This window comes from Hymenobacter coalescens, assembly GCF_054783195.1.
On sequence record NZ_BAAGRA010000031.1, the window covers coordinates 1 to 56,475 of the forward strand.

Annotated in this window: 48 protein-coding genes (1 of these 48 only partly in view); 22 read left to right on the forward strand and 26 right to left on the reverse strand. The window is 64.5% G+C overall.

Going from position 1 to position 56,475, the window contains the following annotated elements; translation table 11 throughout:
- Window positions 1-513 precede the first annotated feature (513 nt).
- From ACYVKQ_RS22825 to ACYVKQ_RS22835, 3 genes are all read left to right on the forward strand, one after another.
- A complete protein-coding gene (locus tag ACYVKQ_RS22825) occupies window positions 514-1,341 on the forward strand; it encodes a DUF3108 domain-containing protein (RefSeq protein ID WP_460677690.1) in 828 nt (275 codons plus the stop codon).
- A 276-nt stretch (window positions 1,342-1,617) separates the two neighbouring features.
- The gene (locus ACYVKQ_RS22830; protein ID WP_460677691.1) at window positions 1,618-2,328 is read left to right on the forward strand and encodes a response regulator transcription factor; all 711 of its coding nucleotides are present in this window, start codon (window positions 1,618-1,620) and stop codon (window positions 2,326-2,328) included.
- Window positions 2,329-2,434: 106 nt separating this feature from the next.
- The gene (locus ACYVKQ_RS22835; RefSeq protein WP_460677692.1) at window positions 2,435-3,622 is read left to right on the forward strand and encodes a sensor histidine kinase; all 1,188 of its coding nucleotides are present in this window, start codon (window positions 2,435-2,437) and stop codon (window positions 3,620-3,622) included.
- A gap of 52 nt (window positions 3,623-3,674) precedes the next feature.
- Here the strand turns inward: ACYVKQ_RS22835 and ACYVKQ_RS22840 are convergent, their stop codons facing one another.
- Window positions 3,675-3,857 carry a hypothetical protein gene (locus ACYVKQ_RS22840; RefSeq protein ID WP_460677693.1) on the reverse strand — a complete coding sequence of 61 codons (183 nt, stop codon included), beginning with the start codon at window positions 3,855-3,857 and terminating at the stop codon, window positions 3,675-3,677.
- A gap of 128 nt (window positions 3,858-3,985) precedes the next feature.
- Here ACYVKQ_RS22840 and ACYVKQ_RS22845 point away from each other — a divergent pair, with 128 nt between their 5' ends.
- Genes ACYVKQ_RS22845 through ACYVKQ_RS22855 form a run of 3 tightly spaced genes read left to right on the forward strand, consistent with a single transcriptional unit; the run spans window position 3,986 to window position 6,195 of the window.
- Window positions 3,986-4,237, forward strand: coding sequence for a hypothetical protein (locus ACYVKQ_RS22845; RefSeq protein ID WP_460677694.1), 252 nt, complete (start codon window positions 3,986-3,988; stop codon window positions 4,235-4,237).
- A gap of 39 nt (window positions 4,238-4,276) precedes the next feature.
- A complete protein-coding gene (locus tag ACYVKQ_RS22850; protein WP_460677695.1) occupies window positions 4,277-5,017 on the forward strand; it encodes a hypothetical protein in 741 nt (246 codons plus the stop codon).
- Window positions 5,018-5,043: 26 nt separating this feature from the next.
- A complete protein-coding gene (locus ACYVKQ_RS22855) occupies window positions 5,044-6,195 on the forward strand; it encodes an SHOCT domain-containing protein (RefSeq protein ID WP_460677696.1) in 1,152 nt (383 codons plus the stop codon).
- 97 nt (window positions 6,196-6,292) lie between these two features.
- On the opposite strand, the gene ACYVKQ_RS22860 is transcribed toward ACYVKQ_RS22855, so the two are convergent.
- From ACYVKQ_RS22860 to rplM, 7 genes are all read right to left on the reverse strand, one after another.
- Window positions 6,293-6,661, reverse strand: a complete 369-nt coding sequence (locus ACYVKQ_RS22860; protein WP_460677697.1) for a hypothetical protein — start codon at window positions 6,659-6,661, stop codon at window positions 6,293-6,295.
- Between the two features lie 53 nt (window positions 6,662-6,714).
- Window positions 6,715-7,143 carry a hypothetical protein gene (locus tag ACYVKQ_RS22865; RefSeq protein ID WP_460677698.1) on the reverse strand — a complete coding sequence of 143 codons (429 nt, stop codon included), beginning with the start codon at window positions 7,141-7,143 and terminating at the stop codon, window positions 6,715-6,717.
- 154 nt (window positions 7,144-7,297) lie between these two features.
- Window positions 7,298-7,987, reverse strand: a complete 690-nt coding sequence (locus ACYVKQ_RS22870; RefSeq protein ID WP_460677699.1) for a carboxypeptidase-like regulatory domain-containing protein — start codon at window positions 7,985-7,987, stop codon at window positions 7,298-7,300.
- Window positions 7,988-8,381: 394 nt separating this feature from the next.
- A complete protein-coding gene (tsf, locus tag ACYVKQ_RS22875) occupies window positions 8,382-9,218 on the reverse strand; it encodes a translation elongation factor Ts (protein ID WP_460677700.1) in 837 nt (278 codons plus the stop codon).
- Window positions 9,219-9,411: 193 nt separating this feature from the next.
- Window positions 9,412-10,179, reverse strand: a complete 768-nt coding sequence (gene rpsB, locus ACYVKQ_RS22880) for a 30S ribosomal protein S2 (protein WP_460677701.1) — start codon at window positions 10,177-10,179, stop codon at window positions 9,412-9,414.
- Window positions 10,180-10,200: 21 nt separating this feature from the next.
- A complete protein-coding gene (gene rpsI, locus ACYVKQ_RS22885; protein ID WP_460677702.1) occupies window positions 10,201-10,587 on the reverse strand; it encodes a 30S ribosomal protein S9 in 387 nt (128 codons plus the stop codon).
- 49 nt (window positions 10,588-10,636) lie between these two features.
- Entirely contained in the window at window positions 10,637-11,089 is a 453-nt protein-coding gene (gene rplM, locus ACYVKQ_RS22890; protein ID WP_460677703.1) for a 50S ribosomal protein L13, read from the reverse strand.
- Between the two features lie 191 nt (window positions 11,090-11,280).
- Here rplM and ACYVKQ_RS22895 point away from each other — a divergent pair, with 191 nt between their 5' ends.
- Window positions 11,281-12,762 (forward strand): hypothetical protein, encoded by a 1,482-nt coding sequence (locus tag ACYVKQ_RS22895; RefSeq protein WP_460677704.1) that lies wholly within the window; start codon window positions 11,281-11,283, stop codon window positions 12,760-12,762.
- A 12-nt stretch (window positions 12,763-12,774) separates the two neighbouring features.
- Here the strand turns inward: ACYVKQ_RS22895 and ACYVKQ_RS22900 are convergent, their stop codons facing one another.
- From ACYVKQ_RS22900 to ACYVKQ_RS22910, 3 genes are all read right to left on the reverse strand, one after another.
- On the reverse strand, window positions 12,775-13,488 hold the full coding sequence (locus ACYVKQ_RS22900) for an RluA family pseudouridine synthase (RefSeq protein WP_460677705.1): 714 nt from the start codon (window positions 13,486-13,488) through the stop codon (window positions 12,775-12,777).
- Window positions 13,489-13,617: 129 nt separating this feature from the next.
- Entirely contained in the window at window positions 13,618-14,640 is a 1,023-nt protein-coding gene (locus ACYVKQ_RS22905) for a YeiH family protein (RefSeq protein ID WP_460677706.1), read from the reverse strand.
- Window positions 14,641-14,722: 82 nt separating this feature from the next.
- Complete coding sequence (locus tag ACYVKQ_RS22910) at window positions 14,723-15,640, reverse strand: LysR substrate-binding domain-containing protein (protein WP_460677707.1); 918 nt, start codon at window positions 15,638-15,640, stop codon at window positions 14,723-14,725.
- Window positions 15,641-15,965: 325 nt separating this feature from the next.
- Between ACYVKQ_RS22910 and ACYVKQ_RS22915 the strand changes: the two genes are divergently transcribed.
- The 3 genes from ACYVKQ_RS22915 to ACYVKQ_RS22925 all read left to right on the forward strand — a co-directional run bounded on the left by ACYVKQ_RS22915 (window position 15,966) and on the right by ACYVKQ_RS22925 (window position 22,003).
- Window positions 15,966-18,452: a TonB-dependent receptor domain-containing protein gene (locus tag ACYVKQ_RS22915; RefSeq protein WP_460677708.1), complete on the forward strand. Its 2,487-nt coding sequence runs from the start codon at window positions 15,966-15,968 to the stop codon at window positions 18,450-18,452.
- A gap of 180 nt (window positions 18,453-18,632) precedes the next feature.
- The gene (locus ACYVKQ_RS22920) at window positions 18,633-20,687 is read left to right on the forward strand and encodes an alpha/beta hydrolase family protein (protein ID WP_460677709.1); all 2,055 of its coding nucleotides are present in this window, start codon (window positions 18,633-18,635) and stop codon (window positions 20,685-20,687) included.
- Between the two features lie 143 nt (window positions 20,688-20,830).
- On the forward strand, window positions 20,831-22,003 hold the full coding sequence (locus ACYVKQ_RS22925) for a hypothetical protein (protein ID WP_460677710.1): 1,173 nt from the start codon (window positions 20,831-20,833) through the stop codon (window positions 22,001-22,003).
- A gap of 3 nt (window positions 22,004-22,006) precedes the next feature.
- On the opposite strand, the gene ACYVKQ_RS22930 is transcribed toward ACYVKQ_RS22925, so the two are convergent.
- Window positions 22,007-24,163, reverse strand: a complete 2,157-nt coding sequence (locus ACYVKQ_RS22930) for an FUSC family membrane protein (RefSeq protein WP_460677711.1) — start codon at window positions 24,161-24,163, stop codon at window positions 22,007-22,009.
- Window positions 24,164-24,488: 325 nt separating this feature from the next.
- On the opposite strand from ACYVKQ_RS22930, the gene ACYVKQ_RS22935 reads away from it, so the two are divergent.
- Window positions 24,489-25,061: a DUF3575 domain-containing protein gene (locus ACYVKQ_RS22935; protein WP_460677712.1), complete on the forward strand. Its 573-nt coding sequence runs from the start codon at window positions 24,489-24,491 to the stop codon at window positions 25,059-25,061.
- A gap of 72 nt (window positions 25,062-25,133) precedes the next feature.
- Here the strand turns inward: ACYVKQ_RS22935 and ACYVKQ_RS22940 are convergent, their stop codons facing one another.
- The 8 genes from ACYVKQ_RS22940 to ACYVKQ_RS22975 form a co-directional block, all read right to left on the reverse strand.
- Window positions 25,134-25,499 (reverse strand): STAS domain-containing protein, encoded by a 366-nt coding sequence (locus ACYVKQ_RS22940; protein WP_460677713.1) that lies wholly within the window; start codon window positions 25,497-25,499, stop codon window positions 25,134-25,136.
- A 333-nt stretch (window positions 25,500-25,832) separates the two neighbouring features.
- Window positions 25,833-26,807 (reverse strand): bestrophin family protein, encoded by a 975-nt coding sequence (locus ACYVKQ_RS22945; RefSeq protein WP_460677714.1) that lies wholly within the window; start codon window positions 26,805-26,807, stop codon window positions 25,833-25,835.
- A 146-nt stretch (window positions 26,808-26,953) separates the two neighbouring features.
- Window positions 26,954-27,310: a hypothetical protein gene (locus ACYVKQ_RS22950; protein ID WP_460677715.1), complete on the reverse strand. Its 357-nt coding sequence runs from the start codon at window positions 27,308-27,310 to the stop codon at window positions 26,954-26,956.
- A gap of 73 nt (window positions 27,311-27,383) precedes the next feature.
- On the reverse strand, window positions 27,384-29,210 hold the full coding sequence (locus ACYVKQ_RS22955; protein WP_460677716.1) for a MutS-related protein: 1,827 nt from the start codon (window positions 29,208-29,210) through the stop codon (window positions 27,384-27,386).
- Between the two features lie 12 nt (window positions 29,211-29,222).
- Entirely contained in the window at window positions 29,223-30,308 is a 1,086-nt protein-coding gene (locus ACYVKQ_RS22960; RefSeq protein ID WP_460677717.1) for a hypothetical protein, read from the reverse strand.
- 279 nt (window positions 30,309-30,587) lie between these two features.
- Complete coding sequence (locus ACYVKQ_RS22965) at window positions 30,588-32,141, reverse strand: FAD-dependent oxidoreductase (RefSeq protein ID WP_460677718.1); 1,554 nt, start codon at window positions 32,139-32,141, stop codon at window positions 30,588-30,590.
- 182 nt (window positions 32,142-32,323) lie between these two features.
- Entirely contained in the window at window positions 32,324-36,208 is a 3,885-nt protein-coding gene (locus ACYVKQ_RS22970) for a PAS domain S-box protein (RefSeq protein WP_460677719.1), read from the reverse strand.
- An 87-nt stretch (window positions 36,209-36,295) separates the two neighbouring features.
- A complete protein-coding gene (locus ACYVKQ_RS22975; RefSeq protein ID WP_460677720.1) occupies window positions 36,296-39,349 on the reverse strand; it encodes a chemotaxis protein CheB in 3,054 nt (1,017 codons plus the stop codon).
- A 244-nt stretch (window positions 39,350-39,593) separates the two neighbouring features.
- Between ACYVKQ_RS22975 and ACYVKQ_RS22980 the strand changes: the two genes are divergently transcribed.
- The 6 genes from ACYVKQ_RS22980 (at window position 39,594) to ACYVKQ_RS23005 (ending at window position 47,354) form a co-directional block, all read left to right on the forward strand.
- A complete protein-coding gene (locus ACYVKQ_RS22980) occupies window positions 39,594-40,619 on the forward strand; it encodes a chemotaxis protein CheB (protein ID WP_460677721.1) in 1,026 nt (341 codons plus the stop codon).
- 306 nt (window positions 40,620-40,925) lie between these two features.
- Window positions 40,926-41,057: a hypothetical protein gene (locus tag ACYVKQ_RS22985; protein ID WP_460677722.1), complete on the forward strand. Its 132-nt coding sequence runs from the start codon at window positions 40,926-40,928 to the stop codon at window positions 41,055-41,057.
- Window positions 41,058-41,141: 84 nt separating this feature from the next.
- A complete protein-coding gene (locus ACYVKQ_RS22990; RefSeq protein ID WP_460677723.1) occupies window positions 41,142-42,329 on the forward strand; it encodes a hypothetical protein in 1,188 nt (395 codons plus the stop codon).
- Entirely contained in the window at window positions 42,326-43,825 is a 1,500-nt protein-coding gene (locus tag ACYVKQ_RS22995) for an MBL fold metallo-hydrolase (protein WP_460677724.1), read from the forward strand. The genes ACYVKQ_RS22990 and ACYVKQ_RS22995 overlap by 4 nt, the downstream gene beginning before the upstream one ends.
- Before the next feature lie 9 nt (window positions 43,826-43,834).
- Complete coding sequence (locus ACYVKQ_RS23000; protein ID WP_460677725.1) at window positions 43,835-46,045, forward strand: peptidase domain-containing ABC transporter; 2,211 nt, start codon at window positions 43,835-43,837, stop codon at window positions 46,043-46,045.
- Window positions 46,035-47,354, forward strand: a complete 1,320-nt coding sequence (locus ACYVKQ_RS23005; RefSeq protein ID WP_460677726.1) for an HlyD family efflux transporter periplasmic adaptor subunit — start codon at window positions 46,035-46,037, stop codon at window positions 47,352-47,354. The genes ACYVKQ_RS23000 and ACYVKQ_RS23005 overlap by 11 nt, the downstream gene beginning before the upstream one ends.
- Before the next feature lie 37 nt (window positions 47,355-47,391).
- On the opposite strand, the gene ACYVKQ_RS23010 is transcribed toward ACYVKQ_RS23005, so the two are convergent.
- Window positions 47,392-48,039 carry a response regulator gene (locus tag ACYVKQ_RS23010; RefSeq protein ID WP_460677727.1) on the reverse strand — a complete coding sequence of 216 codons (648 nt, stop codon included), beginning with the start codon at window positions 48,037-48,039 and terminating at the stop codon, window positions 47,392-47,394.
- A gap of 319 nt (window positions 48,040-48,358) precedes the next feature.
- Between ACYVKQ_RS23010 and ACYVKQ_RS23015 the strand changes: the two genes are divergently transcribed.
- Both ACYVKQ_RS23015 and ACYVKQ_RS23020 read left to right on the forward strand, forming a co-directional pair.
- Window positions 48,359-48,709, forward strand: coding sequence for an STAS domain-containing protein (locus ACYVKQ_RS23015; RefSeq protein ID WP_460677728.1), 351 nt, complete (start codon window positions 48,359-48,361; stop codon window positions 48,707-48,709).
- Window positions 48,710-48,891: 182 nt separating this feature from the next.
- Window positions 48,892-49,203, forward strand: coding sequence for a KGG domain-containing protein (locus ACYVKQ_RS23020; RefSeq protein ID WP_460677729.1), 312 nt, complete (start codon window positions 48,892-48,894; stop codon window positions 49,201-49,203).
- A 125-nt stretch (window positions 49,204-49,328) separates the two neighbouring features.
- Here the strand turns inward: ACYVKQ_RS23020 and ACYVKQ_RS23025 are convergent, their stop codons facing one another.
- On the reverse strand, window positions 49,329-50,216 hold the full coding sequence (locus tag ACYVKQ_RS23025; protein WP_460677730.1) for a cyanophycinase: 888 nt from the start codon (window positions 50,214-50,216) through the stop codon (window positions 49,329-49,331).
- A 453-nt stretch (window positions 50,217-50,669) separates the two neighbouring features.
- On the reverse strand, window positions 50,670-51,101 hold the full coding sequence (locus ACYVKQ_RS23030; RefSeq protein ID WP_460677731.1) for a RidA family protein: 432 nt from the start codon (window positions 51,099-51,101) through the stop codon (window positions 50,670-50,672).
- 101 nt (window positions 51,102-51,202) lie between these two features.
- Between ACYVKQ_RS23030 and ACYVKQ_RS23035 the strand changes: the two genes are divergently transcribed.
- Window positions 51,203-52,018 (forward strand): energy transducer TonB, encoded by an 816-nt coding sequence (locus ACYVKQ_RS23035; RefSeq protein ID WP_460677732.1) that lies wholly within the window; start codon window positions 51,203-51,205, stop codon window positions 52,016-52,018.
- An 81-nt stretch (window positions 52,019-52,099) separates the two neighbouring features.
- Complete coding sequence (locus ACYVKQ_RS23040; RefSeq protein ID WP_460677733.1) at window positions 52,100-53,644, forward strand: diadenylate cyclase; 1,545 nt, start codon at window positions 52,100-52,102, stop codon at window positions 53,642-53,644.
- Between the two features lie 64 nt (window positions 53,645-53,708).
- On the opposite strand, the gene ACYVKQ_RS23045 is transcribed toward ACYVKQ_RS23040, so the two are convergent.
- On the reverse strand, window positions 53,709-54,716 hold the full coding sequence (locus ACYVKQ_RS23045) for an MBL fold metallo-hydrolase (protein WP_460677734.1): 1,008 nt from the start codon (window positions 54,714-54,716) through the stop codon (window positions 53,709-53,711).
- A 69-nt stretch (window positions 54,717-54,785) separates the two neighbouring features.
- A complete protein-coding gene (locus tag ACYVKQ_RS23050; RefSeq protein WP_460677735.1) occupies window positions 54,786-55,310 on the reverse strand; it encodes a DUF4442 domain-containing protein in 525 nt (174 codons plus the stop codon).
- Between the two features lie 111 nt (window positions 55,311-55,421).
- Between ACYVKQ_RS23050 and ACYVKQ_RS23055 the strand changes: the two genes are divergently transcribed.
- Window positions 55,422-55,934 (forward strand): hypothetical protein, encoded by a 513-nt coding sequence (locus ACYVKQ_RS23055; RefSeq protein WP_460677736.1) that lies wholly within the window; start codon window positions 55,422-55,424, stop codon window positions 55,932-55,934.
- Between the two features lie 33 nt (window positions 55,935-55,967).
- On the opposite strand, the gene ACYVKQ_RS23060 is transcribed toward ACYVKQ_RS23055, so the two are convergent.
- A protein-coding gene (locus ACYVKQ_RS23060; RefSeq protein WP_460677737.1) for a PPC domain-containing DNA-binding protein crosses the window boundary here: on the reverse strand, window positions 55,968-56,475 show its 3' portion. Its footprint extends 47 nt past the window's final position; only the last 508 of its 555 coding nucleotides appear in the window; the start codon falls outside the window, past its right edge — the gene reads right to left on this strand; its stop codon occupies window positions 55,968-55,970.

Below are 56,475 nucleotides of genomic sequence, written 5' to 3' on the forward strand. Positions count from 1 at the left end.
CTAACACCAAAAAGAGCGCCGACCTATCGGCCGGCGCTCTTCTCAGTTTTGGGTAAGGACAAGTGCACGTTGTGCGGCGGGCTTTTTTTGTGTACCCCGGTCACTGACGCATGCCAGGCCTGACAAGGCAAGCCCGTTCTATCGTTCAACAATCCACCGACAGAGCCCGTACCTGGAAACGCTCGTAGCCACCTGTGCTCAGTGCTCAGACATAATCTGGGAACAAACCCACGCCTCTTTCAACCGCGTACATACCAGCTGGCGTTTGGGCCGCCCAATGACTACCTGCTGGCTTGGTGGAATAGCAACGACTTTTTGTATTCTTCCTGAAACATGAAATCTATATATAGGCTGGTGGGTTTGGATAGACGTTTGCCGGCTGGCCGGGCTGTGCCCGGGGCAGATTCAGGCATTCAGGCCGTTGCACCTTCGCTCGGCAGCTGTTTATCTTTACTGGCACCGGCTTTGCCTAAGGCCAGCCAAAGCTGTTTCGTTTAAGTCCCGTTCACCCCTATGTTTCGTCGCCGCTGGCTTCTGCTTTCCCTTCCCGCGCTGTTGAGCGCCAGCCTGATGGCCTTCGCTCCCAACGAGGTACCCCGCACCGTGCGCAACGACAGTTTCGGCCGGGGCGAAGTCATGCAGTACAAGGTGCACTACGGCCTGATCACGGCGGCCGAAGCCACTATTGAGCTGTCCGACGACATTCACCGGGTCAATGACCGCCCCTGCTACCGGGCCACCGTGACCGGCCGCACCAACGGTTCCTTCGACTTATTCCTGAAAGTGCGCGACACGTGGCGTTCCTACATCGACACGACGAGCATCCTGCCGCAGCGCTTCTTCCGCAACATCGAGGAAAACAATTACCGCAAGCGCGAAACCGTCGACTTTGACCACTACAAAAACATGGTGGCGGTGGAGTCGCACAAGCGAGACAAAAACAAGGTTAAGCACGGCTCCTTCAAGGTGCCTCATAACGTGCAGGACCTGGTGAGCGGCTTCTATTTTCTGCGCACGCTCGACTATTCCAATCGCAAGCCGGGAGAGCAGATCAAGGTGCAGGGCTTCTTCGACGAAGAAGTCTTCGATATGACGGTGAAGTACATGGGCCGCCAGAACGTGGAAACCAAAGCGGGCATCATCCGTGCCATCCGGTTGGTACCCAAGATGCCCAAAAACAAGCTCTTCCGCGGCGAGGACGCCATTTCCGTCTACCTCTCCGATGACCGAAATAAGATTCCGGTGCTCTTCGAGGCGGAAATGTTCGTGGGCTCGGTAAAAATAGACATGTATAAGTGCAGCGGCTTGAAAAACAAGCTGGCCGTGGTAGCCCGGAACTAACAGCCCCAGCCGCTCGCGCGGTGCAGGCCACAGCCGCAGGAAAGCATCGCATTCCGGCTCTTACCCAAGGACCGCCAAGTCCGCAGCCCCGCCCGCAACCAGCTACTGTGGCTGCGGGCGGGGCTATTTGCTACCGATAGGAACGATGGTCGGGCTTCGGCATGGCAGCCGCCCTCGTTCGGGGTGGTTCACAATAAGGTAATACGCTTGCTCAGTGAAAGGGCGGTATTTTTGTGGCGCAACGCGTGCCTTTGCTCACCTTAAGCCGTTCCCGCCGTGCAACACTCAGCCGCTGCCGCCCCAGGCCCCTACAAGATTCTCGTGGTCGATGACGACCCGGACATCGTGGAGCTGCTCGAATACAACCTGCGCAAGGAAGGCTACGAAGTGGCTACGGCCGCCGACGGCCGCAAGGCGTTGGAAGTAGCCCCGCAGTTCGGGCCCGACATCATCCTGCTCGACGTGATGATGCCCCACCTCGACGGCATTGCCGCCTGCCGCGAACTGCGCGCCCTTCCCCGCTTCAAGGACACCTACATCCTGTTTCTGACGGCCCGCTCCGAGGAATTTTCGGAAGTCGCGGCCTTCGACGCCGGCGCCGACGACTACCTGAGCAAGCCCATCAAGCCGCGCGCGCTGATGAGCCGCCTCGCCGCCGTGGTGCGCCGCGACCTAGAGCCCACCACCCCGCAGTCCGACGTTATCGACATCAACGGACTGCGCATCGACCGCACGGGCTTTGCCGTGTACCAGGAGGGGCGCAAGATTACCCTGCCCAAAAAGGAATTTGAGCTGCTGGCCTTTCTGGCCGCCTCGCCCCACAAGGTGTTCGGCCGCGACGAGTTGCTGCAGAATATCTGGGGCAACGACGTGTTTGTGCTAGCGCGCACCGTGGACGTGCACGTGCGCAAGGTGCGCGAGAAAGTGGGCGAGCATCACATCCAGACCATCAAAGGGGTGGGCTACAAGTTCAACGCGGATAACTGATTAATGGCTAAATGGTCAAATTGTTAAATGGCTGTTCGTTCAGAAACCCAGAACAATCAGCCATTTAACAATTTGACCATTTAGCCATTTAACAACGACTTTTGCGGTGAAGACCCACTTTTCCGTCGCTGAGCTATGGGGCGCCTTACTCGGCCGCGTGGTGCGCAAGCCCGCGGCCCGCACGGCGTTTTCAGCCCAGGAGTCGCCCATCCCGTTCGTATTTCGCTTGCACCTCTCCTCCCGGGCCATCGCCGTCATTATAGCCCTGCTCGTCGCGGGGGTGCTTACTTTTTTTGCCGCGCTGGTGCCCGACCTGCCCTTTCAGCAGGCGATGCTGGCCGGTGGCTTCACGGTGGCGGCCTGCTTTCTGCTGGTGTACCTCTCGTTTGAGGCGTTGATGTTCCGCGAAATCAACAACATCTACTCCGGGCTGGAGCACGTCAAGCGCAAGGAGTTCAAAAAGCTCTCGAACAAGTTTCTGTTTCGGCCCGAGCCGCTCAAGCGCATGCGCGACGAGATTCTGAACATGGCCGTGCGCCGGCAGAAGGAAATAGATGAGCTGCGGCGCCTGCAGCAGCTGCGCTCCGACTTTCTGGCCGACGTGTCGCACGAGCTGAAAACGCCCATTTTCGCCGCCCAGGGCTTCGTGTACACCGTGCTCGACGCCGGCGAGGACGAGGCGTTCATCCGCGAGAAATTTCTGCTCAAGGCCGCCAGCGCCCTCGACGCCCTCGATGCGCTGGTGCAAGATTTGGTGACCATCTCCCAACTCGAAAAGGGCGTGGTGCGCATGCGCAAGCAGGCCTTCAACCTGGCCCTGTTAGTCCGGGAAATCTTCGACCAGCTGGAGCAGAAGGCCGGCAAACGCGGCATGACCTTGCACTTGCACCCGGTAAACCTGCCCGTGGAGGGCATGCCCGTGCTGGCCGACCGCAACCGCATCCGACAGGTGCTCATCAACCTGATCGACAACGCCATCAAGTACGGCCGCGAGCAGGGCCACATCACCGTCACGCTGCAGGAAGCGGGCAAGGCTATCCGCATCAGCGTGCACGACGACGGCGAAGGCATTGCCGAGGAGCACCAGCGGCGCATTTTTGAGCGCTTCTACCGCATCGACAAAAGCCGCTCGCGCGACTCGGGCGGCTCGGGTCTCGGCCTGGCCATCAGCAAGCACATCGTGGAGGCGCATAAGTCCACCATCCGCGTCCGCAGCGCCCAGGGGCAGGGCACCACGTTGGAATTCAAACTGCCCCGGGCGCGGCAGGTGCCGCAGCAGGAGCACAAGCCATAAAAAACGGCCGCCGGAAATTCCGGTGGCCGTTTTTCTATGTAGCGTGTTGGATTTAGCTGGATTTGCGGCCGGAGCCGCCGGGCTTTTTGCCGCCGCCGTCCTGCTTGTTGACGGTGGCCCAGGCGCGGCGCTCGGCTTCGTCTTCCGAGAGGCCCCGCTTTTCGTAGCTGTCTTCGATGTGTTCAGCCTGGCGCTTTTGCTTGTCCGTGTATTTGGACTTGTCTCCTTGTGGCATGGCGTTGGATGATTGGTTGTGAAAGGAGTGCGGCTGAATGGGTGTACGAAACCGCTTGCCATGGGTTCCACGGTCCCGGACGCAGGTAGCGGCCGGCGTGGTATCTTCGCTCCTCCAATCTTCGCTTTATGCGCCACGTAGCCGATATTCCCCACCCCGAGATGAAACTCACGCTGCTGGCGTGGAACGGCAAGTACCTGCTCAAGTGCGAGCAAGGCTCCCTGGAGCAAACCTACAAGGTGAGCGAGCTGGACTTGCTCGGCGGCGACCAGGATTTGCCGCAGGTGCTGGATGCCACGTTTGCGGCGGCCGTGCTGCGCCGCTTTGCCGAAATGCGCGCCGACTTTGGGGCCGCGCTTGAACGCCATGATTTGGTGTAGCTTGGCTTTTCTCCCGATCTAATTTCTCCTTTCCTAGCCATGACCACTCTGTTTTCCCGCGGCCTGTTTGGCCTGATGGTCCTGCTGAGCCTTGCCACCACGGGCGCCGTGGCGCAGGTATACGACGTGCGCACCAGCACTGTGAACGTGGACAAGCGCGAGCGGCCCGCCTTGAAGGTGCAGGTGGAGGGCAGCGCCAAAGACGCCCGCGACTTCTGGCAGCAGTTCCTGAAGAACAGCTACAACATCAAGATTAAATCGGGCGGGGTGCTCGGCCTCGGCGGCAACAAGGATGTGCTGTTGGCCAAGCAGACGCCCGTGTCGAGCGTGTCGGGCAAGCTGCTCGACCTCTACACCAACGTGGTGGCGCCCACCGACAGCACCGCCGAATTGCAGGTGTTTGCGGCTTTCGACAACGGCACCACTTGGATCGACCCCGATAAGACAACCTCCGAGTTTGCCGCCCTGCGCACCATCGTGCAGAACTTCGCCAAGGAATACCGGCCCTACCATTACAAGCAGGAAGTAGACGCGGCCCTGCGGCAGCTGGCCGATGCCGAAAAGGAAAAGGCCCGCCTCGACAAGGAAATCAAAAGCCTCGCGGCCGATACCGTGAGCAACCTGGCCAAGATTCAGCAGCTGCGCGACCAGAATGTGCAGCACGCGGCCAAAATCAAGGAAGACCAGCAGAAGCTGGTGCAAAACGCCACCGAAACCGAGCGCCGCAAGATTCTGGTGCAGCGCCGCCGCGACCGGCTTTCCGCCCTCGACCGTAAGTAGCCTGAACCGCCGGCCACCGATCCGCCATGGACAAGAACGATTCGTCTCCCCTCGACACGCTGCGTCAGCTTAAGGAATGGCTCGACGCGGGCACCATTACGCAGCAGGAGTTCAACACGCTTAAGCAGAAGCTGCTGTTTCCGGACGCGCCCGCCCCTGCCCCGCCCGCCGCGCCTCTAGCGCCTCCCACGAACCCGGTCACGCCTACGCTGGCATCGGGTCTGATCGAGCCGCTGAGCCCGCACGAGCCGCCCTCCGCCGAGCCCCACGTCATTCCGCCGCCCGTCGACGACCCGTTTCTGCCGCCCGTGGTGACGGGCCCGGCCATGGAACCCGGCTCCTTCGACGCGCCTCGCCCTGCCGAGGGGCCCGTCAATGTGCAGGACTACTACCAGGACGGCCCCGAGGAAGAGCCGCGCAAGTCGCCGCTGAGCACCGTTCTCATCATCGGCGGCGTGCTGGCGTTGCTGGCCATCATTGCCTACTTGGTGCTGGGCAACCGCAACTCGGAGCGCCTCACCAGCAACTCCATCACGGCGGCCGATACCACGGCCGTGCAGATTGAGGAAGGCCCGCAGGCCGAGCAGTTGGACCTGCCGCCCGTCGCGGCTCCCGAAACAGTACGGGTCCAACCCACCATTCCAGTTGCTGCCGCTGTCCCCGATTCTGCCGCCGGGGCTACCACTGCCGGAACGGTTGCCGATGCCGCCGCGGCGGAGGCGGCCACCCGCAACCGCGTGCAGCGCGTGCTCACGGCTCTGTACAGCGACCTACTGGCCGCACCGTTCAATGCCGCCCAGCATTTCGCGCCCCAAGTAGAGCGATTTTACTCGCTGCAGAACACCACACCCGCCGCTATCGAGGATGAGCTGAACCGCACCCACTTCCCGGAATTCCTCGAAAGCAAAATCAGCTTTGATCCGAGCACCCTGCAAATCAGTGCGCCTGCGGAAGACGGCTCCGTAACGGTAACCTACCAGGAACGCGGCCGTTCCCTGCGCAAGTCGCTGAACCAGTATCAGCAGACCTTGGCGCAGGTGCGGGCCCGCTTGGACCGAACCGGCAAACTGACCTACTTCCGCCAGGAGCGCCTGCTCGAAAACAACATGACCGACGCCAAGCCTGCCGCTGCTCCTGCCACGACTCCGGCCCCAGAGACGCCCCAAACGCAGAACTAAAGCGGCTTGCGCTTGCCAGCTGCGAACAATAACATATTCACTAAAAAAGCCCACTGGCATTACGCCAATGGGCTTTTTTAGTGCTTGTAACCCGAGGTTAGTTCAATACGGCGGTCTGGCTTTTCAGCACCTGACGCGCCATGGCGAGGTTGGTATCAGCCGATTTGACGGCCAGGTAGATGAATTTGCCACCGTCGGCGGACAGCTTCAACAGGTGCAGCTGGTCGGTCAGCGTCAGCAGGATGTCCTGCACGGTCTGGTCGAGTTTCAGGGCCTGAATGGCTTTCAGCTTCTGCTTGATTACTTCCGTGTTGTAGGCGGCAGCGGTTTCAGCGTCGAACGAAGCCATGTTCGAATGGTGGGCCAGCGGCATGCCGGTTTCCGTTTCAACTACGGCAACTGCAACGAGGGAAGGCAGTTCCTTGAGGATGTTCTGAACGCACTGGGCGGGGGTAATGGTGGCCATGACAGAGGAAAAAGAAAGGTGGAATTTGAAATGCGTAAGTGGAAAACGAACGGCTAGTTACTGCTACTGCAGCGGCGCATCACGTCCCGAACGAGGGCCATGTTGGTATCTGCCAGCCGCACCGCGACGTAGCACAGGCGCTGTCCGTCATCCGTGGTGCGCAGGCAATGCAGTTGCTCGTCCAGCACTACTATTAGGTCGTTGAGTTGCTGCCCAGACAGCCACGGAGCTGTTAAAGCCTTCTGGGTTTGGCGCACCAGTTCGGCGTTGCGGTTGCTGATCTTGTAAGGATCAAAGCTGACCACGGACGTGTAGGCGGCCATGGTCTTGCTGGATTTGACGTCCACAACGGCCGCCGCCACCAGCTCGGGCAATTCCTTTAGCAGGTTTTTGATGACGGTTTCTGCCTTGTAACGATCCAAGCCGAATGCATCCCCCGTAATTTTCTTCACAACCGGTTTGTGCAGAAATGGAAGTCTCATGTAGTCTTCGGAAGGGCAGAAAGTTGAAAGAAGGGCTTGTCTATGCCTGATAAAGGTCCCCCTGCGCTTGGCAGAGGGACCTTTGCAAGGGAGGGAATGCAGCTGTATTGCTTCTTGCCAAAACCAACGCTGCGGTGTCCTCCAAAGGGCTAGTTTAAAAGAACAGCCAGCGCTTCTTGGCAGCGGAGCGTTCTGTGGCGCGCGGCAACAACGTTACGTTTTCGGTCGCGCCGGCTCTCACCCGCAATTCCTCCTCGGCGTAGCCGCCGTAAGCGTACTGCAGCGTGGCGTGCTGGTTGGCGGGTACCCGCAGCACATAATTGCCGGCGGCATCCGTGGTGACACCTGTGCGGGTGCCCTTTTGTAGTACCGTCGCGCCAATCAGCGGGCGGCCGTTCTCATCGAGAATGCGGCCGCGTACCGACACCATGCGCACGGCAGCGCTGGCGGAGGCAGGAGCAGCCATGTCCGCCGTTTCGGCTACCAGGGGCAAGCGTTCCGCCACCGTCTCTTCAGTGGGCAAGTTGGTGCCCGCAAACACGGCACCGCCAATCAAAGCTCCGCCTACTACCATGGCGGTAGCGCGGCGGCGGAAGCGCTGCGGCTCCGTGCGGATCAAATCGAACTGACGCTGTACCCAACCCACCGGTTTAACTTGGTGGCCCGCGTTTTTCATTTCGTAAAAACGGCGCAGCGTATCGTCGCTCAACGCGGGATTAGCTTTCAGATAGGCATCAACCAGATCTGTGTTTTTGCTGGATAGATCCCCCCGAAGGTAGGCATCCCGATAGGCTGGCAACAACTCACCCGTGGCGGGGTGAAAAGGAGTAGCACTTAGTTTCATTTTGGGAGTTTTTAAGGGTGCTGCAAAGGCAAGAAGCCAGGATGAAGTAAGGGGCGTGTACTGCAAAATTGGCTTTTAGGATGCCTTGCAGCCTCAAATAAGCCCCCTTTTTCGGTAAACACTCAATTGCGCCGGTTAAGACTGTAATGAGTTGGGTTAAATATTTATCCCATTATGGGATTTCCAAATCTAATACAATATCAATATCATTCAAATTAAATCGGAATTAAATATATACGGCAAGTAGTCAAAAAAACATTGTCGATATAATTATATTAATAAAATGGATTTTGTCCTATTATGCCGCAATTCGTTCATTAGAACTTTATGATTATGAAAAAAAGCCCGCCGGCAACTGCCGACGGGCTCTTTCACTTTTGGTCGTTACGGGAACTTATGCGCCGATGGTTACACGCTTGAAGTCCGACACCGTCATGCCTTTCGACGTTTTGTCGAGCAGTTGGGCGATGGTTACCGAACCGTCCTTTACGAACTCCTGGTTCAGCAGCGTGTTTTCCTTGTAGAACTTGTTCAGCTTACCTTGAGCAATCTTCTCCAGCATAGCCTCCGGCTTGCCCTCGGCGCGAGCTTGCTCTTTGCCGATTTCGATTTCACGCTCTACGGTAGCCGAATCCACCCCGTCTTTGTCAACGGCTACGGGACGCATGGCTACGATCTGCATGGCTACGTCGCGGCCAACACCGGCTACGTCGGCGCTGCCTACGTTCTTCAGGCCTACCAGTACGCCCTTCTTGTTGTCGGAGTGGATGTACGAGGCCACTTTCTCAGCGGTCAGGGTCTCGTAAGCTACCACGTCGATTTTCTCGCCGATTTTGCCCATCAGGTCGGTGATGTGCTCCTGCAGCGAGCGGCCGTCAGCCTGTGCGGCAGCCAGCAGTTCTTCTTTGCTGGCAGCGTTGCTCTTCACAGCCGCGTCGATGGCCAGCTGGGCCAGGGCTTTAAAGTCAGCCACCTTAGCCACCGGCTCGGTTTCGCAGGCCAGCGCAACCAGCTTGCCGTTCGTGCCGTCTTCGCTTACGCTAGCCAGCACCAGGCCTTCCGACGTGGTGTTGTCCGAACGCTTGTCGGCGATTTTCTGGCCCTGCTTGCGCAGGATGTCTTTAGCCTGCTCGAAGTCACCATTGGCTTCGGTCAGCGCTTTTTTGCAGTCCATCATGCCGGCGCCGGTCATGGCGCGCAGCTTGTTCACGTCTTGGGCGGTAATAGCCATTCCTGTGAAATTAGGGAGAGTTGATGAAGGGATGTTTCTGGTAATCAGCTGCTCACTCTTAGGTTGCCGGGCCGCGAAGCTATCCGCACGGGTGCCGCGACCAGCAGTTGAGAGGGGTCAACTAAAGAAGAAGGGAACACCGGAGCGCTAGTGCTTCGAATGTTCCCTTCTCTCAAATCAGGTCAATTGAAGCCTATTCGTCGGCGTTCTGCTTTTCCTGGATGGCTTCTTCGTCAGCCTGCTTGCGGTCGGCGTCCTCTTTGTCCACCTTGCGCTCCGACAGGCCTTCTTCGATGGCCTTGCCGATGGCGCCGATGATCAGCGATACCGACTTCGAGGCGTCGTCGTTAGCCGGAATCGGGAAGTCGACCAGCTCGGGGTTGGAGTTGGTGTCGACGATGGCGAAAACCGGGATACCCAGCTTCTGCGCCTCTTTCACGGCGATGTGCTCGCGCTTCACGTCCACGATGAACAGAGCAGCGGGCAGGCGGCTCAGGTCGGCGATGCCGCCCAGTACGCGCTCCAGCTTCTCCCGCTCACGCGACAGCATCAGACGCTCGCGCTTAGCAATGGCAGCGTAAGCGGTGTTTTCTTTTACCATCTTGTCGATGGTGCTCATCTTCTTCAGCGACTTGCGAACGGTCGCGAAGTTGGTGAGCATGCCACCCAGCCAACGGTCGGTCACGTAGGGCATTTTCAGGCGCTTCGCTTCGTCCGAAACGATTTCCTGAGCCTGCTTCTTCGTGGCTACGAACATGATCTTACGGCCCGACTTGGCGATGTTGCGGATGGCGGCCGAAGCCTGGTCCAGCGAAGCCAGCGTCTTGTTCAGGTCGATGATATGGATGCCGTTCTTCTCCATGAAGATGTACGGCGCCATTTTCGGGTCCCACTTACGGGTGAGGTGACCAAAGTGGGCACCAGCATCCAGCAGGTCTTTATAGGTGATGGACTGAGCCATAATGTGAATTCCTCTGGAAGATTAGCGTTTCGAGAACTGGAACGAACGACGAGCCTTGCGGCGGCCCGGCTTCTTGCGCTCCACCATGCGGGGGTCGCGGGTCAGGAATCCTTCTTTCTTGAGGGCCGGACGAACCTCGGCGTTTTCTTCAACCAGGGCCTTCGAAATGGCCAGGCGAATGGCTTCGGCCTGGGCGCTGATGCCTCCGCCGCGCACGTTTACGCGCACGTCGTACTTACCCACGGCATCAAGCGTGGTGAAGGGCTGGTTGACGATGGTTTCCAGGAGCTCGTTGCTGAAGTACGACTTCATGTCCCGGTCGTTGATAGTGATATTCCCTTGCCCGGCTTGCAGGTAAATGCGAGCCACCGAGGTTTTTCTTCTACCAGAGGTGTTGGTGATTTCCATGAGTTGACGAATCAATGAACCGCGGGCCCGGCGGGGCCAGCAGCGTTTTTTACAGGTTGGTCAGCGAAACCGCGGTGGGCTGCTGGGCTTCGTGCGGGTGCTCGGCACCGGCGTACACGAACAGGTTGCGGAACTGGGCCGCGCCGAGGCGGTTGCCCTGCAGCATGCCTTTCACGGCGTGCTCGATAACCGAGGCCGAGTTCTTGGCCTTCTTGTCGCGCAGGTTGATGCTACGCTGACCGCCCGGGTAGCCCGTGTGGCGCAGGTAGATCTTGTCCGTCAGTTTCTTGCCGGTCACGCGCAGTTTGTCGGCGTTGATGACGATGACGTAGTCGCCGCAATCGGAGTTGGGCGTGAACGAGGGCTTGTGCTTGCCGCGCAGAATGTTGGCAATCTGGCTAGCCACTCGCCCGAGCGTATTTTCGCTGGCGTCAACAACAACCCAGGCCTTCTCGGCCGAGGTCTTGTTCACCGAGCGCGTCTTGAAGCTCAGATGATCCATGGATCAGTGTCTTGTGGGTTGGGTAAGTATTTACGAATCAGCCCGGAACCCCAAGAAAGAAGGAAGGGTCCGGGAAAAACGGACACAAAATTAGCGCTTTTCGCTTGATATGCAAAGCGGTAGCTGAATAAATACCAATTAGGACCGGCGCAGGGCTGGCACCTATCTTCGGCGCCCCAACGCTACCCTGGATGAATTTCTTCGATTCCTTCGCTATTCCGCGCCTTTCCGCCCCGGCTCCGCTCGATACTACAGCCCGCCGGTTGGCGCTGGCCCTGACGCTGGCTGGGCTTCTGCTATCGGTGCTGACGGCCTTGCTCACGGCCAATACTTACGACCTGGGCGACAGCATCAACCACTACCTGTTCAGCCACTACGCGTTCGAGCACCCGGACAACTTTTTTGATTCCTGGGCCAAGCCGTTGTTTGTGCTGCTGACGGCCGGACCAAGTCAGGCCGGCTTTATAGGCATCAAGCTTTTCAACTGTGCGGTGGCCGCGCTGGCCGCCTGGCAGGCCTTTCGCCTGGCCGCGGGCCTGCAGCTGCGCTGGCCCTGGCTGGCGGTGCTTTTTACGTACTGCGCCCCCGACTACTTCCGCATTCAGTTTTCGGGCCTGACGGAACCACTTTTCAGCCTGCTGCTGGTCAGCGGGGCGGCGCTGACGGTGCGCGGCCGCGCCACCACGGCCGCCGTGCTGCTGTCGTTTCTGCCCTTCGTGCGCTCCGAGGGCTTTCTCATCCTTGCTGTGTGGGCGGTGTACCTGGCGCTGACGCGGCAGTGGCGGGTGCTGCCTTGGCTGGCTTTGGGCTACATCGTTTATAGCCTGGCGGGCGCCGTGGTGTACCACGACCTGGGCTGGGTATTTCACCGCAACGCCTACGAAACCATTTCGCACTACGGCTCGGGCCAGTGGGGCCACTTCGTGCAGCAGCTGCCGGGCATCCTGGGCTGGGTGCTGCTGGGACTATTCTGGCTGGGCATGCTGGCGGGCGGGCTCAACTGGCTCACGGCCGCCGACGCCGCGCGGCCGGCCGGCCTGCGCTGGGCCGAGTGCCTGCTCGTGTACGGCAGCGTGGTGGTGTACCTGGGCGCGCACACCGTGTTCTGGGCACTGGGGCTTTTTGCTTCCTTCGGCATGACGCGCGTCATGGACGCGGTGGTGCCGCTGATGGCGGTTATTGCCCTGCAGGGCCTGTGGCTGCTGGTACACCGGGTTCCCGAGCACCGACAGGCCACGGTGGCGTACGTTCTCGGCCTGCTCGTGCTGGTGTTTCCGCTGACCGGGGCCCGCACCGGCTTCCGCTGGCGCACCGATTTCAACCGGCCGGCCGAGCAGCAGCTGATCGAGCAGGTAGCCGCGCAAGTAAAAGCCCGCACCGCCGGGGCGGCACGGCGCATGCTCTGGGACCATCCCTATTGGGCCGTAGCCCTAGGTGCCGATCCGTTCGCCGCCAACAGGCAGACAATGCTGGCCTGGCGGCAGGCCAAGCCCCTGACCCCGGGCACCCTGCTGCTGTGGGACAACTGGTTTTCGACCGTGGAAGCGCGGGTAAGCTACGCGCAGTTGCGCCAAGACGCGCGCCTGCAACTTATCACGGAGGATTCGGTGCTGCGCGACGGCCGCAAACCCGATAAAGGCTACGTGCGGCTGGCCGTGTTTGAACGCCGGTAGAACCGCGCGGAGTTAGCGGTACTGGCGGAGCGTGTCCACGAGTACGCGGAAGTCCTTCGGGTATTCGGCCTCCACGCTGATGGGCTCCCCGTCGAGGCCGGCGAAGGTGAGCTGGCGGGCGTGCAGGGCAAAGCGCTTGATGAAGGGCTGCTCCTCGTCGCCTTCCTTCATGTTGAATTTGCGCTTGAGCGAGGAAAGGTAAAAGTCGTCGCCGCCGTACATGGTGTCGCCCACGATGGGAGCCTGCAGGTACATCAGGTGCAAACGAATCTGGTGCATGCGGCCGGTGATGGGCATGCATTCGAAGAGCGTATGGCGGGCGAAGGTTTCCAGGGTGCGCACCAGCGTCTCGGCGTGCTTGCCGTTGAAAGCCAGGCGCGCCTTGCCCTTGGTAGTCGTTTCGATGCTGCGCTCCACGCGCAGGCCGTCGAACTCGTGCACGCCCCAGCTGACGGCGTGGTACACCTTCCGGACCTTGCGGTCCTCGAACTGCATGGCCAGGTTGCGGTAGGCTTCCGGGTGCTTGGCCAGGGCCAGTGCCCCGCTGGTTTCCTTGTCGAGGCGGTGGCCGGGCTGAATGTCGTCGTAGTGCTGCCGGGCGAGGCGCAGGATGTTGGGCGCGCCTCCCACGCGCTCATCGAGCGTGGCCAGGAAGGGCGGCTTGTTGATAACGAGGTAGTCCTCGTTTTCGAAAATGATGAGGTCTTGGAACGCGGGCAGCTTCATAATAGGCCGGCGAAGGTACGGCTTCGGTGGCAATCAGCGGGTTGAAGGCAATGAATCGGCAACACCGAGCGGGCAGTAAAAAGTCCCCGGTGAATGCCGGGAACCTAGCCAGCGGCGCTGGCAAGCAGCCTAGCTGACCGTCTGCAGAATCATCCACAGGGAAGCTGCGGAAATGGTTACCCACAGCACCACGCCCTGCAAGAATGGCCGCGGCCCGACGGCTTTCAGCACCCGGGTGGAAAGTCCCGCCCCGATGAGAAACAACGTCACGGTCATCCCGATTTTAGCCAGCCTCACCATCCAGGGGCCCGCCGGCTCCAGGTCCGGCACGTACGTAACCAGCAGCATCGCGCCAACAAAGCCGAGGATAAAGTACGGTAGCTTGACCTTCGCGCCGGGCGTTTTGAAGAGGACCGCAGTGAGCAGCGCCACCGGGATAATCCAAAGCGCCCGGGCCAGCTTTACGGTGGTAGCTACCTGCAGGGCCTGGTCGCCGTAGTGGCTGGCAGCGCCCACTACCGAGCTGGTATCGTGAATCGCAATGGCTGCCCACAGCCCAAACTGGTTTTGCGACATACTCAGCGCTTCGCCGATCAGCGGAAAGAGGAACAGCGCCACGGCATTGAGCACGAACACGGTGCCCAGCGCCACCGACATTTCCTCGTCGGAAGCCTTCACCACGGGGCCCACGGCCGCAATGGCCGAACCGCCGCAGATAGCCGTGCCGCTGGCAATGAGGTGCGAGGTGTTGCGGGCAATGCCCAACCAGCGCCCCACGAAATAGCCCAGTGTAAGCGTGCCCAGAATGGAGGCAACGGTGAACAACAGGCCCTCCCGGCCGGCCTGCAGGGCTGTCTGGGCGTTCATGCCGAAGCCCAGCCCCACCACCGACCACTGCAGCAGCTTGCCGGTGTACTGCTTGCTCTGCGCCGGAAACGGGTTGCCGATCAGCAGGGCCACCACCAGCCCCAAGGCCAGGGCCAGCGGCGGTGAGCCCCAAGGAGTGAGGCAAATCAGCAGGGCTAGCCCAAAAGCCAGCATCTGCAGCGTAACCTGGCTGCGCCCGATGGCAAAGCCGCGGTGCCAAAACGACGCGGTGGTTCTACAGTCTTCTTCGGCCGGCGCAGCAGGATAAGTGGAGGTGAGTTTCACGGATGGGTGGGAATCAGGGAGAACGGTCCACAAAAATACGTCTTCGCCTACCCTACCGGTTATCAATAATATTTATTCGTAATTACTTCTGGTTATGGGGCACGACCTTGAACTGCTGGTGAGCGTGGCTCAGAAAATGTTCAGCGGCCCGGATCAGCGGCTGGCCCTGCAGCCACACGGCCTCAAAGTGCCGCTGCAGCCGCAGGCCTTCGATGGGTACCACCTCCAGGTGCCCACCGGCCAGTTCCTTGGCTACGCCCTGCACCGATACAAACCCGATGCACTCCGGCGCGGCTTCCAGGTACGACTTGATGCCCTCGGTATTGTCGAGATAAATGGCCACTTGGCACTGGGCCAGCTTCACGCCGTGGGCGCGCAGGCCAAACTCGAGCACTTCCAACGTGCCGGAGCCCCGCTCCCGCAGCACCAGCGGGTGGCGCAGCACTTCGGCCAGCGGCTGCGGAAGCGGAGGTGCCCCACCCGGCACCGCCCGGCGCACGGCCACCAGCTCATCGTCGAGCAGAAATTCGTAGTGCAGGTCGCGGTTTTTGACTTGGCCCTCTACTAGGCCCAGGTCGATCTGACTAGTAAGCAACGCGTCGGCTACCTGCTCAGAGTTGCCGATGAGCACGGTCAGCTCCACGCGCGGATAGCGGGCCTGGAAGCCGGGCAGAATGGGCGGAATCACGTATTGCGCCAGAGTGGAGCTGGCCCCGAGCCGCAGCCGCCCGGCGGTGGTGTCGTGCAGGGTATGCAGCTGTTCGGCCAGGTGGTGGTGCAGTTCGTGCACTTGCTCGGCGTAGCGCAGCAGCAGCTGGCCGGCTTCGGTCAGGCTGACGCGGTTGCCGCGCCGCTCAAACAGTCGCTGCTCGTAGCCGCGCTCCAACTCCCGGATGTGCCGGGTGACGGCCGGCTGGGTAATGCACAACTCCTGCGCCGCCTTAGTGAAGCTCAAGTGCCGGGCCACGGCCTGGAAAACGCGGAGGCGGAAGTCGGGCATGAGGCGAAGGTAAGCGGCGGCCAGAATCCGGCCGCGCGCCCCACGGGCGAGGCAGCCGCCAACGAATGGCACCTGAATGACCGCCTCCACGGCGCGGGCTGTTCGGCCGATGGTCGGCTAGCTAAGGCCAGCCTTACGACAGCATGCCTCTGGCACACAGCGCAAATTATTTATTTACCCTTGATAATCGGGGTTTTACACAATGCTCAGCAGCTTGCACCAACAGTTATTTAGATTCTTTCTACCCAACTATTTAAAAACAATCTAAACAGCACTACTTTTGCGGCCGGTTAGGACATCCCATCAGGTCCCGCCACTGCTGTTCATGCGTACATCCCTGCTCCTGCTTTCTTCGCTGCTGGCGGCTTCGGCCCCAGCGCTTGCTTTGCCCACCACCGCTCCGCTGCCCGCCACCGACGATACCGGCCGCGGCGCCACGCTCACTGGCACCGTGCTCGACCGCGGCGGACAGCCGGTGACGGGCGTGCTCGTGACCGTGGCCGAGCGTTCGGCCGTAACCGACGCCCGCGGCGCCTTTCGGCTGTACAGCTTGCCGACCGGCGAATACACGGTGACTGTCACGGGATTGAGCATCAAGCCGGTGACGCAGGCCGTGACCCTGCAGGCGGGGCAGGTGCAAGCCCTGCAGCTGACCATCGAGGAGGCTGTGCGCGAGCTGGCCGGTGTGACGGTGGCCGCCAAGGCCACCCGCTACGCCCCGGAAGTGGATGGCACGACACTGACGGCGGGCAAGAAAAACGAGATTGTGCAGCTTGATAAGCTCGACGCCAACCTGGTGGTGAACAGCGCCCGGCAGGTGTTTGCCAAGGTGCCGGGCGTGACGGTGTGGGAAAGCGACGGCTCGGGCCAGCAGATCAACGTGGCCACGCGCGGCCTTTCGCCCAACCGGAGCTGGGAGTTTAACACCCGCCAGAACGGCTACGACATCAGCTCCGACCCCTTCGGCTACCCCGAAGCGTACTACAACCCGCCGCTGGAGGCCGTGGAGCGCATCCAGATCATCCGCGGCGGCGGCTCCCTGCAGTACGGCCCGCAGTTCGGCGGCCTGCTGAATTACGAGTTGAAGCGCGGCCCCCGCGACAAAAAAATCGAGTTCGAAACCAACAACTCGGTGGGCAACAACGGCCTGGTGGGCTCCTACAACTCGCTGGGCGGCACCGTGGGCAAGGTGAGCTACTTCGGCTACTACCAGCAGCGCGTGGGCGGCGGCTGGCGCGACAACTCCGAGTTTAACATCCGCAACGCCCACCTTAACGTGCAGTGGCAGGCCACCAGCAAACTGCGTCTGGGCGCCGAAATCAGCCACCTGGGCTACGAGATTCAGCAGCCCGGCGGCCTGACGGACGCGCAGTTTTACCAAGGCAACGTGCGCCGCAGCTCGCGCAGCCGCAACTGGTTCAGCACGCCGTGGACCATGCCGGCCTTCACGGCCGACTACCAGTTCTCCGAGCGCACCCGGCTCAGCCTGAAAACCTTCGGGCTGCTGGGTGAGCGGAACTCCATCGGGCTGGCCAGCAGCACCGGCGTGGACAAGCCCGACGCGGTGCTGCCTGCCACCGGCCAACCGGCCGCGCGCCAAATCGACCGCGACCGGTACCGCAACCTGGGCTCGGAGCTGCGCCTGCTCACCGACTACGGCCTGCTGGGCCAGCAGCACACGCTGGCCGTGGGCTTGCGCGCGGCCGGCGCCCACCTCACGCGCCGCCAGCTGGGCCTGGGCGACACCGGAGCCGACTTCAACCTGGACCTGCAGGCGCCGCGCTTCGGCCGGGAGCTGCACTTCCGCACCCGCAACTACGCTGCTTTCGCCGAAAACATCTTCCGCGTGGGCTCGCGCCTGACCGTAACGCCGGGCGTACGCCTGGAGCTGATTGACAACGAGGGCCGCGGCTACCTGAGCCTGAACGCCAACGGCTCCGAAAACCAGATCAAGCAGGACTCGCGCCGCCGCGTGTTCCTGTACGGGGCGGGCGCCGAGCTGCGCGTGACGGACCAAACCAACCTGTACGCCAACTACTCGCGCGCCTTCCGCCCCGTTACCTACGGCGACCTGACCCCGCCGGCCACCGCCGACGTCATCGACCCGGACCTGCGGGATGCGAGTGGCTTCAACGCCGAACTGGGCTACCGCGGCACCTGGGGCAACGTGCTTACCTTCGACGTGGACGCCTTCTGGCTGCATTACGACAACCGCATCGGCACCCTGCGCCGCGCCGTGCCCGGCGACCCCACCCGCACCCAGCAGTTCCGCACCAACATCGGCACGAGCGTGCACAAAGGCGTGGAGGCATACGTGGAGCTGGATTTGGTACACGCCTTCACCCAGGATTTCAGCCTGCCGCACTTCGACGTGTTCGTATCGTCGGCGCTGGTGGATGCGCGCTACACCCAGCTGCGCACCGCCACGCTCAGCGGCAGCAACATTCAGGAGGGCGACCTGAAGAACAACCGCGTGGAGTACGCGCCCAAGTACACCCACCGCGTGGGCGGGACCTTCGCCCACAAGGGTTTCTCGGCCACGGCCCAGCTCACGCGGGTGGCTGGCGTGTACAGCGACGCCAATAACACGGTGCTGCCCAACGCGGCCGCCACCACGGGCCGCGTGCCCGGCTACTCGGTGACGGACTTCTCGGCCACTTACCGCTTCGCCAAGCGCTTCACGGTGCGCGGCGGCGTCAACAACGTGTTCGACAAAAACTACTTCACCCGCCGCTCGGGCGGCTACCCCGGCCCCGGCATTCTGCCGGCTGACGGTCGCACCTGGTTTGCCTCGGTGGGCCTGAAGCTGTAACGCCTGCGGGCTGCCCGGCCACGGCCGCCGGATTCCGCACGCGGAGTCCGGCGGCTTTTTTTGCGGCGGAACCGGGAAGCTGCTTCGGCGTCCGGTGGCTCCACGCCGCATGGGCGAAGCCGTCGGGTGGGCAGGTGCGGCCGCCGGCGTACCTTGCCGGCCTCATTTAGCTGCCTTCCCATGAAAACCCCGTTGCTGCTGGCCGCGTTGGCCGGCCTGGCCGGGCCCGCTTTGGCCCAGCAAACCCTCACGCCCGAACTGCTCTGGAAGCTGGGCCGCCTGGGCGAAATGCAGGTGTCGCCCGACCGCAAAACCGTAGCCTTCACCGTCACGCGCTACGACCTAACGGCCAACCGCGGCAACTCCGATATCTACACGGTGCCCGTGGCCGGCGGCGCGGTGAAACAGCTGACCAGCACGCCGGGCAGCGAAAACACCCTGAACTGGCGCCCCGACGGCAAGCTGACCTTTCTCTCCGACGAGGGCGGCTCCACGCAGCTTTACGCAATGAGCGCCGACGGCTCGGGCAAGCAGAAAATCAGCGAATTCACCGATGAAAGCCTCTCGAACCTGAAGTTTGCGCCCACCGGCAAGTTCATCCTCTACACCCAGGACGTGAAGGTACGCAAGGGCATTCAGGACCTCTACCCCGACCTGCCCAAGGCCGACGCCAAGCTCTACGACGACCTGTTTTACCGCCACTGGACGCAGTGGGAGGACGACAAAGCCTCGCACGTGTTCTTCCAGCCCGTGGGCGACGACGGCCGGCCCACCGGCTACGGCAAGGACGTGCTGGCCGGCGAAGCGTACGACGCGCCGGTGCGGCCGCTGGCCGGCTCCGAGCAGCTGAGCTTCTCGCCCGACGGCTACACGGTGGCATACACCTCGCGCAAGCTCTCGGGCCGGGCCGAGGCCACCAGCACCAACTCGGATATCTACCTCTACTCCGTGCGCGACAACAAAACCCGGAACCTGTCGGAGGGCATGCCGGGCTACGACATCGAGCCGGTGTTTTCGCCCGACGGCAGCCGGGTGGCCTGGCTGAGCATGGCCACGCCGGGCTTCGAAGCCGACCGTTCGGCCATCGTCGTGCACGACTTCCAAACCGGCAAACACGAGGACATTACCCAGGGCTCGGAGCTGAGCGCGGCCAACGTGCGCTGGTCTCCGGACGGCAAGACCATTTATTTCGCGGCCGTGGTGGAGGGCACCGAGCAGCTGTTTGCGGTGCCCAGCAAGGGCGGCAAGATCAAGCAGCTGACCAAGGGCCTGCAGAACTACAACAGCTTTGAGCTAGCCGGCCCGGACGTGGCCATCTGCAACCGCACGACCATGCAGAGCCCGGCCGAAGTGGTGCGCGTGAACCTCAGGAACGGCCAGGAAACGGCGCTGACCCAACTCAACCAGGACGTGATGGGCGCGGTGAAGGTGGGCAAGGTGGAAAACCGCCGCGTGACGACTACCGACGGCAAGCAGATGCAGGTGTACGTCATCTACCCGCCTGACTTCGACCCGAGCAAGAAATACCCAACGCTGCTTTATTGCCAGGGCGGTCCGCAAAGCCCGATTTCGCAGTCCTTCTCCTACCGCTGGAATTTCCCGCTGATGGCCGCGCAGGGCTACATCGTGGTGGCCCCGAACCGCCGCGGCCTGCCCGGCTTCGGGCGCGCGTGGAACGACCAAATCAGCGGCGACTGGGGCGGGCAGCCCATCCGCGACTACCTCTCCGCCATCGATAAGATCAGCGAGGAGCCTTACGTGGACAAGGACCGCCGCGGCTGCGTGGGCGCCTCGTACGGCGGCTTCTCGGTGTATTACCTGGCGGGCCACCACCAGGGCCGCTTCAAGACGTTCATCGCCCACGCGGGCCTCTTCAACCTGACGAGCTGGTACCCGACGACGGAGGAAATGTTTTTTGCCAGCTACGAGATGAAGGGCACGCCCTGGGACAAGGCGCTGAGCAAAAGCTACCAAGAGTTCGACCCGCAGCGGTTCGTGGGCCAGTGGGATACGCCCATCCTCGTCATTCACGGCGGCAAGGACTTCCGCGTGCCCGAGGGCCAGGGCATGGAAGCTTTCGGCTCGGCGCAGCTGCGGGGCATTCCCAGCCGCTTCCTGTACTTCCCCAACGAAGGGCACTGGATTCAGAAGCCGCAGAACTCGGTGCTGTGGAACCGCGTGTTCTTCGACTGGCTGGGCCGCACGCTCAAAGCCGACGGGCAGGCCGCCAAGTAAGCGGGCTGCTCATCGCACCCCAGCGGACAGTGCCGCGGCTGAATCAGTCGCGGCACTGTTTGTCTTATGGCCTGCTTGCACTGCCCCGGGCATCGTTTTGGCGCGACGGCGTATATTCAGGACGCTTATTTTCTCTATTGATTATGCCCAAACTATTACGCTACGCCGCCCTGCTGCTCGCAGGGCTTGGAGCCGCCCCGGGAGCCGCCGCGCAGCAGTTCCTGGCCCGTGGCCCGCGTCCGCTGCTCCCTCATTTTGCTCACGCGCAGGACCGCAACGCCAGCCTCTACATCCGGGCGAGCCGCCCCGCCCTGGTAGCCCCCGACGCGGCTTACAAGCGGGTGCTGGCCCGGAACGGCGTGAAGGCCGTGCTGAAAGTCCGGCTGAACAGCGCAGGACAGGTAACCGACACGGTGGGTGGCCAGCAGTTCGATCCGCAGGGCCAGCTGCTGCGCACCTGGCTGGCGACCGGCCGCACGGCCTACCTGCCCACCGCCTACAAAACGCCGATGGCGGGCACCCGCCGCGTCGTGCGCACCCCTGCGCCCGCTGATCTGACCACGGCCCCGCGCGCCATGACGCGCCCCACCGCCAGCGCCCCCGCCGAACAGCTTGCGCCCGACGAGTCGCACGTTGCCGAGGAGCTGCCCAGCCCCACCGACTCGGTGCTTACTTACATCCAGGTACCCATTCGCACCAAGGCCGGCGTGACGGGGCACTACCACCGCTTCCGCTACGCGCCCCACCCCGACACGATGCTGTACTTGCAATACAGCGCCACGGCCGACGGGCGGCTCCGCTTCTCGGCGGCGCGCTACGGACTGCTGAAGAGCCGCCGGCCGGTGGAAGCCGGACGGATAACGGCGCGGCAGGCGCAGCGCCAAGCCGCGCAGATTGCCGCCAACCCGCAGCGGAGCATTGCCGACGCCTTCGCACCCATGCTGCACGCCGTGCGCGGCCGGCAAGGCCTGGAGCCGTACCAGCAGTGGCGCTACAACAACAAAGGGCAGCTCGTGCACGAGGAAGCGGCCATCAAACTCAATGCTTACCAGGCCGGCACCTCCATGCCGCAGGTCGTGACCACCAAGATTAATTACACCTACAATTCCTTAGGGCAGCTCATCGGGCGCCAGGAAACTTTTGCGGCGGTGCGCATGCCGACCCGAACGGCCTATCGGGTGTTTTCCTACTTGCCCAGCGGCCTGCTGGCCGGCGAGACCAGCAAGGACACCAACGACGAGCCCATTTTCTACCGCTACCAATACGAATACTACCCGGAGGCACCCGCGGGCGGCGCGTCCCCGCACGGGCAATGACCTTTACCCCGTCGTTACCACATCCGTCACCTTGCGAAGGTCGCCGCTGATCTTCTGCACAAACTCCAGCTGCTCGAGCAGCAGGCGCTCCTCCCCGGCCGGAGCCGGTTTTGCCGACGCGGCGGCTGGCAGGACGGCTGGCAGGGCGCCCAGTTCCGGCACGTCGTCGGCAGGGCTGAGCTTGCGTAGGCTCTCGGTAAGCAGCTGCAGGGCTTGGCGCACCGGCTTCAAGGCCTCCGGCGGGCTCGCCGGCAGGTTGCCGGCCCGGGCCGCCGAAGCCAGCGTGGCAATGTTCGACGAGAGAATCATGTTCAGCACCACAAACTGGTGCACCTCCGCTTCGTGGCGCTGCTTGCTCTTGGGTTCGGAGAGCATGCGCTGGAAGGCGGCGGCCAGGTTGGCGGAGCTGAGGTACACATCCTTGCGGGCCAATTTGTAGTCGGTGGTGCTCAGCGCCCCGCCGGCCAGGCACTCGGCCAGGCGGTGCAGGTAGTAGCGGTTGGCGCGCAGCACGTCGCGCATGTACGTGGTGAGCTGCTCCGACTCCCAGCGCGGAAACAGCACGTAGCCCGCGGTGAGGGCAATGGCGCAGCCAATAACCGTGTCCAGAATGCGCTCCTCGATGACGGCCACGTAGCTCATGCTCAGGAAATGAAACAGGATGAGCAGAAAGGGCGTCAGAAAAGTCACCATGACCACGTAGTTCAGGCGCTGGAAGCTGTAGGCCACAATCATGAACACGAGCAGAAAGCCGAACTGCACCAGCTGATTGGATACCAGCCAGAGCACCGCCACCCCGATGAGCCCGCCCAGCAGCGTGCCCGCCACGCGCTGAATGTTGCGCTCCTTGGTGAGGCTGAAGCCCGGCTTGAGCATGTACACGGTGGTCATCACAATCCAGTAGCTGTGGTAGCCGCTCACCAGCAGCCGCGCCACCGCGAAGCCGATGATGGCCGCGACGCTTACCCGCAGGGCGTGCCGAAACGTGGCCGAAGTCATCGTGAGGTTGCCCAGCAGCAGCTGGGGGCTCAGCGACTGGTGCGTCACGAAGCGGCTGAAATCGGCCTCGGCCGGGCTGCTGGGGGCTGGGGCCCGGTAGCCCGGGTCGGTTTCGCGGCTCAGGTCGGCCAGGCGTTGGTGCAGGTTGCGCAGCTGCACCAATACCTTGCGCAGCACCAGGTTGGAGCCCGGCTCCTCCTCGCCGATGCGGTCGATGCGGGCCTTGAGCTGTTCCAGCTCGGGCAGGCGGTCGTGGTGCGGCGTGTGCGGGCGGTTGGCTTGGATGGCCAGCCCCAGGTGGTCCAGCTCCACGGCCATGCGCCGGATCAGACGGGCCACGTCGGCCAGCACGCCGGTGTGGTTGAAGCGCTGGCGCAAGGCCGCGTAGTCGTAATAAGTGGCCGTAATCTGCTCGAACAGGTCCACCGCGTCGACGAACGTCAGCACCAGCCGGCGCCCCGTGCCCGTGGTTTCGCCCACGATCAGGCGCGACTTGAACAGCAACTCCCGCGTGGCGTCCTGCTTTTCGTTCACCACCACCTGCTGCTGCACCAGTTGGCGGTAATCCTTATCAAGGCTGGTTTCCGGGTCGTAAAACTCGGCCTTCAGGCGCAGGTACTCCGCAATGGCGTGGATACACTCGCCCAGGGCGCGCTGCGCCGGGCGGTACGGGCGGATGCGAAACAGCAGCAAACAGACGAGCGTGTACCACACCCCACCCGCCGTGACCAGCCCCGCGTAGCGCAGCAGCTCGGGCAGGGTCATTTCCTGATCCATGGTCAGGATCATGATGAGCAGGCCCGCCGAGCCGATGGCGCCGGCCCGGGCACCGTACACCAGTAGCATGGTTAGCCCGAAGCACAGCACCAGAATTTCAGCCCCGAGCAGCCACACGTTCTGCCGGACCAGGCCGGTGAGCAGAATCACCACCAGCACCAGCGCCAGGCAAAGCAGCAGGCCGTTGCGCTTGTGCACCACCGGCCCCGGAATGTCGGTCAGGCTGGTACACACGGCGCCGAGTGAGAGGGTCATGCCCAGCTCAAACTGTCCGACCTGGGCCATCAGCAGCGTGGGCAGCAGGATGCCGAGCGTGACGCGCAGCCCGTCGGCGAAGTCTTGTCCGTAAAAGAAGTATTGAAGAGTGCGTTCGTGTCGGCGCATAACAGAAGCGGGCAGCGGGCCGCCGGGCCCCAAACCTAGCCTTAAACGCTACCGCGCCCCAACGTAACCAACGCCCACCGAAAAATCCTCATGCCCGCGGAGCCCGGCGGCGTAGTGCAGGTAGCGTCTGCCTGACTCCCCCGTCTTAACGTCCTGATACTTCGTGGCCCCGGCCCGGCTTCCGGCGCGGGCAGCCGCGGACGCTACCGGATCAGTACTCTTTTTTTCGGTTTTATTTTAATTTGAAATAATTAACCTATAACGTTGTGGTCGCGGCGCCACTTTCCCTCTTGGGTTCCCGCCTCTTCTCTCTTTCCGTGACTTTATGAAACAGGCTATACTCGGCCTGGGTTTGCTCGTGGCCGGTAGCGGCACGGCCGCCGCGCAGCAGGCGCACGCCCTCAAGCTCAATGTATTTAGCCCCGTCATCCGCACCGGCTCGTTTTTCTACGAGCACAAAACCGGGGCGCACCGCTCCGCGCAGCTCGGGGCCGCTTACACCAACATCAAGTATGGCTACACCCGCCGCCGCGGCGTGACATTGACGCCGGAGTACCGCTTTTACCTCACCGGCGACGCCCTCGACGGCTTTTACCTCGGGCCGTTCGTGCGGTTCCGGGGGTTCAAGATGAGCACGGAAGTCACCCGGTTCGACGACGCCGGCAACCCCTACCAACTCGCCCGCACCGGCAACAGCTACACGCTGGGCGGCGGCGTGGTGGCCGGTCGGCAGTGGCTGCTCGGCGACCACATCACGCTGGATGTGTACGGCGGGCCCAGCTTTAGCGGCAGCCGTTTCCGCTTCCACCAGGATGCCGAGCGCTTGGACTTCGACAACACCGGCATGTTCGACGGATTTGGCATCCGCACGGGCTTCACTTTCGGCCTGGCGTTTTAAGCGGACGCCCTTTGACATGCAAAAGCCCCGCTGCGGCGGGGCTTTTTATGGTAGGCGCTCCTTCCGGCAACGTCAGGAAGCGTAGCGGCGCAGCCCGCTCTGGTGGCAGTAGCGCTCAGCGTCGAGCAGCGTCGAGACGATGGGCAGGGGCGCGGTGGTCAGGTTCTCTAGCTCGGCCCGCACGGTATCGGTGAGGTGGCAGAGCACCAGGCTCATGCCGTGGCTGGCCAGCTTCTGGTGGTAATAAGCCAGCAGTTCCACGGCGTCGGGGGGCAGGTGGTGCAGGTGGCTGCAATCCAACCATACACTGGACTTCCCACTACGAGATGCGCGGCGCAGAGCCCGGTCGAGCGCGTCTTCGTGTTCGAGGCTCGGGGGAATGTCATCGGCCAGAATGAGCAGGTAGCTCTCCGGCAGAATTTCTCGGTAAACCTCCATGGACAAAAGGATGAACAGGTGCGAAGCAGGACATGAACGAACGGCGGAGGCAGCGGGAGCAGTCTTACCAAGCTACTACTGCCTTGAATAAATTCAAAACAGTCTTGGCCCGGTGCTTCTAATATACGGTTATCCTTGACAAAATAGCCATCGACATATGTTATGACATATGCAATTAAGTAATTGACCTGATATAAGTTGCGTCAATTACCGAGTCAACTAGCTTCATTAATCACAACGGAAGGCGGCATTTCCATCTTACAGCGGTGCAAAATCGTCCATCAACTGCCGGCGCACGGCCAAGAAAGCTTAGCGGGTGGATTGCCTTCTTTGTTAGAACAAAATATCCTTCACCGGCTCTGTTTTAGCCGGCAGCTCGGTTTCGCCCAGCATCTCGCGCAAGTCAATTTCGATGGTGCGGCACAGGGCCGTCATCGGCACGTCATTCATCTGATTTTCGAAGGGGTTTTCGCTGGTGTGTCCCACCACCTCAATGGTATTGAACACCCAACTGGTGAGGACCGAGAAAGGTACCGTAAGCCACACCAGTCCGGGGCCGAGCTGATCAAACTCCCGCAAGAGGCCCAAGGGCAGCATCAGCGCAAACAGGCACACGAAGAGGAAGCTGTAGAAGGCGTACTGCCGCGGAAAAGGCGTGTTCTTGATCCGCTCGCAGCCCCCCTGCAGGTCGAAGAGCTTCTCCAGCGTACGCATCATGCTCACGTGCTGAAAGTCATTGAGCAAGCCGCGCTCTTCGCGCAGGATGCGCAGCTCGGCGGCCTGCTGGCGCAGCAGGTGAGCGGGCGGGTTGGCGCGCTGCCGCATAAACTCCGATTCGTCGGGCTGCAGAAACGGAGCCACGTCGGTATCCCACAGCTCCTCGCGCTGCTGGCGCAGCTGCAGGCGCAGGGCATTGCACCAAGCCACGTGCCGGTAGATCAGCCAGCGGTGCCGTTCCGTCAGCTCGCGGGCGGTGGCCATGGGGCGGTGCGCCGTCAGCTCGGGCGCGTCTACGCGTGAGGTGATGAACTCCAGCGCCTGAATGGCCCAGGTGCGGCTGGTGTTCACGATGCCGCCCCAGATCTGGCGGCCTTCCCAGAAGCGGTCATAGGAGCCGCTGTTCTTGAAGCCGATGTAGAAGGCTACGGCGGTGCCCAGGGTGGCCACGGGCTGCCAGGGAATGGCCAGGTGGGTGAACCCGCTGCTGTAAAACCAGCAGATGGTCAGGTTGTAGAGGGTGAGAATGAGCACACTCCGCCACGAAGTGCGCCAAATGATGCTCCAGCGGAGGTTTTGTCGAATGTACATGCGGCTCAGATAACCAAGCGGGGCCAGCGGCGGCACCCGTTTGGATGGGCCTTGTACGGAAAAACGCCCGGCGCGTGGGCCCCGGGCGTTCCAATTTGTGGCCGTTGCCCGACGGCGGGGCGCTACGACAGTTGGGCGCCAAACACCTATAGCTGTTGGAAACCCAGGCTGAGCGCAGCGGGCAGGTCGGCCGGGCGGATTTTGGCCGTCAGCACCAAGCCCGTCGGGCAGGTGCAGGCGGCACAAACCACAGCCTGCCCGGTGCGGGCGGCGCTCAGGCCGGTGGCCTGAATGCCCTGCTGCTGCAGGTAGGCGCCCGCCACGGCTTCCAGTTGTTGGGGCGTGGCGGCCTGCCCCCACTGGTCGGCGCACTGGGTTTGGGCGTAGCTCACCTTCACAGAGTCTTCCTCAGGACACACGTCGGGTTTTTCAGTCAGGCAGCTGGTGGTGCCGAAGCCTACCAGGCCCGTCAGCAGCCACGCAGCCAGCGTAATCCTTTTCATAGCGGTTGAACATTAGGAGTTTACTCCGACAGGATGCCCCCACGGCGCCGGCAGGTTGCAAGCCAATCCGGCTTTATTCCACCCCGATACCCATCAGCTGCATGAGCTTGCTGGCGTTGAACTCGCGGCACAGCCCCGGGGTCAGGCGGTAATCAAACCGAATTTCGTCGCCGATGATGTCGCTGTTGAAGCTGTAGTTGGTCACGAAGCCGGCCAGTTCCTGGGCCAGGTCGCCCAGCTCCAGGTCGTGGGTGCTCACGAGGCCGCTGGCCGGGCGGCGGTGCAGCTGCCGGATCAGGCCCCGGGCGCCGTCGTGCCGGTCGCGGGAGTTGGTGCCCTTCAGAATCTCGTCGAGCAAGAAGAACACCGGCTGGCCGGCGGCCGTCAGGTCCAGCAGCTGGCGCAGGCGCTTGAGCTCGGCGTAGAACGAGGACGTGCTTTCGGCGAGGTTGTCCTGGGTGCGCATGGCCGTGAACAGCTGCATGGGCCCGATGCGCAGGGTGCGGGCGCAGGCCGGCCCACCGGCCAGGGCCAGCACGGCGTTTACCCCGATGGTGCGCAGAAAAGTGGTTTTGCCCGACATGTTGGAGCCCGTCACCAGCCCGGTGCGGCCCGGGCCTTCACTGGCAAAGTCGTTGGCCACGCGCCCGGCGCTGAAGATGAGCGGGTGCGCCAGCTCCTCGGCCGCGAAAGTGAGCGGGGCATCCACCGCTTCCGGCACGGCCCAGGCGGGGTTGGCGTACTGCACGGCCGCGAGGCTGCTCAGGGCTTCTACCTCCGCCACCACCTCCAGCCAGGGCTCCAGCCGGCCGCCCAACTGCTGCCGCCAGCGCCCCAGCCGCCACATCCAGAAAAAGTCCCACAGCAGCAGGTTGTTGGCAAAAAAGCCCGCCAGGGTGCTCCAGCGCAGCGAGAAGTTCTGGGCAATGCCAGCCAGCCGCGCTACGTAGGCCGAGGCCGGCGCCCCGTGCGCCAGCAGCACCGCGCGCAACGCTTGCAGCCGCGGGGCGGCGCAGTCGCGGGCTTCGAGGTGGCGCAGCTGGTCGCGGTAGGCGCGCAGCACGTCGTACATGTCCATGCAGCGCTCAAACACGGCGTCGCGCTCCTGGCGGAAGCGGTAGTTGAGCGCGTACATGGCCAGGATGGGCGCCGCGGCCAGCCAGCCCGAGCCGCCCGTCAGCCAGAGCGTGGTGCCCAGCGCGGCCAGCGCGGGCAGCAGCGGCAGCAAGGCCAGCACCCAGCCGCGCCCCTGGTAAAAGTCCGGCTCGTGCATCCAGGTCAGAAACGGCCGCGGGTCGTCCGACTGCTTCGGAAACTGCCGGGCGCGGGCCTGCCAGTGCTGCCGCCACGGCACGTCGGCGGCCAGCTCGGCCACGGCCTGCTGCCGGGCGCGCAGCTCGGCCGGGGCGGCGGGGGCCTGCAGCCAGCCGGCCAGCGTGTCCTGGCCCAGGCGGGAGGTGGTGCGGCTCACCAGCTGAAACAGGGAGTGCGGCCCGAACACGTCGAGGTCGGCGGTATAGGGGTGCGCCCCGTCGGCGTAGCGCTGCCCGGCGTCGAAGGCCGCGAGCTTGCCGGCGAGGCGGTCCAGCTCTTCCTGGTTGATGAGGCGCAGCAGCTGGCGCTGACGCAGGGCGTAGCCCACGCGGCCGTGCCAGCGCATCACCACCAGAAACACCACGTAGCAGGCGGCCAGCCAGCCCAGCCCCCCGGCGTTCTGCCCCCGCTCAAACAGCCACCAGGCGCCGCCGGCCGCGGCGGCCACCACGGCCAGGCGCAGCCAGCCGATGGCGCTGTGCCGGGCGGCGTAGTGCCGCTCCTCGGCGGCGTAGGTGGTGAGGTTATCGGCGAAGACTTCCGGCGGCGTGACGTGCAGCGGACGGATGGAATTGGCAACGGGCATGCGGCAAAGCTACTACCGCCGGGCGGCAGGCCGGGCCAGGCGGCGCAGCGGACTGTCGGGGCGCAGATAAGGCAGCAGCTCGGCCACAGTGAGCGTGGGCGCAAAAGCCCCGTTCCAGGTCTTGAACATGAAGTGCGACATGCCTTCGTACTCGACCTGGTAAGTCAGGGCCACGGCGTCTTCCAGCAGAATCAGGTCGGCTTCCTCGGCTTTGGCCGGCGTGACGCGCTGCTGCCGCAGGCCCGCCAGGTCCTCGGCCATGTTTTCGCTGCGCAAGTCCAGGGAATTATCCACTAGGTATTGGCGGATCTGGCGCTGCAAGGAACTGTCGCAGGCGGCAATGAAGCGCGTGCGCAGCTCCGGGCGGATTTCGTCGGCGAGGCGGAGGCCGCGGCCGGTGCGCAGGTCCAGGGAGGCGTGCTGCACGCGGCCGGTGACGTTGGCGCCCACCATTTCGTCGTACCAGTTCAGGCTCAGCAGCCCGAAGCCGTTGTAGGTCACGGTGTAATTGTCCGGGCCGCCGTAGCCGCCGGATTCACCGCGCTTGTGGTCGGCCCGTACCGCCTGCAGCTCGGCCCGATCCATGCCGCCCGTCACGTATTCGAGGGTAAACCACTCGCGCAGCCGCCTGGTCACGGCCGCATCGGGCACCGTGATGACCGGCACCTTGAACTCGCCCAGCTCGGTGCGGTAGCTGATGCGGGCGGCCTCAAACGATACCTGGTCGGGCGCTTGGTAGGGGCGCAGCGCCACGGGCAGGCTGCGGCGACCCGTGGCGTCGCGCCAGGTGCCCTGCAAGGTGCCGTCTGCGGCGGGCCGGAGCGTGAACGAGCCGGTAGCGGCGGCCGGGGCTTTGGCTCCCGTAGCCGCTGCTGATTCGCGTAGCTGAAAGGCGCCGGCGGCGGTGCGGCGCCCCTGCAGCTGCAGCTCGCCGCCGCGGCGCAGGTAGTAGTAGCTGCCGGCCCAGGCCGTATCGCCGGACAACGGGCGCAGGCGCAGCCACACGGCATACTCGCCGATGGTGCCGGCGTAGAGCTGGGGCGCGGCAGCGGCCGGCTTTGCCCGAGCGGCTCCGGTGGGCAGCAAGCCCGGCAGCACGAGCAGAAGCAGTACACAGAGGATGCCGGCAGGAGTCCGGCGCGTAGTTCTTGGATAGGCAGTCACGGCAGCGCACGAATAAGCCCACAAAGCTACTTACGGCCAGCTCAGTCCTGGAGCCCCGGCGACGAGCGTCTCCGGCGTATTTCCCAGTACCGCTCGCAGCCACGCAGCCGGTAAACGATACTGCCCGCTACCCCTCGCAGAAAAGACTCCTGCGAAGGGTAACGGGCAGCAGCCTTCGTCGAATATTTTCGACGGACTGCTAAATAGCAGGGGTTATTCCACCTTGCCCAGGCCGCTGGCGGCCGGGCCGTTCATCAGCTCGCCGTAGGCCGAGAAGCGGGAGCCGTGGCAGGGGCAGTCCCAGCTTTGCTCGGTGCCGTTCCAATGCACCACGCACCCCAGGTGCGGGCAAATGGCCGAGCACTCGTGCGTCTGGCCCTGCGCGTCGCGGTATACGGCCACTTTCAGCGGGCCCCGGCCGATGACGGCTCCGGAGCCGGGCCGGATGTCCTGTTCGCTTTGCACGTCGCCGCCGGTCACCAGGTCGGTGTATTCGGCGGCCACGTTCACGTTTTCCTTGACAAACTCCTTGACCGCCGACGGCTTGAGCGTCACGCGGCCGGGTTCGTAGAGCTTGGCCCAGGGGTTGTCGCGGCCCTCGATGAGGTCCGTCACGATCATGGCGCCCAGGGTGCTGTGCGTCATGCCGTGGCCCGAGTCGCCGGTGATGATGTACACGTTGTCGGCGTCCAGCGGATTGCGGCCGGCGTACCCGAGGCCGTCCACCGGCTCCATCACCTGCCCCGACCAGCGGTACTCCACCTGCTGGGCCGCCGGGAAGTGCTGCCGGCTCCATTCCTCCAGGCAGCGAAACCGCTCCTCGTAGTTGCTTGCCTGGCCGGTTTTGTGGTCTTCGCCGCCCACGATGAGCAGGTCGTAGGCCTCGGCGCCGGCCGGCGCGTGCACTTCCTGCAGGCGGATGTAGTGGTACGGGTCGGGCGTATCCCAGTACAGCGCCTTGGTCACCGAGTTCTTCGGAATGCGGAAGACCAGCGCGTAGGTGCGGTAGGGGCCCTGCTTGGTGTGCATCACCACCCGGTCGTTGAAGGGAGTATTGGTGGCCACCACGATGTGCCGCGCGCTGATTTCCTGGCCCTGCTCGGTTACCACCCGCGCCTGCTCGCCGCCGTGCACCTCCTGGGCGCGGGTGCGGGTAAACAGCTGCCCGCCGCCGCGCACGATGGCCTCGGCCAGCCCATTCGCGTAGCGCACCGGGTGAAACTGGCCCTGGTTCGGGAAGCGCAAGCATTCCCCGGTGCGGAAGCCCTGCGTGCCGGAGTCCTTCAGCCGCTGCACGCCCGTGAGGCCGGCGCGGTGGGCGGCGGCCAGCTCGTCGTCCAGCTCCTTGAGGTTGCCGTCCTTGGGCAGAAAGAGGTAGCCGTCGAGCCGGGTAAAGTCGCAGTCGATGCCCTCGGCCGCCACGATGCTTTCGATGCGGTCGATGGCAGCGCCGTGGCTTTCGGCGGCCAGTCGGGCGCCGTCCTTGCCGAAGAGGCTTTCCAGGTGGTAGTACCGGTCGTCGAGGGCGTTGGAGAGGTGGGCGGTGGTGCGGCCCGTTTCGCCCGAGGCAATTTCGCCGTCCTCGATGACGACGACGCGGCGGCCGGCGCGCGTGAGCAGGTAGGCCGTGGTGAGGCCGGCCAGGCCGGCGCCAATGACCACCACGTCGGCGGTGGCGTTTTTCGTGAGCGGGGCAAAGGACGGACGTTCGGCGGTGGCCAGCCAGGAGGTCTGGTTCGCGCCGGAGGTTTGGTCGGGGGTGTACATAGGGCCGCGGGCGTTTAGGTGAACGGCTTTTGCTTACGCCCCGCGCCAAGGTTGGGTTGAATGGTCGAGCTTTGGGCTGCCGCCGGCCCGTGGCACGGAGCACCGGCGCCGGCCCAAACGACCAGGCCGGTGCGCTTCGCTGAGCGCACCGGCCTGGTCGTTTGGGCCCCTCCCCTAGCCGCTTACGGTTTCGGCGCCTCTTCCTGCGCCACGGGCAGCTCGATGCTGATGGTGGTGCCCAGCCCGGGCATGGAGCGCAGGGTGAGCTGCCCGCCCAGCAGGCTGACGCGGTTGCGAATCCCGGCCAGGCCGATGCCCTTCCGCTTGGTGGTCGCCGCTTCCACGTCGAAGCCCACGCCGTCGTCCTCCACGCTCACGTGCAAGCTCTTGCCCTGCGGCTCCACGTACACGAACGCCTCCCGGGCCTGCGCGTGCTTGATGACGTTGTTGAGCAGTTCCTGCACGATGCGGTACACGGCCGTTTCGAAGAGGCGCGGCAGCGGCGGCTCGGGCTCGGTCACGTGCAGGTGCACGTCCAGGTTCTGCTTCGGAATGCGCTTGCAGAGCTCTTCCAGGGCGGTTTTTAGGCCAAAGTCCTCCAGAATGTTGGGCGTTAGCTCGAAGGAAATGGTGCGCGTGGCCTTGATGGCTTCGTTCAGCAGGCCCAGGGCCGCGCTGCGGTGGCTTTCCTCCACGGGCTGGGTGTAGAGGTGCAGCTTGGCCGCGTACAGCAGCTGGCCCACGCCGTTGTGCAAGGCCTCGGCAATGCGCTTCCGCTCGTCTTCCTGGGTGTGCAGGATGGCGCTGAGCACTTCCTTTTCGCGCTGCAGCCGCAGCTGGGTGGCTTCCTCCATCAGGCGGTTGCGCTCGGTCACGTCGCGGATGACGCCCAGCGCGCCGGTTACCGCGCCGGCGGCGTCGCGCAGGGGCACGAAGGCCGCGTCGAACTGGCCGGCGCGCAGCGTGAAAGGCACGTTGTAGTAAGTCTGCGCTTCGCCGGCCAGGGTGCGCGTCAGCAGGTCGCGGTGCCACGCGTTGTCGATGGCGGGCAGCGCCTCGAACACGGACCGCCCGAGGATGGCGCTGCGCTCCACCAGCAGGTACTGCTCCATGAGGTAGTTCCACTCCGTCACGCGCAGCTCGGTGTCGAAGGTCATGATGCCCTCCTGGATGTTCGACACCAGCCCCTGCAAAAACGCCGCGTCGGCCGCCAGCCGGGCGTTGGCCTGGTGGGTTGCCGTCACGTCGATGCCGAACAGTACGCCGGTTTGCCGCTCCTCGTCGAAGAAGCCGTAGTTCTGGAAGTAAGTCTGCTCCCCGCCGCGCGCCGGGGGCTCGCCCACGAACTGCACCTCCTCGCCGGCCAACAGGCGCCGGATGTGCGTGGTGAGCACCGGCCAGGCGTCGAACACGTTGCGGCCCCGCAGCGCGTCTTCCGCCACCCCGAGCCGGCGCAGGCCCGCGCCCTTCGCCTCCAGCAGCGTGCCCTCGGGGCCGATGCGCGTGAGCACCGCCGGAATGGTGTTCAAGATGTGGTCGAGCAGGCGGTTTTTGTAGCTGAGCTCCTCCTGGGCCTCGTGGCGCTCCGTCACGTCGCGCACGAGGCCCGTCAGGCGCCGGGGCTGGCCGGCTTCGTCGTAGTGCACCTGCCCGCTGGCAGCCACGTAGCGCACCGTGCCGTCGGCCCACACGATGCGGTGCTCCAGCTCGAACGGTTGCCCGCCGCTGATGCTCGCGCGCAGGGCCGCGGCCACGCCGGCCTGGTCGGCGGCGTGCACGGCGTGGTCGATGGCGTCGAAGGTGAGGCGGCGGTCTTCGTAGGGCCGCCCGAAGATGGCCTGGGCCCGCTCGTCCCAAAACAGCTCGTCGTCGGCGAAGCTCCACTCCCACACGCCCGTATCCGACGACTGCAGGGCCAGGCGCAGGCGCTCCTCGCTGTCGTGCAGGCGCTGCTGGGCCTGCCGGAAGCGGGTGATGTCGCGCACCACGCCGGCCACGCGGCTGGGCTGGCCGTGGTCGTCGTAGAGGGCTTGGCCGCTGATGCGCACGTAGCGCACCGGGCCGTCGGCGGGCGCCAGCACCCGCCCGATAAGCGTAAACGGCTCCCGCCGCTGCACGCTCAGCTGGGCGTGCTGGGCAAAAAGGGCCCGGTCGTCGGGGTGCAGCTGGGCACTGAGCGTGGCGGCCGGGTAGCGGCCGGGCCCGGCCAGGCCGAATATCTCGGCGGTGCGCGCGTCGAGCACCACTTCGCGCGCGTACGGCTCCCACAGGCCCACGCCCATGTCGGCCGCGGCCAGGGCCGTGCGCAGCTGCTCCTCGCTTTCGCGCAGGCGCTGCTGCGCCAGGTGGCGCTCGGTCACGTCGCGCAGCACGCCGCTCATGCGCACGGCGGCGCCGGTTTCGTCCTGCATCACCCGCCCGTTGGCGACCACGTGGCGCACTTCTCCGTCGGGGTGCACCACGCGCACTTCCACGTCCAGGGGCCTGTGCCCGGCGGCGGCCTGCTGCAGCGCGTCGGTGGCCAGCGCCACGTCGGCGGGGTGCACCAGGGCCATCAGCTCCGTGAAGCTCAGGTCGGAGCCCTCGGCGGGCAGGCCAAACATGCGGCGGCTGCGCTCGTCCACTCCGAACATCTGGGTGGTGAAATCCCAGAGGCCGATGCCCATGTCTGCGGCTTCGATGGCGGTGGTCAGGCGCTGTTCGCTTTCCTGCAGGCGCTGCTCGTTGCGGCGGCGCTCGGTCACGTTGCGCCAGCACACGTGGGTGAGCATGGGCTGGCCGGGCAGGCTGATGGGCGTGAGCACGGCCTCCACCCAGATGTCGGCCCCGCTGAAGTGGTGCATCAGCACCTCGCAGCGCACGGAGCCTTCGCGCACGGCCTGCTCCACGTTGGCCCGAAACCACTCGGCGGTGTGGCGGCCGTTGGGCTGCAGCTCGGGCGTGCGCACCCAGGCCGGCTGGCCAAGTAGCTGGGCTTCGCGCTCGGCCCCGATCAGCGCCAGGGCGGCCCGGTTGCAGCCCACGTAGCGGCCGTCCTGCAGCAGCAGCATCCCGTCGGCGCTCTGCTCAAACACGGTGCGGAAGCGGGCCTCGCTGGCGGCCAGGGCGGCCGCGGCGCGTTTGCGGTCGGTCACGTCGCGCCACACGCCGTAGGCCAGCTGCTCGTCGGGGGGGCCGATGGCCGTCAGCACGATTTCCAGCCAGATTTCTTCGCCTGTGAAGCGGTGCATCAGCCACTCGTAGCGGTACGAGCCGGTTTGGTGCAGCAGCGCCGTGACGCGGGCCGCCAGCAGCTCCGATTGGTGGCCATCGGGCTGCACCTCCGGGGCGAGCAGCGTCAGGCGCTGGCCCACGATCTGCTCCGGCCCGTGGGCCCCGAGGATTTCCACGGCCGCGCGGTTGCAGTCGGCGAACCGGCCGTGGTCGAGGAGCACGGCCGCGTCCTTGGATTGCTCGAAGAGGGTGCGAAACTTTCGCTCGCTGGCCGCCAGGGCCTCCACGGCGCGGTGGCGCTCCGATTCGTCGACGAGGGCCAGGCGGCACAGCGGCGTGCCCTGCGCACCCTGCTGCCGGCTGCCTTCCAACAGGACGTGGTACTCGCTGCCGTCGGCCCGCTGCAGGGTCAGCTCGCAGCGCTGCGGCTCGTCGTACCGGAACACGCGCTGCAGAAAGGCGTGGAAGGCGTCGCGGTCGGGCAGCGCCACGAACAGCGCGAGGCGGCGCCCCACGAGGGCGCCCCGCTCCGCCCCCAGCAGCCGGGCGGCCGAGAGGTTCAGCTGGTGGATGAGGCCCTCGGCACCGAGCGAGCAGTAGCCCACCGGCGCAAAGTCGTAGAGGTCGACGTACTGCTGGCGCAGGGCGTCGGTTTCGGCCTGGGCCTGCAGCAGCTCCTCGTACTGCATTTCCAGCTCGATCTGGTATACCTGCAGTTCCTGCACCAGGCGCTGCACTTCCTCCGGCGACTTGTCGGCGGTGGCGGCGGCTACCAGGCTGCGGCGTTTTTCGGCCTGCGCGCGCAGCTCCTGCTGCTGGCGGATGTAGTGGTTGTCCTCGTTGTTACGCTCCATTCCCAATGTACCCTGCGGCACGTAAGCATGGGTAGAGTGCGGCCTCCTGCCATGATTATCAGTGATACGTTATTGATTGCCCGGCCGTTAGTCCAGGCCTTGCACCTCCCCGACGCCTAGCAGCAGCTGGCCGGTGCGGGCCCCGTCGCTGACGATGCGCCGACCGTAAAGCTGCATGCGCCGCCGGCCCAGGCCGGGCACGGCCAGGGTCAGCTCCAGGTCGTCGAAGGTTTCGCCCGTTTCCAGCAGCCGGCTCAGGGCCGTCAGCAGCGCGGGCTGGCGCCAGGCGCCGTGGCTGAGCTGGGCCAGCGGCAGCCCGCGGCTGCGCTCGACGTCCACGTGAAACGCCTCGGCGAAGGCGCGGCTCACCAGCTGCACGCGCTGGTGCTCGTCGAGCACCAGCAGCGGGTCGCGCACGGTTTCCACGATGCTCTCGGCAAAGCGCGTGCTCATTTGCAGGCGCTCTTCCAGGTTTTTGAGCGGGGTGATGTTGGTGAAGGTGATGACCACCCCGCTGATGTAGTTGTCGAGGGTGCGGTAGGGCATCAGGCGCATGGCGTACCACTGGCCGGCGGTGGTCTGGATGTTCGTGTCGAGGGGCGTGAGCCGGTCGAGCACGAGGCGCACGTCGTCGGCCAGGGTTTCGCGGCGCAGGTTGCTGGCGAAGTGCGTGATGGGCCGGCCCACGTCGGTGGGCAGCAGGTTGATGATGCGCGTCACGGAGGGCGTGAAGCGCTTGATGGTCAGGTCGTGGTCGAGAAAGATGGTGGCTATTTCGGTCGCGTCGAGCAGGTTTTTCATGTCGTTGGCGGCCTGGCTCAGCTCCTCGGTTTTGTTCAGGTACTGCACGTTCAGGGTCATCAGCTCCTCGTTCAGGCTCTGCATTTCCTCCTTGTTGGTCATGGCCTCCTCGTTGGTGCTCTGCAGCTCCTCGTTGGCCGATTGCAGCTCCTCGTTGGTGCTCTTGAGCTCTTCCAGCGACGATTCCATTTCCTCAATGGTGGTTTGCAGGCGCTGCTTGGCGTACTGCAGCTCCTTTTCCAGGCTGGCCACCACCGAGTCGCGGCTCAGGTCGTCCTGGGCCTTGCGGCGCAGGCGCTTCAGGCCGGGCACTTCCTCGAACACGACCAGCAGCAGCCCGGCCAGGTCCTCGGGCTGATCGAGGTACTTCACCGTGAGGCGCAGCTGCTGGTAGCCGCCCTCGTTTTTCAGCTTCACGTTGTCCACCACCACGTCGGCGCGCTGGGCCTGGGCGCGGTGCACGGCCGCGCTGATCTCGAAGCTGAGCTCCTCGCGGGCCATGTCGAACACGTTCAGGGCGCTCAGGCCCGGGGCGGGCTCCAGGTACTTGCCGGTGCGCCCGTTCACGAACAGGATTTCGCCCTTGCCGTTGATGACCACCGCCGGCGGGGCAAACGTGCGCAACAGCAGCTTCTGGATGAGGGTGGCGAAGGGGCCTTCCTTGCGAACGGGCGTGTGCATGACAGCGGAGCTGGAAATAGCCGCTGCCTGACGCGACAGCGAAAACGGAAAATTGACGATGCGGGCCATGGAGTACGGCACATCGAGGCGACGCGAAATCTTCCACTTCACGTCCAGCGGGGCAAACAGGTCGTGAAAGGACGTCAGGTTTTCGGAGGGGCCCAGGAACAGCAGCGCGCCGGGGTTGAGCGCGTAGTGAAACACCGGAATGAGGTTTTTCTGCAGCTCCGCCGAGAGGTAGATCAGCAGGTTGCGGCACACCAGCAGATCGAGCTTGATGAAGGGCGCGTCCTTGTTGAGGTTGTGCACGGCAAACACCAGTGTGTCGCGCACTTCCTTGCGGATCTGGTAGCCTTTGTCGGCCTTCACGAAGAAGCGCTTCAGCCGCTCGGGGCTCACGTCGGCCTCGATGTTGTCGGGGTACAGCCCGGTGCGGGCCTGCTCCACGGCCTCGGGGTTGATGTCGGTGGCGAAGAGCTGCAGCTTCAGGTAGCGGTTGGGCAGCTCGTCGAGGCACTCCTGCACCACCATGGCCAGCGAATAGGCTTCTTCGCCGGTGGAGCAGCCCGGGGCCCACACCCGCACGGTGGTGTCCTGGGGCTTCTGGCGCAGGTAGTGCAGCAGGTGCACCTTCAAGGCGGCATAGGCTTCCGGGTCGCGGAAAAACTTGGTGACTCCGATCAGCAGCTCCTTGAAAAGCTGGTCGACCTCGTGGGGAGTATCCTGCAGGTAACGCACGTAGTGGGTGAATTCCTTGATCTGGTGGGAATTCATGCGCCGCTCGATGCGCCGAAACAGGGTGTTGCGCTTGTAGAAGGAAAAGTCGTGGCCGGTGCGCGTGCGGATGAGCAGAAAGATCTTCTGCAGGGCGTGGGCCGGCTTGGTGGAGGAGGGCACCAGCGGCTCGCGCGGGCGCTCCAACAACGGGCGCTTCAGGTATTCCTGCAGGCGCGCGGGCAGCAGCTCGGGCGGCAGCACGTGGTCGACAAACTCGGTGGCCAGGGCCATGCGCGGCATGGAGGCGTACTCGGCCGTATCGGGGTCCTGCACCATCACCATGCCGAAGTTTTCCATCACCATCTTCAGGCCCAGGGAGCCATCGGAGCCCAGGCCCGAGAGGATGATGCACACGGCACGCTCGCGGGCGTCCCTGGCCAGGCTCTGCAGAAAGGCGTCGATGGGCAGGCGGTGGCCCCGCGGCTGCGTGGGCGCGAAGAGCAGCAGCGTGCCGTGCAGCAGGCTCATGTCGCGGTCGGCCGGGATGACATAGACGTGGTTGGGCCGCACGCGCATGCCGTCCTCCACTTCCAGCACGGGCATGGCCGTGTACCGCTGGAGCACCTCGTGCAAGTGGCTCGGCGCGTCGGGCGAGAGGTGCACCACCACCACGAAGGCCGCCCCGGTGTCGGGGGCCAGGTTCAGGAAGAACTTTTCCAGGGCATCGATGGAACCGGCCGAGCCGCCCAACGCCACGATGGGAAACTTCTCGGCCAGCTCACCGGCCGGGCGGCGGGCTGTGGGCGGCTCTGGGGCGTGGGCCTCGTCGGCCACCGCCTCGCCGACGACGGCGTCTTCGTCGGCCGCGATAAACGCGGAAAGGTCGGAGGCCGCGTCCTCGGGTGCGGCCCCAGCCGTGGGGTCGGGGTGGGGATAAGTCATGGTGCGCAGCCCCGGAGCCGGCTGCCGCAACGGCTGGCTCCCGGTGGCGATAAGAAGTAAGGAAAAGGCAGCGGAATAAGCGGCCGCGCGGTCAACGGCCCAATTTAGTGGTTTGCAGCCGGGAAATCCGGCGACCTTCCGGCTGCCGCCCTCGTATAGGAAACCGTAGCCGCCGCCGAACCCTTCCATCTTCCTGCTGTCCACGCCGGTAGTCGCGCCAGGTGGCAGCCTTTCTTCCGCGCTTGTGGACGCACCTCATCGTATCATCGTCATTGGCACCTCGGCCGGGGGCATGCCCGCGCTGTGCCGCCTGGTGGCCCAGCTGCCCGCCACCCTGCCTGCGGCCCTGCTCGTGGTGCAGCATTTGGCCGCTGATTCCTCGGGCGAGCATCTGGCCGCGCGCCTGCAAAAACACACCGGGCTGCGCTGCCGCCTCGGCTCGACCGGCCAGCACATCCATCCTGGGCCCCTGTACCTGGCTCCGCCCGACCGCCACCTGCTGATAACAGACGGGCACCTGCTCGTCACGAAAGGCCCGCGCGAAAATCACTACCGTCCGGCCGTCGACACGCTGTTTCGCTCGGCGGCGGCCGCCTACGGAGCACGCGTGGTGGGGGTGGTGCTTACCGGCATGCTCCACGACGGCACGGCCGGGCTGGAGTTCATCAAGCGCGCCGGGGGCCTCACCCTGGTGCAGGACCCTCACGAAGCCGAGTTTCCGAGCATGCCCGAAAGCGCGCTCAGCAACTTTTCCATCGACTTCGTCACGCCCCTCGACGAGATGGGCGCCCTCTTGCAGGAGCTGGTGCAGCGTCCGATGCCGCAGTACGCCCCCATCCCCGCCGATATCATCATGGAAGCCCAAATAGCCGAACGCGTGGAGGGAAGTACCAACGATGTCGAAAACCTGGGCACCCAGGTAGCCATGACCTGCCCCGATTGCGGCGGCACGCTCTGGGAAATGAAGCACGGCGAGGTGCTACGCTACCGTTGCCACACGGGCCACGCCTTTACGGCCGAGGCCTTGATGCACGTCACGCAGGAATGCCTGGAGGAAAGCATGTGGGTGGCCGTGCGCATGCTGGAGGAGCGTATAAACCCGCTGGCCAGCATGGCGCGCCGCGGCCAATGCCTCCGGCACGGGGCCGCAGGAGGAGCGCATCGAGGAGCTGAAGGTGCACATCAACCGGTTGCGGCAGTTTCTGCTGAACGGTACCGTGGGGGGCCACCGGCCGACAAGCACGAAGCGGAACAGCATGGATACCGCTGATTTTTTTTGTTCCATTTTAGGAAAATTCATCTTCACCAACCCGTGGAAAGCCGGCGAAAATCACGCTGGCCGACGTTCCGCTACGGCTGGCTTACACAATGCCAGAGGATGTTTTTACGGATTGATGTATTAGCAATTTCAATTACAAATTCAGCAAAAAATCACATTCCCATTGCGGGAATTTCAATTTCACCGTACATTAGCTCCTTGTTTTTTATAAACAGGTCTCTACATTCGCTTCCACATAGTCGAAGCCGGTGTAGTAGGACACCGGCGGGGTACTGTGCCCAACACAACCATACTATTATGAACAACAAGCGTCCCTCCCTGGCTGATCTGAAAGCCAAAACCGCCCCCGCTAAACTCGTTACCAACGTTGAAGCCATCAAAGGTGGTGAACTCGACGGCTGCCACAAGATCGGCACCAGCCCGGAATAGTTACGCCCGGCATTTGCTGATGGAGGCAAAGATTTAGCTAAATCTTTGCCTCCATTTTTTTATCCCCTCTACTTGGTATAAGCTATGAAGCTGCTGGATTTTTCCCTTGACGAAGCCCTCATCGCCGCCAATCAGGCGGAGCTGTCCGATACCATCCGGGTGCAGATCTACGAAGAAAGCCCGGAGCTGCTCGAACGCCTGGACTACGACGACGACGCCAGCTTTCTGGAGCCGGCCTTGTTCTACTATTTTTTGGGCCAGACGCAGGCCAAGCAGCCGGTGCGCCTAGCCCAGACGCTGTACGGCTACCTGCCAGCGGCCCACCGTCCGGCCGTGCAGCCGGTGCAGGCCGACGCAACGGGCGTGGTGTTTCTGCCCAGGCTGGGCTGCTTCCAGGCCGAGCCACACGCCCAGCTGCTGCTGCACTGGGACGCCGCCGCTCAGCAGCTGCTCTGGACCCGCCCCGGCGGGGAGCCCCTGGCGCTGCCCCAGCAACCGGAGCGCTTCCTGGCCGGTACGACCATACGCGTGGCGTACCACGACCCGCTCATTCTCGATGAGGAGCTGAATGCACAGCTGCTGGAGTCGCCGCGGGACAGCGCGGCCCGCAATGCGGCTCCGCTGCAGCAGGCCGCAGCGCTGTTGCAGCAGCACCAGCCGGCGTTTCTGCAGCTGCTCGCCCAAGCCACCCGCGAAGTAGTGCTGTTCAACAGCACCCAGCGCCTGTCCATGGCCACCATGACCTACCACGGCGGTGCGCTGCTCAACGTCGGGACGCACCCCAACTCGCCCGTGTTTTTCCTGGACGATCTGGCCCACCAGAGCGGCCACGTCGTGTTCAACGCCCTGACGCTGCAAACGGATGATTTCCTGCGGGTGCATAAGCTCACCCCGCTGAATCAGTTTACCGGCGAAATGCACGACCAGCGGCCCATCTACGGGGCGTTCCACGGCCTGTTTACTTACACCAGCATCCTGCACTGCCTCGACTACTGCCTGCAGCACCAGCTGCTGAGCGAGGAGCATCGGGCCGAAGCCCTGGCCCGCCTGGGCTTTTACACCCGCAAGTTCAGCGGCGACATGGCCATATTCCCCACCACCGAGGCCCTTACCCCGGCGGGCCTGCATTACCACGCCATGTTTGCCAGCGGGCTGGCTGGCATCGAGCAGCGCTACCAGGACTACCTACAGGCCGTCAGCTACGCCCACCAGCCTTACCTGTTCGATTACGCTCGGTTTCAGGCCCAGAACGCCCAACTGCCCGTCGCATGAGCCGCCTGCTACTTGTGCTGCTGCTGGCGGGCAGCCTGGTTTTCCCGGCCCGCGCCCAGGCCCCCGACGCGCTCTACCGTAACTACCGCCGGGCGCTGGCGGCGCTGCAGCGGGCCATTGCCGCTCACGGTGGACTCCCGCAACTGCGTCAGCCCGCCGCCGTAATCACCACCGGCTCCTACTACAACCTCGGCCACTACGCCACGCCCCACGCCACCCGCCAGTGGCCGCTCACGGAAACCTTTACCGCCTACGAGCCCGCCGACCGGTGGCTGCTGCAACGCCGGCTGCTCGTCAACGGCAGCCCGCAGCAGCAGCGGTTGTGGCTGAGCGCCGATACCCTGTACGCGCAGGAATACGGCGCCAATAAGCCCCAGATCCAGGCCGGCCGGCAAGCCCCCGAACTCCGCCAGGAGCTCCAGACCGTCTGGCCGGCGTCGCTGCTGCTGCTGGCCTACGAGTGCCGGGCTTCCCTGCGCCTGCTCGACTCGACGCGGGCGGGCACCCGGCTGCTGGTCACCAGCCCCGCCGGTACAGCCCTGCTCCTGCAGCTCGGCCCGGCCCAGACACTGGACCGCGTGGAATGGCTGGAGTACCACCCCACCAACGGCGACGGGCCGGTGACGGTGGAGTACCAGGGCTACCGCCGCCAAAACGGGCAGCTGCTGCCCACTACCCGCCGCGAAACCCGGGTGGGCGTGCTGGAAAAAGAGCTGACTTACCAGCCGCCCCGCCCCGTCGGCGCCCTGCCCGACTCGGTGCTGCGCACCCTGGCGCCGGCCCGCACCTGGGCCACTCGGCGCCCGGCGGTTCCGCAGTGGCAGGTGCTACCGGCCGGCCGGCGCCTGCACATCCTGCAAGCTGCCGCCAGCGAAGCCAAGGTGCTGGTAGCCGAGTTTGCCGACCACCTGGCCGTGTTCGACGTGCCCACAGGCCTGCAGCTCAACCAGGAGCTGATTGACACGCTGGCCCGGCTGTACCCGCGCAAGCCCATCCGGCAGGTCTTTGTGAGCCACCACCACCCTGCCCACGCCGGCGGCCTGCGGGCCTACACCGCGGCCCCGGTCAGCATCATTACCACGCCCGGCAGCCAGGCCTACCTGCAGGCCCAGACCCTGGCCCCGCACACCCTGGGTTCCACCGACGTAGCCGCCCAGTCGCCGCGCTTCACCACGGTGCCCGTCGGGCAGGCCACGACCTTTGCCGACAAGTTCAACGCGGTGCAGGTGTGGGAGCTGGGGCCTGACGCCACCCACCACACCCGGGAGTACTGTGTATATTACTTCCCGGCTCAGCGCGTGCTGTTCGTGGGCGACCTGGTGAGCTTCAAAGCCGATGGCAGCGTGGGCGGCGGGGAGCGGGGCCGGGCGCTGTATGAGTTTATTAACCGCCAGGGGCTGCGCGTCGAGCACATTTACACGGCCTGGCCGGTGCAAAACCAGCGGCCCTTTGGCACCCTGGCCGAGCTGCGCGCCTGGGCCGTTCAACACCCTTAACCCAGCTGAATGAAGGCATTCCCGGTTTATAAACAGCTAGATGAAATGGATTGCGGGCCCACCTGCCTGCGCATGGTCACCAAGTTCCACGGCCGCTCCTATCCAATCGACTACTTACGGGAGAAATCCAACATCACCCGCTCGGGGGCCAGCCTGGGCGGTCTGGCCGAAGCCGCCGAAGGCGTTGGCATGTCGACGCTGGCGCTGCACTCCACGCTGGACATGCTGCGCGAAGACATTCCGCTGCCGTGCATTGCGTACTGGCGCGGGCGGCACTACGTGGTGGTGTACAAGGTCACGCCCACCAAGATTTACGTGGCCGACCCCGCTTTCGGGCGGGTCACGTACACGCCGGAGCAGTTTCTGCAGGGCTGGCTGCCGCCCCGCACCAAGGTAACCCCCGACTCTGAAGGGCTGGTGCTGGTGCTGGAGCCCACGCCGGCGTTTTACGAGGGCGACGAGGAAGGCCTCGCCAAGCCGCGGCAGGGCCTGAGCTTTTTGTGGCCCTACCTGCGCCCCTTCCGCAAGTACTTCTATCAGCTGCTGCTGAGCCTGGTGGTGGGGGGCGCGCTGCAGCTCATCTTCCCCTTCCTGATGCAGGCGTTGGTCGACAACGGCATCAACACCCAGAACCTGCACTTCGTCAACCTGATCCTGCTGGCCCAGCTGACGCTGTTTGCCTCGCGTACCTTCGTGGAGGTCATCCGCACCTGGCTGCTGATTCACGTCACCAGTCGCGTCAACGTGCGGCTGCTGTCCTCGTTTCTGCTGAAGCTGCTGCGGCTGCCCATTTCCTTTTTCGACTCCAAGAACGTGGGCGACCTGATGCAGCGCATCCAGGACCACACCCGCATCCAGACGTTCTTGTCCGTCACCACCCTGGACGTGGTGTTTTCCACCCTCAACCTGGCCATTTTCGGCACCATTCTCTACATCTTCGACGGCAAGATCTTCCTGATTTTCCTGGTGGGCTCGGCCCTGTACGTGGGCTGGGTGATGCTGTTCATGAAGCGCCGGGCCGAGCTGGACTTCCTGTATTTCGACCAGGCGTCCGGCAACCAGAGCAGCACCCTGCAGCTCATCAACGGAGTGCAGGAAATCAAGCTCAACAACTCGGAGCGCCGCCGTCGGCAGGAGTGGGAAGCCATGCAGATCCGCCTGGCCAAGCTCACGCTCAAGAGCGTGTCGGTGAACCAGCTGCAGACCACCGGAGCCAACTTCATCAACGAAATCAAGAACATCATCATCACCTACATTGCGGCCAAATCGGTGATTGACGGGCAGATTTCGCTCGGAGCCATGCTGTCGGTGCAGTACATCATCGGGCAGCTGAACGTGCCCATCACCAACTTCCTGTCCTTCAGCCGCACCTACCAGGACGCCAGGCTCAGCATCGAGCGCCTGGTGGAAGTGCACAGCAAGGAAGAGGAAGAAGACACGCGCGAAGGCTCCCTGACTTTCCTCACCGGGGACGCCGACATTCACGTGGGGCCGGGCGTGAGCTTCCGCTACGGCAGCCGCAACGCCCCGCTGGTGCTGCGCGACCTGGACATTGTCATTCCAGCCGGCAAGGTCACGGCCATTGTGGGAGCCAGCGGCAGCGGCAAAACCACCCTGCTCAAGCTGCTGCTGAAATTCTACGCGCCCACGGAGGGCCGCATTCAGGCCGGCGGCGTGAGCCTGTCGGCGCTCAGCACCTCGTACTGGCGGCGGCAGTGCGGCATCGTGCTGCAGGAGGGCTACATCTTCGCCGACACCATTGCGCGCAACATCAGCGAATCGGACTCCGACGGGCGCATCGACCCGGCCCGGCTGCTGGAGGCGGCCCGCATTGCCAACATTCTGGAATTTGTGGAGGCCCTGCCCAACGGCTTCAACACCCGCATCGGGGCCAGCGGCATGGCCCTGAGCGGGGGACAGAAGCAGCGCATCCTCATTGCGCGGGCGGTGTACAAAAACCCGACGTTCCTCTTCTTCGACGAAGCCACCTCGGCCCTGGACGCCAACAATGAGCGCGTCATCATGCAGAACCTGCAAGAGTTCTACCACGGCCGCACGGTGGTTATCGTGGCCCACCGCCTGAGCACCGTGCGCCACGCCGACCAGCTGCTGGTGCTGCACCAGGGCCAGGTGGTGGAGCGCGGCACCCACGACACGCTCACGGCCACGCAGGGCGAATACTACCGCTTGGTTAAAAATCAACTGGAACTTGGAAACTGAAACCCAAGACCCCGTCACCGACACCCTGCCCAGCTTCGACAACGAAGCGGTGCAGGACCTGTTTGAGCAGCGCCCGGCCTGGCTGGTGCGCTGGGGCACCACCTTGCTGTGCGGCATCGTGGGCGCGCTGCTGCTCCTCGGATTCTTCGTGTATTACCCCGACCTGGTGCGGGCGCCGTTCCGCCTGACTTCGTCCAACGCCCCCAAGCCGGTGCTGGCCAAAACCGAAGGCCGCTTGGTGGCCCTGCTGGTGGCCGACAACGCCCAGGTGCGGCGCGGGCAGCCCCTGGCCTACCTGGAAAGCACCACCGACGCCCCCGAAGCTCTGCGCCTCTATGCTTGGTTGCTCAGCCTGCGCCAGCAGCTGGAAGCCGCCGACGGCAGCTTGCCGGCCAACGTGCCTGACCTGCCGCCGCTGGCCAGCGGCACCCAGCTGGGCACCCTGCAGGCCGACTACGCCGCCTTTTTGCAGGCCCGCGCGGCTTACCATGACTTCCAGGCCAACGGCTTCTACCAGCGGCAGCGCGGCATTCTGCAGCAAGAACTGCAGGAGCTGCAACGCTCGGCCCAGAACCTGCAGGAGCAGCGCGGCCTCTACCAGCGCGACCTGGAGCTGGCACGCAAGCAATACGCGCTGAACCAGGATTTATACCGCCAGAAGGTGATTCCGCAGGCCGAGCTGCGGCGCGAGGAAAGCCAGCTGCTGGCCAAGGAGCTGCCCCTCAAGCAGGCCGAGTACGCCCAGCAGCTGAACACCAGCGCGCAATTCCAAAAAAACAAGGAGCTGCTGGAGCTGGCCCGCCAGAACGCGGCCGAGGGCCGGGATTTCCGGCAGGCCCTGAACCAGCTCATCAGCCGCATCGAAACCTGGCAGGCCACCTACGTGCTCACGGCCACGGCCGACGGGCAGCTGCGCTTCGGTTCGTTTCTGCAGGAGGGGCAGCCCATCCGGCTCGGACAGGAAGTGTTTTACCTGGCCGGATCAGCCCAGGACGAGTACGGCGAGGTGCGCCTGCCCCAGCAAAACCTGGGCAAGGTGCGCGTGGGTCAGCGCGTGCTGATTCGCTTCGACAGCTACCCGTCGGCCGAATTTGGCGTGGTCAACGGCCGGGTGTCGTTTATTTCGGACGTGCCGCACGCCGACGGCACCTTCCTGGCCAAAGTCACCCTGACCGAGGGGTTGCGCACCAGCTACGGCAAGGAGCTGAGCTACCGGCCGGGCATGACGGCCAACGCCGAAATTATTACCAGCAACAGCCGCCTGCTGATGAAGCTGTTTGCCCGCCTGAAAGAAGGCCTCAGCCGTTAGCCCTTGGAGCATTGTTGGGTCAGAGCGGCCGGCTTATTCACGTAAGCAGGCCGTTTTCCATGGCGTACTTGATGAGCGCCGCCGTGTTTTTGGCCTGGGTTTTCTCGATGATGTTCTGCCGGTGCGTCTCGATGGTGCGCTTGCTGGTAAACAGCTTGTCGGCAATTTCCGCGTTGGTGAGGCCTTCCGCAATGAGCTTGAGCACCTCGGTTTCGCGGTTGGAGAGGTCCGAGGGCTTTTTGGTGCCCGGTGCCGGCTGGGCCGGGTTCTGCACCAGCTTGCTGAGCAGGCTCAGCCCGATTTCAGAGCAGAGGAACTGCCGGCCGCTGGCCACGGTGCGGATGGCGTGCACGATTTCCTCCTTGCTGGCATTCTTGAGCACGTAGCCCAGCGCACCGCCTTCCAGCACTTGGTGCACGTACTTCTCGTGGTCGAGCATGCTCAGGATGAGCACGCGCACTTCCGGAAACTGCGCCCGCAGCAGCGGCACGGCCTCGAAGCCGGACAGCACGGGCATGTTCAAATCCATCAGCACCACGTCGGCCGGGGTTTCGGGCAGCATGTCCAGCAGTTCGCGGCCGTTGCGCGCCTGCCCCACTACCTGAAAATCTGGCACATCGGCCAGCAGAGCTTGAATACCATCCCGGATAATGGTGTGGTCGTCGACGAGCAGTAAGCGGATCATGGGCGTGGCGAAAAAGAAGACGGCGCAGGAGTAGGCTTCAAGGTTAACGCCAAACATCCGCAAAAGGCGAGCGGCCAGCCAAGATTCAGCACTTGCACGGACCCATTTGGTTACGCCCGCGCGGGGCCCCGTATTTATACTTAGCCTCAAAATAGTAACAAACCCGCAGCCGGGCCCCGGCTGAGTTCGGTAAATTTGAGAAAGCGACTTATCCGAAATGCGTGCAAGGCTAAGTCATACAGGTAGTTGCGGGATTTTTTTGTTCTAAAGTGCTCTGGACGGTGTACCCGCGCGCCCCCACTTCCAAACCCCTGAAAACATGCTTGGCTTTCTCTCCCGCCGTCAGCCGACGGCCCGCATTGTACACCTGAACTTCAACGTGGCCGACCCCGTGGAGCAGGCCCGGCGTCTGGCCCGGGGCGCAGCCGCCTGGCGCGAGCCGCTGTGCCTGCTCATCGATTGCAGCCAGGTCAATTGCCTGCGTACCCACGGCGTGGCCCACTTCGTGTCGCAGGTGCTGCTCATGCGCCGCACCGGGGTGGGGCTGCTGCTCCACAACGTCGGGGCGCCGCTGGGCCGCCTGCTGCGCCTGCTCCGCCTCGACGCGGTAGTTGAGCTGACGCAGCCGGCGCGGTTGCCGGCCCGCCGCGCCGTGCCGACGGCCGCGTAGCGCGCGGTCCGCAGGGCTTGCTATTTGTACGCACTTAGCTCGTCAGGGCCTCCGTAGAAAGGCGTAAATACGTCGTCTTCAACGGGGTTTAGGCCAGCAACCTCGGCTTTCGCGTCCGGCGGACCGTACAGGAACCCAGAATTCTTCAGATCCTCATTTCACAACCTTCACATCGTAAAGCTATGGCAGCCAACAACCAAACCCCGCGCGGCGGCTCTTCCGAGCAACACGCCAAAGCCGGCCGCATGGGCGGCGAAGCCCGCAGTGGCCAGGGCAGCACCGGCAAGGCTCAGGGCGGCAACACCAGCAAGCGCGGCTTTGCCTCCATGGACCCCGAAGAGCAGCGCCGCATCGCCTCCGAAGGCGGCAAGGCCTCGCACGCCAGCGGCCGCGGCCACGAATGGACCTCCGCCGAGGCGCGCGAAGCGGGCCGCAAGGGCGGGCAGAACAGCAGCAACCGCAACAGCGCCCAGAACAGCCAGGGCAGCCGCTAAGCCAAGCCCATCCATAGCTCATCCCCGACGATAAACCGTTCGCCTCGCTTACAGAGCTATGAAACGCCGACCGCCCCCGGAGCTTCTCCGGGGGCGGTCGTGCATTTGGCGGGCCGGGCGGCGGGCTACACGTACATCTGTTCCTGCACCGGCAGGGTGTACCGCTCGCCGCGGGCCAGCAGGTGCACGTGCAGGTCACGGATGGAAAATACTTTGCCGGGCTTGATTTCGTGGATGGTGTTGCCCTGGCACTGCCGCCCGTCCACGATGACGACCAAGCCGTTGCCGATGACTTCCATCTCCTGGCCCTCGGTTACCACGACGGCGGTGTCTTCTTCCAGCCCGAGCCCGATGCAGCCGGGGTTGGTGGCAATGATCTGGGCCATGCGCACGATGCGGCCGCGGGCCACGAAGTGCGTGTCGATGGCCACATCGTGCATGAACTGCAGGCCGGTGGTGACGTGGATTTCGTCTTTGACGAAGCCCGCGTCGTTGCGCCCCTGGTAAATCATGGGCGTCGACATGGCCGCGGCCCCGGCCGAGGTGCCGGCAATGACGAAGCGGCTGTGGGCGTAGCGTTCCTTCAGGCGGCGCAGCATCATGGTGCCGCCCAGGATGGCCGTCAGGCGCAGCTGGTCGCCCCCGGTAAACATTACCCCGGCGGCCTCGTCAATGAGGCGGATGCAATCCTCCGTGTTGGCTTCGTCGCGCGTCTGGATGTTGAGCACCTCCACGCGGTCCACGCCCAGCTCGCCGAACGCCTTCACGTAGTCTTGGCCCGCCTCCACCGGCTCCTGCGAGGCCGTGGGAATCACCACGACGGGCCCGCTGCCGTGGAGCTCATCCACGAAGCGCTTCAGAATGCCTTCGGTGGCAAATTCAGCCCCGCCGTCGTCGCCTACGGGTTCGTTTGATTTTTGCTCGTGGCCGCCGATGGCAATCAGCACCCCCTTCGGATGCGGGCAATTGGCCGAGGCAGGGTGATGGGGCGCCGACTTTTTACTTTTGGACATAGGAAAGAATAGGAGTCAGAAGTGGGGCGGCTCTTTCGCATACGTTGGCAGTCTATGCACAGATGTGCTTACCCTACGCTGCGCACCGGTTTTTGGGCCTGCCATGTGCGGCAGTCGTTTCGCTTTCAGCCTGCTTGTAGCGCCCCGGCCCGCTGGCGTATATAATAATTACGTGTTTTTTAGAAAGCCGATTACGTATAAATCACAGCACGCCCGGCGCCGCTTTGCTCGTTTAAGTTAGTGAGTCGGGTGTTCCGCTCTTTGCGAGGAGCGGCGGGGTACTTTCCACTTCTTTCGAGGGGCATCCGGCTATGGCCAGGCCCGCGTACTGCGTGCGGCCGGCATTCCCGCCGCTGCGGTGCCCCCCGGCAGGGCGCCGTGATAAACCGTACAGGGCCGCCCGGGCACTACCCGGCGGCCCTGTTTGGGGTTTGCGGCCCGGGGTGGAGCTGGCTAGGGCAGGGCAGCCACGCACTTCAGCTCAATGGCAATGGGCGTGGGCAGGCAGTTGATTTCGACGGTGGTGCGGCACGGCTGGTTGGTGGCGAAGTACTCGGCGTAGAGGCGGTTGTACGTCTGGAAGTCGTCCTTCATGTTGGTCAGAAACACGGTCACGTCCACCAGGTCTTCCCAGCGCGAGCCGGCTTCCTCAAGAATGTAGCGCACGTTCTGAAACACGGCGTGGCACTGGCTTTCGAAGTCGTAGCGCCGGATGTTGCCGTCTTCGTCGAGCTCCACGCCGGGAATGTGCTTCTGCCCGCGCTGGCGCGGACCCACGCCGGAAAGGAAAAGCAGGTTGCCCACGCGACGGGCGTGCGGGTAAAGCCCCACCGGCTCGGGAGCCCGGGAGGAGTTGAGGATGCTGGGGTTGTCGGGAGGGGTCATGGGCCGAAAATAGCCGCTTTTTCCTAGCTTCGGCTGAACCCGTATGCTGCGTGGCCGGGTTGTTGATTGGAACGCCGGCCCGTTTCACCTACCCCCTTCGTATGCTCCGCCCCCTTCGCCTGGCCCTGCTGCTGGCCGCCCTCGGCACGGCCGCCACGCCCGCCGCTCAGGCCCAGAAAGTAAAGCTGAAGTACCCCAAGCAGCCCGCTGCCTCCGACATCTACGACGCCACCGAGAAGCCCGCCGAGCCCGCAGGCGGCGCGCAGGCCTACGCCGACTACCTCGGCGACAAGCTCAATTACCCCACCGCGGCGCTGCAGGCCGGCGTGCAGGGCACCGTGGAGGTGACCATGGTGGTGGAAAAAACCGGCGCGACGTCCAACTGGCAGGTCACCAAAAGCCTCTTGCCCGAGTGCGACGCCGAAGCCCTGCGCCTCGTAAAGGCCGGGCCGCGCTGGAAGCCCGCCGAACACCGCGGCGGCGTGGTGCGCCAACGCGTGACGCTGCCCATCACCTTCCAGATTCCGGCCGGCAGCGAAGCCGCCGCTGGCTCGGCGGCCGCAGGGGCTGACCAGTCTAGCGCGGCCCCCGCAGCCGATGCCGGCCTACAAACCATCACGCCCGACGAGCCGGCCCGCCCAGTAGGCGGCACCGATGCCTGGTTTGAATGGGTGCAGCAGACCCTGAAATACCCCGCCCTGGCCCGGCAGCGTAAGATTCAGGGCAAGGTGCAGATGGAGTTTTTCATCGAGAAGGACGGTTCCCTCTCAAACATCAAGCCCGTGAGGCGCCTCGGCTCCGGCCTCGACGAGGAAGCCATCCGCATCGTAAAATCGAGCCCCAAGTGGCAGCCGGCAAAATATAAGGGGCAGCCTATCCGTCAGAAGATGGTACTGCCGATCCTGTTCCAGCTATAGGCCCCCGGCGGCCGCCCCGCGCACCCGAAACAATTCCGGGCACGCGGGGTACTTGTAGCAGCATTCCTCCCTCCTGCCTTCATGTTCAGTCCCCTTCCCGTCGTCTCACCGGCGGCCATCATCGTGCCACCGGCCGTCGAATTTACCATCTGGCCCTACCAGCACCGCTTCCAGCGCGCGGCGCAGCACATGGCCGATGGCATCTTCGACGACCTGGATGCGGACCTGCAGCCGGAGGTGATCCTGCTGGGCATCCCGACCGACGACGGGCCGGCCGTGTGCCTGGAGCCCGAAAACTGCAGCCTGCAGGCCGAAGCCTTCAGCGGCGTGGTGGCCCGCGGCCGCTACCTGCGCCGCACCGAAGCCGGCTCCTGGCCCGTGCGCGAAGGCTACACCGACGAGATGCTGCGCCAGCGCCACGAGTTCATGGGCCTGCGCCTCGCCATACAGGAAGTGCTCGACGCGCTGAACCCCAAAAACGGCACCCGCCGCTCTTACGCCGGCTGGCCGGTGCTCATCGGGCAGTTCTACGTGGTGACGTTGCTGCGCGTGCGCCGCAAAGCCCTGCGCGCCCACCCGGCCCTGCGCCCCCACCGCTACTACACCGACGGCCGCCCGCTGGCCCCCTCGCTCATCGAGGCGGCCGTGCTTCGCTTCAGCGAAGAGTGCGTGAAGTCGCTCACGGAGCCCGAGCCCGGCTCGGGCCTGCTCATCCGCCCGCGCGACACCGACGAGGTGGTGCGCGCCGCCGGCAAGCTGCTGCTCGATACGCCCGCCCAGGCCCTGGGCCTCGATCCGGCCGGCGCCAAGCTGTTCAATACCCTGAACACCGTGTCCTCGTTGCGCTACGAAGGTACCGCGGGCGTGGGCCAGGTAATCCTGGCGCGCCGCGGCCACCCCAATGTGCACGAAATCTTCGCCCTCACCTGCCCCACCCCGCTCAGCGACTACCGCGCCGTGCGCAAGCTGCTGCAGATGTCGACGCCCGAGGTGAGCCTGCTGGCCGACGGCGAGAACGTGTACGCCCTGGGCAAGCAGGTGGGCCAGTACGACGCCATCCGCGAGGACCTGTTCGTCATCAGCTTCGTGCACCACTACGTGTGGGAGCTGCGCCACGACGGGCAGGTGCTGGTGCGCGCCGCCTACGGCCAGCCCAACCTGCCCCACACCCGCCTCAGCCGCTCGGAGTTTCGGCGCGGCCTGCGCCACACCTTCGGCATTACCGAAACGGAGAAGGAGGAGCGCCTCTGGGCCGTGCTGCTCGAAGCCAGCCGCCAGCAGAAGGGCACGCTGGTGGTCATCACCACCGAAGCCCTGGCCGAGGCCGACCGCCTGAAGCTGCAGTGCACGCTCATCGAGCCGGTACCGCTCACCCCACTCATCACGCGCCTGGTTACCGCCATCGACGGGGCCGTGCTCATCGACCCGGAGGCGTACTGCTACTCCATCGGCGTGATTCTGGACGGCAAGGCCTCGGGCCGGGGCTCCAGCACCCGCGGGGCGCGCTACAACTCCGCCCTGCGCTACGTGGAAAGCAGCCCGTATCCGTGCATGGCCATCGTGGTCAGCGAAGACGGCCTGGTGGACATTCTGACGAAGGACACGCTGCCCAACCGGCACGAATAGGCGGGGCCAGACGCCAGTATCTTTTGTGACAGCCCGAAGCGGAGCCCTTGGCTCCGCTTCTTGGTTAGCCCCGCTCCCACCAGTGCGTGTTCAGCCCCGTGGGCCAGACTTCCGTTGGCACCCCGGGCGTAGGCAGCAGCAGCGTCGCGCCGACTTGCGCGGCTTCGCGCTGCACCCACTCCACCGGCTCGCGCCAGGCGTGAAAAGCCAGGTTGAAGGTACCCCAGTGAATAGGCAGCAGCACCCGCCCGCGCAGCGCCTGGTGTGCCTGCACCGCGTGCGCAGGCCCCAGGTGAATGTCGGGCCAGTTGGCGCCGTACGCCCCGATTTCGAGGATGGTCAGGTCGAAGGGGCCGTAGGCTTCGCCGATTTCCGCGTAGCCGGCCAGAAAAGGTCCGGAGTCGCCGCCGAAAAATACGTTATGCCGCAGGCCGCGCAAGGCGTAAGCGGCCCAGAGCGTCTGGTTCTGGTCGGTGAGGCCGCGGCCGGAAAAGTGCCGGGCCGGCAGCGCGGCAAGGGTGACATCCGGCGCCAGCGCCGCCGACTCGGTCCAGTCCAGCTCGTGAATCAGCGCGGGTGCCCAGCCGGCCGCGGCAAAGTAGCGCCCCACCCCCAGCGGGCAGAACACCGGCACCGTGGGCTGCAGCCGCGTCAGCCGCCGCAGCGTGGCCGGATCGAGGTGGTCGTAATGGTCGTGCGACTGCACGATGGCGTCGAGCGGCGGCAGCTGCTCCAGGGCCAGGGGCACCGGAAAAAAGCGCTTGCCGAAGCCCACGGGCACCGGCGAGGCGTACGGCGCCCACATCGGGTCGGTGAGGATGCGGCGGCCATCCAGCTCCAGCAGCACGGTGGAGTGCCCCAGCCAGGTAATGCGCAGCCCACCGGCCGGCGGGGTAGCGTAAGCGGCCGCATCCGTCCGGAAAGGCCCCAGCGCCGGCCGGGGCACGCGCTCCTCGGGCCCGCCCAGCAGCTGGCGCAGCGTCGACCACGTGGTGCCGGGCGGCGCCATGGTGGTCGGAACCGGGTTCTGGAAGGTGAGGCCCTGGCGACGGGCACGCTGCAGCAAGCTCATAAACGGGAGAAACGACGCAGCTGGAAAGTGCCGGCTTTCAGGGTACGACGCGCCTGGCCCGCCAATACTTTACTGCGCGCCCGCCTTTTTCGCCCGAAACGACCAGGTGATGCGAAACACCGCCACCACGTCGCCGGCCGCGTCGCGGCCGGTGCTGGTGGCCAGCACGGTGCGGCCTTCGCCGGTGGCCCGGCTTTCGGCTACGGCCCGGGCAATGGCCGCGCCGTCGGGGCAGGTGAAGGCGATGCGCGTGACGGCTTTCTTGGTGAAGTCCGCTTCGAGGCCCACCACCAGCATGGACACGGGGCTACCCGTGCTCGTGTGCATCATGGCCAGCACGCCCGAGGCCATTTCGGCCGCCATGCTCAGGCAGGCGAAATAGATGCTGCGGAAGGGGTTTTTGGTGAGAAACTTAAACGGCACCGTCACCGTGGCCGCCTCGAAGCTCAGGCTCTCGACGCGCACGCCGGCCAGTCCGGCGGCGGGCAGCTGGCTCAGCAGAAACAGCCGCTGCTTGACCGGGCTCAGCAAACGGCGCCGGAAAGCAGCCAGTTGGGGCGAATCGACGGGAACGAGGGGAACAGGCTGAGACATGGCGGGCAGAAGCAGTGAACGGTGGTAAGGTAGCAGAATTACTCGGCATGCCGACTACTTGCTCAGCTTCCAGCCGCCCCCGCTATCTTGCCTATGCTCCCCTTCTAGCCTATGCCCACTACCAGTCTTTCGCCGCGCCCGCCGGCCGCCGCTTCGTCATTGCTTGATCAGCTCATGGCCTTCGTGCGCGGCACCGGCCTGGTGGTTCGGGAGGAGCGCTTGCCCGCCGATACCTTCCTGCCGGGCCTGTGCATCGCGGGCGGGCAGTTGGTGGTGGACCGTCAGCGCCTGCGCTACCCCGGCGACCTGCTGCACGAAGCCGGCCACCTGGCCGTAGTGCCCGCGGATGTGCGCCCGGGCATCGGTCCCAACATCGCGGACTACCGCTCGCCTGCCGAGGCGCAGGGCGAAGAAATAACGGCCCAGCTCTGGAGCTACGCCGCCATCCGGGCGCTGGGGTTGCCGCCAGCCGTGGTTTTCCACGCCGAAGGCTACCACGGGCACAGCTCCTGGCTTACCGACAGCTACCAGCGGGGCATTTACCCCGGCTTGCCACTGCTGGTCTGGATGGGCCTGACCACGATCGGAGAGTTTCCGCGCATGACGCGCTGGCTGCGCGCGTAGCGCCGGCCCGCCCACGTATTCTGGCAGGCCCGCCTACTTCTTGTTTCGCCCAGGCTTTTTGGCGGGCGGGCGGGCCGCGGGGGCTGGGTATATGGTCAGTTCACGGTAGCCGAACGTAGGGTCCGGCTCGCGCCGGAATTCCACGTCATCCAGCACGCCCAGCACCAGCTCGGCGGTGGTGTACACCAGGTTTCCGTCGAGTAAATGCCCGCCGATGGTGCGCCCGGTCGAATCGGCCACGGCCAGGTGCAGGTGGCTGCCGCTTTCGGCCAGGGTACCCACCAGCGACACGATTTCGAAGTGGCCGCGGTACACCGTGGGGCCTTCCTGGTTGGCCAGTCGCAGCGTGACCTGCGTGAGGCTGCCCACGCAGGTCAGCACGGCCCCCGCCCGCAGGTGCTGGCGCTGCACCAGCGCGGTGAGCTGCTGGCGCAAATCCTGCCCCGGCTGCAGCCGCAGCGCCAGCGTGCGCATCCGGGACTCGTGAGCAGGAACAGGGGCGGGCGACGAGGGCATGATGGCAGGGGCTTGGGCGCGGGCA

Excerpts from the sequence above, each read along its gene's own strand:
- ACYVKQ_RS22825 (WP_460677690.1), top strand. The coding sequence starts at position 514 with ATGTTTCGTCGCCGCTGGCTTCTGCTTTCCCTTCCCGCGCTGTTGAGC.
- ACYVKQ_RS22840 (WP_460677693.1), bottom strand. The coding sequence starts at position 3,857 with ATGCCACAAGGAGACAAGTCCAAATACACGGACAAGCAAAAGCGCCAG.
- ACYVKQ_RS22845 (WP_460677694.1), top strand. The coding sequence starts at position 3,986 with ATGCGCCACGTAGCCGATATTCCCCACCCCGAGATGAAACTCACGCTG.
- ACYVKQ_RS22850 (WP_460677695.1), top strand. The coding sequence starts at position 4,277 with ATGACCACTCTGTTTTCCCGCGGCCTGTTTGGCCTGATGGTCCTGCTG.
- ACYVKQ_RS22855 (WP_460677696.1), top strand. The coding sequence starts at position 5,044 with ATGGACAAGAACGATTCGTCTCCCCTCGACACGCTGCGTCAGCTTAAG.
- ACYVKQ_RS22860 (WP_460677697.1), bottom strand. The coding sequence starts at position 6,661 with ATGGCCACCATTACCCCCGCCCAGTGCGTTCAGAACATCCTCAAGGAA.
- ACYVKQ_RS22865 (WP_460677698.1), bottom strand. The coding sequence starts at position 7,143 with ATGAGACTTCCATTTCTGCACAAACCGGTTGTGAAGAAAATTACGGGG.
- ACYVKQ_RS22870 (WP_460677699.1), bottom strand. The coding sequence starts at position 7,987 with ATGAAACTAAGTGCTACTCCTTTTCACCCCGCCACGGGTGAGTTGTTG.
- tsf (WP_460677700.1), bottom strand. The coding sequence starts at position 9,218 with ATGGCTATTACCGCCCAAGACGTGAACAAGCTGCGCGCCATGACCGGC.
- rpsB (WP_460677701.1), bottom strand. The coding sequence starts at position 10,179 with ATGGCTCAGTCCATCACCTATAAAGACCTGCTGGATGCTGGTGCCCAC.
- rpsI (WP_460677702.1), bottom strand. The coding sequence starts at position 10,587 with ATGGAAATCACCAACACCTCTGGTAGAAGAAAAACCTCGGTGGCTCGC.
- rplM (WP_460677703.1), bottom strand. The coding sequence starts at position 11,089 with ATGGATCATCTGAGCTTCAAGACGCGCTCGGTGAACAAGACCTCGGCC.
- ACYVKQ_RS22895 (WP_460677704.1), top strand. The coding sequence starts at position 11,281 with ATGAATTTCTTCGATTCCTTCGCTATTCCGCGCCTTTCCGCCCCGGCT.
- ACYVKQ_RS22900 (WP_460677705.1), bottom strand. The coding sequence starts at position 13,488 with ATGAAGCTGCCCGCGTTCCAAGACCTCATCATTTTCGAAAACGAGGAC.
- ACYVKQ_RS22910 (WP_460677707.1), bottom strand. The coding sequence starts at position 15,640 with ATGCCCGACTTCCGCCTCCGCGTTTTCCAGGCCGTGGCCCGGCACTTG.
- ACYVKQ_RS22915 (WP_460677708.1), top strand. The coding sequence starts at position 15,966 with ATGCGTACATCCCTGCTCCTGCTTTCTTCGCTGCTGGCGGCTTCGGCC.
- ACYVKQ_RS22920 (WP_460677709.1), top strand. The coding sequence starts at position 18,633 with ATGAAAACCCCGTTGCTGCTGGCCGCGTTGGCCGGCCTGGCCGGGCCC.
- ACYVKQ_RS22925 (WP_460677710.1), top strand. The coding sequence starts at position 20,831 with ATGCCCAAACTATTACGCTACGCCGCCCTGCTGCTCGCAGGGCTTGGA.
- ACYVKQ_RS22930 (WP_460677711.1), bottom strand. The coding sequence starts at position 24,163 with ATGCGCCGACACGAACGCACTCTTCAATACTTCTTTTACGGACAAGAC.
- ACYVKQ_RS22935 (WP_460677712.1), top strand. The coding sequence starts at position 24,489 with ATGAAACAGGCTATACTCGGCCTGGGTTTGCTCGTGGCCGGTAGCGGC.
- ACYVKQ_RS22940 (WP_460677713.1), bottom strand. The coding sequence starts at position 25,499 with ATGGAGGTTTACCGAGAAATTCTGCCGGAGAGCTACCTGCTCATTCTG.
- ACYVKQ_RS22945 (WP_460677714.1), bottom strand. The coding sequence starts at position 26,807 with ATGTACATTCGACAAAACCTCCGCTGGAGCATCATTTGGCGCACTTCG.
- ACYVKQ_RS22950 (WP_460677715.1), bottom strand. The coding sequence starts at position 27,310 with ATGAAAAGGATTACGCTGGCTGCGTGGCTGCTGACGGGCCTGGTAGGC.
- ACYVKQ_RS22955 (WP_460677716.1), bottom strand. The coding sequence starts at position 29,210 with ATGCCCGTTGCCAATTCCATCCGTCCGCTGCACGTCACGCCGCCGGAA.
- ACYVKQ_RS22965 (WP_460677718.1), bottom strand. The coding sequence starts at position 32,141 with ATGTACACCCCCGACCAAACCTCCGGCGCGAACCAGACCTCCTGGCTG.
- ACYVKQ_RS22970 (WP_460677719.1), bottom strand. The coding sequence starts at position 36,208 with ATGGAGCGTAACAACGAGGACAACCACTACATCCGCCAGCAGCAGGAG.
- ACYVKQ_RS22975 (WP_460677720.1), bottom strand. The coding sequence starts at position 39,349 with ATGACTTATCCCCACCCCGACCCCACGGCTGGGGCCGCACCCGAGGAC.
- ACYVKQ_RS22985 (WP_460677722.1), top strand. The coding sequence starts at position 40,926 with ATGAACAACAAGCGTCCCTCCCTGGCTGATCTGAAAGCCAAAACCGCC.
- ACYVKQ_RS22990 (WP_460677723.1), top strand. The coding sequence starts at position 41,142 with ATGAAGCTGCTGGATTTTTCCCTTGACGAAGCCCTCATCGCCGCCAAT.
- ACYVKQ_RS22995 (WP_460677724.1), top strand. The coding sequence starts at position 42,326 with ATGAGCCGCCTGCTACTTGTGCTGCTGCTGGCGGGCAGCCTGGTTTTC.
- ACYVKQ_RS23000 (WP_460677725.1), top strand. The coding sequence starts at position 43,835 with ATGAAGGCATTCCCGGTTTATAAACAGCTAGATGAAATGGATTGCGGG.
- ACYVKQ_RS23010 (WP_460677727.1), bottom strand. The coding sequence starts at position 48,039 with ATGATCCGCTTACTGCTCGTCGACGACCACACCATTATCCGGGATGGT.
- ACYVKQ_RS23015 (WP_460677728.1), top strand. The coding sequence starts at position 48,359 with ATGCTTGGCTTTCTCTCCCGCCGTCAGCCGACGGCCCGCATTGTACAC.
- ACYVKQ_RS23020 (WP_460677729.1), top strand. The coding sequence starts at position 48,892 with ATGGCAGCCAACAACCAAACCCCGCGCGGCGGCTCTTCCGAGCAACAC.
- ACYVKQ_RS23025 (WP_460677730.1), bottom strand. The coding sequence starts at position 50,216 with ATGTCCAAAAGTAAAAAGTCGGCGCCCCATCACCCTGCCTCGGCCAAT.
- ACYVKQ_RS23030 (WP_460677731.1), bottom strand. The coding sequence starts at position 51,101 with ATGACCCCTCCCGACAACCCCAGCATCCTCAACTCCTCCCGGGCTCCC.
- ACYVKQ_RS23035 (WP_460677732.1), top strand. The coding sequence starts at position 51,203 with ATGCTCCGCCCCCTTCGCCTGGCCCTGCTGCTGGCCGCCCTCGGCACG.
- ACYVKQ_RS23040 (WP_460677733.1), top strand. The coding sequence starts at position 52,100 with ATGTTCAGTCCCCTTCCCGTCGTCTCACCGGCGGCCATCATCGTGCCA.
- ACYVKQ_RS23045 (WP_460677734.1), bottom strand. The coding sequence starts at position 54,716 with ATGAGCTTGCTGCAGCGTGCCCGTCGCCAGGGCCTCACCTTCCAGAAC.
- ACYVKQ_RS23050 (WP_460677735.1), bottom strand. The coding sequence starts at position 55,310 with ATGTCTCAGCCTGTTCCCCTCGTTCCCGTCGATTCGCCCCAACTGGCT.
- ACYVKQ_RS23055 (WP_460677736.1), top strand. The coding sequence starts at position 55,422 with ATGCCCACTACCAGTCTTTCGCCGCGCCCGCCGGCCGCCGCTTCGTCA.